42 protein-coding genes, 2 tRNA genes, 3 rRNA genes, 2 pseudogenes and 1 riboswitch (2 of these 50 only partly in view) are annotated in these 57,671 nt (G+C 61.6%); of the genes and pseudogenes, 30 read left to right on the top strand and 19 right to left on the bottom strand.

All coding sequences use genetic code 11. The annotated features are described in order from the left end of the window. From B0G76_RS26875 to B0G76_RS26855, 5 genes are all read left to right on the top strand, one after another. Positions 1 to 3,241, top strand: the 3' portion of a protein-coding gene (locus B0G76_RS26875; RefSeq protein ID WP_120295176.1) for a DEAD/DEAH box helicase. The gene continues 248 nt to the left of window position 1, outside the view; the window shows 3,241 of its 3,489 coding nt (coding positions 249-3,489); the start codon falls outside the window, past its left edge; it ends in the stop codon at positions 3,239 to 3,241. A gap of 614 nt (positions 3,242 to 3,855) precedes the next feature. Then, on the top strand, positions 3,856 to 4,593 hold the full coding sequence (locus tag B0G76_RS26870; protein WP_120295175.1) for a response regulator transcription factor: 738 nt from the start codon (positions 3,856 to 3,858) through the stop codon (positions 4,591 to 4,593). A gap of 62 nt (positions 4,594 to 4,655) precedes the next feature. After that, complete coding sequence (locus B0G76_RS26865) at positions 4,656 to 6,044, top strand: FecR domain-containing protein (RefSeq protein WP_120295174.1); 1,389 nt, start codon at positions 4,656 to 4,658, stop codon at positions 6,042 to 6,044. A 261-nt stretch (positions 6,045 to 6,305) separates the two neighbouring features. Further along, positions 6,306 to 8,645, top strand: coding sequence for a CHASE2 domain-containing protein (locus tag B0G76_RS26860; RefSeq protein ID WP_409076732.1), 2,340 nt, complete (start codon positions 6,306 to 6,308; stop codon positions 8,643 to 8,645). Next, on the top strand, positions 8,642 to 9,286 hold the full coding sequence (locus B0G76_RS26855) for a DUF4136 domain-containing protein (RefSeq protein ID WP_120295173.1): 645 nt from the start codon (positions 8,642 to 8,644) through the stop codon (positions 9,284 to 9,286). The genes B0G76_RS26860 and B0G76_RS26855 overlap by 4 nt, the downstream gene beginning before the upstream one ends. A 9-nt stretch (positions 9,287 to 9,295) precedes the next feature. On the opposite strand, the gene bluB is transcribed toward B0G76_RS26855, so the two are convergent. Genes bluB through cobA form a run of 5 tightly spaced genes read right to left on the bottom strand, consistent with a single transcriptional unit; the run spans position 9,296 to position 13,134 of the window. Next, positions 9,296 to 9,955, bottom strand: a complete 660-nt coding sequence (gene bluB, locus B0G76_RS26850; RefSeq protein ID WP_120295172.1) for a 5,6-dimethylbenzimidazole synthase — start codon at positions 9,953 to 9,955, stop codon at positions 9,296 to 9,298. Then, positions 9,939 to 11,255 (bottom strand): cobyrinate a,c-diamide synthase, encoded by a 1,317-nt coding sequence (locus B0G76_RS26845; RefSeq protein WP_120295171.1) that lies wholly within the window; start codon positions 11,253 to 11,255, stop codon positions 9,939 to 9,941. Before B0G76_RS26845 ends, bluB begins: the two co-directional genes overlap by 17 nt. Positions 11,256 to 11,258: 3 nt before the next feature. Continuing rightward, entirely contained in the window at positions 11,259 to 11,861 is a 603-nt protein-coding gene (gene cobO / locus B0G76_RS26840; RefSeq protein WP_120295170.1) for a cob(I)yrinic acid a,c-diamide adenosyltransferase, read from the bottom strand. After that, positions 11,858 to 12,376, bottom strand: coding sequence for a cobalamin biosynthesis protein (locus B0G76_RS26835; RefSeq protein WP_120295169.1), 519 nt, complete (start codon positions 12,374 to 12,376; stop codon positions 11,858 to 11,860). Before B0G76_RS26835 ends, cobO begins: the two co-directional genes overlap by 4 nt. Further along, complete coding sequence (gene cobA, locus B0G76_RS26830) at positions 12,373 to 13,134, bottom strand: uroporphyrinogen-III C-methyltransferase (protein WP_183082233.1); 762 nt, start codon at positions 13,132 to 13,134, stop codon at positions 12,373 to 12,375. Before cobA ends, B0G76_RS26835 begins: the two co-directional genes overlap by 4 nt. Before the next feature lie 343 nt (positions 13,135 to 13,477). After that, positions 13,478 to 13,758, top strand: a riboswitch (cobalamin riboswitch). A gap of 215 nt (positions 13,759 to 13,973) precedes the next feature. Between cobA and cobW the strand changes: the two genes are divergently transcribed. The 4 genes from cobW (at position 13,974) to B0G76_RS26810 (ending at position 20,601) form a co-directional block, all read left to right on the top strand. Then, complete coding sequence (gene cobW / locus B0G76_RS26825) at positions 13,974 to 15,074, top strand: cobalamin biosynthesis protein CobW (RefSeq protein WP_310793949.1); 1,101 nt, start codon at positions 13,974 to 13,976, stop codon at positions 15,072 to 15,074. Positions 15,075 to 15,080: 6 nt separating this feature from the next. Beyond that, positions 15,081 to 18,881 carry a cobaltochelatase subunit CobN gene (gene cobN / locus B0G76_RS26820; RefSeq protein ID WP_120295167.1) on the top strand — a complete coding sequence of 1,267 codons (3,801 nt, stop codon included), beginning with the start codon at positions 15,081 to 15,083 and terminating at the stop codon, positions 18,879 to 18,881. Then, complete coding sequence (locus tag B0G76_RS26815; protein ID WP_120295166.1) at positions 18,878 to 19,930, top strand: ATP-binding protein; 1,053 nt, start codon at positions 18,878 to 18,880, stop codon at positions 19,928 to 19,930. Before cobN ends, B0G76_RS26815 begins: the two co-directional genes overlap by 4 nt. 80 nt (positions 19,931 to 20,010) lie before the next feature. Further along, complete coding sequence (locus B0G76_RS26810) at positions 20,011 to 20,601, top strand: VWA domain-containing protein (protein ID WP_120295165.1); 591 nt, start codon at positions 20,011 to 20,013, stop codon at positions 20,599 to 20,601. Between the two features lie 19 nt (positions 20,602 to 20,620). On the opposite strand, the gene B0G76_RS26805 is transcribed toward B0G76_RS26810, so the two are convergent. Next, complete coding sequence (locus tag B0G76_RS26805; RefSeq protein WP_120295164.1) at positions 20,621 to 21,583, bottom strand: flagellar brake protein; 963 nt, start codon at positions 21,581 to 21,583, stop codon at positions 20,621 to 20,623. Between the two features lie 847 nt (positions 21,584 to 22,430). On the opposite strand from B0G76_RS26805, the gene B0G76_RS26800 reads away from it, so the two are divergent. From B0G76_RS26800 to rrf, 5 genes are all read left to right on the top strand, one after another. Then, positions 22,431 to 23,961 (top strand): 16S ribosomal RNA (locus B0G76_RS26800). A 64-nt stretch (positions 23,962 to 24,025) separates the two neighbouring features. Further along, positions 24,026 to 24,102: transfer RNA gene (locus B0G76_RS26795), tRNA-Ile, on the top strand. 57 nt (positions 24,103 to 24,159) lie between these two features. Beyond that, a tRNA-Ala gene (locus tag B0G76_RS26790) sits at positions 24,160 to 24,235 on the top strand. Between the two features lie 342 nt (positions 24,236 to 24,577). Then, positions 24,578 to 27,457, top strand: a 23S ribosomal RNA gene (locus B0G76_RS26785). A 150-nt stretch (positions 27,458 to 27,607) separates the two neighbouring features. Next, positions 27,608 to 27,720: ribosomal RNA gene (gene rrf / locus B0G76_RS26780) — 5S ribosomal RNA — on the top strand. Together the 16S, 23S and 5S rRNA genes with 2 tRNA genes alongside form the textbook arrangement of a ribosomal RNA operon. Positions 27,721 to 27,834: 114 nt before the next feature. Here the strand turns inward: rrf and B0G76_RS26775 are convergent. The 3 genes from B0G76_RS26775 to B0G76_RS26765 form a co-directional block, all read right to left on the bottom strand. After that, positions 27,835 to 28,911, bottom strand: a complete 1,077-nt coding sequence (locus B0G76_RS26775) for a carotenoid 1,2-hydratase (protein ID WP_259460872.1) — start codon at positions 28,909 to 28,911, stop codon at positions 27,835 to 27,837. A gap of 260 nt (positions 28,912 to 29,171) precedes the next feature. Continuing rightward, positions 29,172 to 31,745: an FtsX-like permease family protein gene (locus B0G76_RS26770; protein WP_409076731.1), complete on the bottom strand. Its 2,574-nt coding sequence runs from the start codon at positions 31,743 to 31,745 to the stop codon at positions 29,172 to 29,174. Next, complete coding sequence (locus B0G76_RS26765) at positions 31,732 to 32,481, bottom strand: ABC transporter ATP-binding protein (protein WP_120295163.1); 750 nt, start codon at positions 32,479 to 32,481, stop codon at positions 31,732 to 31,734. The genes B0G76_RS26770 and B0G76_RS26765 overlap by 14 nt, the downstream gene beginning before the upstream one ends. A 686-nt stretch (positions 32,482 to 33,167) precedes the next feature. Here B0G76_RS26765 and B0G76_RS26760 point away from each other — a divergent pair. The 5 genes from B0G76_RS26760 (at position 33,168) to cyoD (ending at position 38,933) form a co-directional block, all read left to right on the top strand. After that, the gene (locus tag B0G76_RS26760) at positions 33,168 to 34,721 is read left to right on the top strand and encodes an NADH-quinone oxidoreductase subunit M (protein ID WP_120295162.1); all 1,554 of its coding nucleotides are present in this window, start codon (positions 33,168 to 33,170) and stop codon (positions 34,719 to 34,721) included. Positions 34,722 to 35,094: 373 nt separating this feature from the next. Beyond that, entirely contained in the window at positions 35,095 to 35,994 is a 900-nt protein-coding gene (gene cyoA, locus B0G76_RS26755) for a ubiquinol oxidase subunit II (RefSeq protein ID WP_120295161.1), read from the top strand. Between the two features lie 3 nt (positions 35,995 to 35,997). After that, complete coding sequence (gene cyoB / locus B0G76_RS26750) at positions 35,998 to 37,986, top strand: cytochrome o ubiquinol oxidase subunit I (RefSeq protein ID WP_120295160.1); 1,989 nt, start codon at positions 35,998 to 36,000, stop codon at positions 37,984 to 37,986. Further along, positions 37,986 to 38,591: a cytochrome o ubiquinol oxidase subunit III gene (cyoC, locus tag B0G76_RS26745; RefSeq protein WP_120295159.1), complete on the top strand. Its 606-nt coding sequence runs from the start codon at positions 37,986 to 37,988 to the stop codon at positions 38,589 to 38,591. The genes cyoB and cyoC overlap by 1 nt, the downstream gene beginning before the upstream one ends. Further along, on the top strand, positions 38,592 to 38,933 hold the full coding sequence (gene cyoD, locus B0G76_RS26740; RefSeq protein WP_120295158.1) for a cytochrome o ubiquinol oxidase subunit IV: 342 nt from the start codon (positions 38,592 to 38,594) through the stop codon (positions 38,931 to 38,933). A gap of 16 nt (positions 38,934 to 38,949) precedes the next feature. Here cyoD and B0G76_RS26735 read toward each other — a convergent pair whose 3' ends face one another. Continuing rightward, a complete protein-coding gene (locus B0G76_RS26735) occupies positions 38,950 to 40,326 on the bottom strand; it encodes an IS4 family transposase (RefSeq protein WP_120295157.1) in 1,377 nt (458 codons plus the stop codon). Positions 40,327 to 40,787: 461 nt separating this feature from the next. On the opposite strand from B0G76_RS26735, the gene cysS reads away from it, so the two are divergent. Further along, positions 40,788 to 42,173, top strand: a complete 1,386-nt coding sequence (cysS, locus tag B0G76_RS26730) for a cysteine--tRNA ligase (protein ID WP_120295156.1) — start codon at positions 40,788 to 40,790, stop codon at positions 42,171 to 42,173. A 160-nt stretch (positions 42,174 to 42,333) separates the two neighbouring features. On the opposite strand, the gene B0G76_RS26725 is transcribed toward cysS, so the two are convergent. From B0G76_RS26725 to B0G76_RS26715, 3 genes and pseudogenes are all read right to left on the bottom strand, one after another. Beyond that, positions 42,334 to 42,582, bottom strand: coding sequence for a hypothetical protein (locus tag B0G76_RS26725; protein WP_120295155.1), 249 nt, complete (start codon positions 42,580 to 42,582; stop codon positions 42,334 to 42,336). Positions 42,583 to 42,842: 260 nt separating this feature from the next. Further along, positions 42,843 to 42,944 (bottom strand): annotated as a pseudogene (locus tag B0G76_RS44150) (HAD family hydrolase); the annotation flags it as partial. 6 nt (positions 42,945 to 42,950) lie between these two features. Then, complete coding sequence (locus B0G76_RS26715) at positions 42,951 to 43,151, bottom strand: hypothetical protein (protein WP_120292536.1); 201 nt, start codon at positions 43,149 to 43,151, stop codon at positions 42,951 to 42,953. Between the two features lie 542 nt (positions 43,152 to 43,693). On the opposite strand from B0G76_RS26715, the gene ltrA reads away from it, so the two are divergent. Continuing rightward, positions 43,694 to 45,013 carry a group II intron reverse transcriptase/maturase gene (ltrA, locus tag B0G76_RS26710; RefSeq protein ID WP_220700747.1) on the top strand — a complete coding sequence of 440 codons (1,320 nt, stop codon included), beginning with the start codon at positions 43,694 to 43,696 and terminating at the stop codon, positions 45,011 to 45,013. On the opposite strand, the gene B0G76_RS43350 is transcribed toward ltrA, so the two are convergent. The 5 genes from B0G76_RS43350 to B0G76_RS26685 form a co-directional block, all read right to left on the bottom strand. Beyond that, entirely contained in the window at positions 44,998 to 45,513 is a 516-nt protein-coding gene (locus B0G76_RS43350; RefSeq protein WP_220700746.1) for a transposase, read from the bottom strand. The two genes, ltrA and B0G76_RS43350, sit on opposite strands and share 16 nt — an antisense overlap. Continuing rightward, positions 45,510 to 45,971, bottom strand: a complete 462-nt coding sequence (locus B0G76_RS26700) for a helix-turn-helix domain-containing protein (RefSeq protein WP_259460486.1) — start codon at positions 45,969 to 45,971, stop codon at positions 45,510 to 45,512. The genes B0G76_RS43350 and B0G76_RS26700 overlap by 4 nt, the downstream gene beginning before the upstream one ends. Before the next feature lie 50 nt (positions 45,972 to 46,021). Then, positions 46,022 to 46,639 carry an HAD family phosphatase gene (locus tag B0G76_RS26695; RefSeq protein WP_120295154.1) on the bottom strand — a complete coding sequence of 206 codons (618 nt, stop codon included), beginning with the start codon at positions 46,637 to 46,639 and terminating at the stop codon, positions 46,022 to 46,024. Between the two features lie 97 nt (positions 46,640 to 46,736). Then, on the bottom strand, positions 46,737 to 48,188 hold the full coding sequence (locus B0G76_RS26690; RefSeq protein ID WP_120295153.1) for a cytochrome-c peroxidase: 1,452 nt from the start codon (positions 48,186 to 48,188) through the stop codon (positions 46,737 to 46,739). Between the two features lie 200 nt (positions 48,189 to 48,388). After that, positions 48,389 to 50,167, bottom strand: coding sequence for a phospholipase C (locus B0G76_RS26685; protein WP_120295152.1), 1,779 nt, complete (start codon positions 50,165 to 50,167; stop codon positions 48,389 to 48,391). Positions 50,168 to 50,536: 369 nt separating this feature from the next. On the opposite strand from B0G76_RS26685, the gene B0G76_RS26680 reads away from it, so the two are divergent. From B0G76_RS26680 to B0G76_RS26655, 6 genes are all read left to right on the top strand, one after another. Continuing rightward, the gene (locus tag B0G76_RS26680; RefSeq protein ID WP_120296834.1) at positions 50,537 to 50,857 is read left to right on the top strand and encodes a YXWGXW repeat-containing protein; all 321 of its coding nucleotides are present in this window, start codon (positions 50,537 to 50,539) and stop codon (positions 50,855 to 50,857) included. Positions 50,858 to 51,117: 260 nt separating this feature from the next. Continuing rightward, on the top strand, positions 51,118 to 51,693 hold the full coding sequence (locus B0G76_RS26675; protein ID WP_120295151.1) for an RNA polymerase sigma factor: 576 nt from the start codon (positions 51,118 to 51,120) through the stop codon (positions 51,691 to 51,693). After that, entirely contained in the window at positions 51,690 to 52,109 is a 420-nt protein-coding gene (locus B0G76_RS26670) for a hypothetical protein (RefSeq protein ID WP_120295150.1), read from the top strand. The genes B0G76_RS26675 and B0G76_RS26670 overlap by 4 nt, the downstream gene beginning before the upstream one ends. Continuing rightward, complete coding sequence (locus B0G76_RS26665; RefSeq protein ID WP_120295149.1) at positions 52,106 to 52,639, top strand: periplasmic heavy metal sensor; 534 nt, start codon at positions 52,106 to 52,108, stop codon at positions 52,637 to 52,639. Before B0G76_RS26670 ends, B0G76_RS26665 begins: the two co-directional genes overlap by 4 nt. A gap of 74 nt (positions 52,640 to 52,713) precedes the next feature. Then, complete coding sequence (locus B0G76_RS26660) at positions 52,714 to 54,279, top strand: DUF1800 family protein (RefSeq protein WP_120295148.1); 1,566 nt, start codon at positions 52,714 to 52,716, stop codon at positions 54,277 to 54,279. A 5-nt stretch (positions 54,280 to 54,284) separates the two neighbouring features. Further along, positions 54,285 to 55,433, top strand: a complete 1,149-nt coding sequence (locus B0G76_RS26655) for a DUF1501 domain-containing protein (protein WP_120296832.1) — start codon at positions 54,285 to 54,287, stop codon at positions 55,431 to 55,433. Between the two features lie 105 nt (positions 55,434 to 55,538). On the opposite strand, the pseudogene B0G76_RS26650 reads toward B0G76_RS26655, so the two are convergent. Next, positions 55,539 to 56,165: pseudogene (locus B0G76_RS26650) on the bottom strand (tyrosine-type recombinase/integrase); the annotation flags it as partial. Between B0G76_RS26650 and B0G76_RS26645 the strand changes: the two are divergent. The 3 genes in view from B0G76_RS26645 to B0G76_RS26635 are tightly spaced (each overlapping or abutting the next) and all read left to right on the top strand, a layout consistent with a single transcriptional unit that may run on beyond the window. Next, entirely contained in the window at positions 56,146 to 56,319 is a 174-nt protein-coding gene (locus B0G76_RS26645) for a tyrosine-type recombinase/integrase (RefSeq protein WP_183082152.1), read from the top strand. The pseudogene B0G76_RS26650 and the gene B0G76_RS26645 overlap by 20 nt on opposite strands. Continuing rightward, positions 56,316 to 57,242: a tyrosine-type recombinase/integrase gene (locus B0G76_RS26640; RefSeq protein ID WP_120295146.1), complete on the top strand. Its 927-nt coding sequence runs from the start codon at positions 56,316 to 56,318 to the stop codon at positions 57,240 to 57,242. The genes B0G76_RS26645 and B0G76_RS26640 overlap by 4 nt, the downstream gene beginning before the upstream one ends. Continuing rightward, positions 57,239 to 57,671, top strand: the start of a protein-coding gene (locus B0G76_RS26635) for a tyrosine-type recombinase/integrase (protein ID WP_120295145.1). 554 nt of this gene lie beyond the right edge of the window; the window shows 433 of its 987 coding nt (coding positions 1-433); its start codon is at positions 57,239 to 57,241; the stop codon falls past the right edge of the window. Before B0G76_RS26640 ends, B0G76_RS26635 begins: the two co-directional genes overlap by 4 nt.

The raw sequence follows: 57,671 nt of genomic DNA, 5'->3' as shown, positions 1-57,671 counted from the left end.
GCTGCTGCTCGCAGAGCTCGAGTATCACGACGAGATGGACCACATCACCCACGTCGACATCGACTCGGACGAGCTTCCGTCCACCGGCTACCCGGAGACGCCGTCTGGAATGACAGCACAGCCGGCATCCGGCGTGCGTCCCGAACTGGTCAGCTGGCTGGAGCGTTTTCGCGCGCGCGCCGAGGCCGCGGATGCGGTCGCCCAGAAGGCGGGCGCCGCGCGCACCCAAACGCTGGCTTACCTCCTGAACTGGTCGAACTTCCAGATGCGCCATGAGGTGGTGTTGTACCGGGCGCACTGCCATCCGGACGGCACGATTGTCGAAGTCGACGAGCCCTGGGGCAACGTGGAAGCCGCCTTACTCAAGCAACCCAGGTTCGTCTCCGACGAAGACCTGTCGATCCTGCGCGGTCTGTGGCTTGGCCGATCTCGCGAGGACTTCGGCCAGTTCATTCTGCGCGGCACGAGCGGCGCGGAGATGCTGCAAAAGCTGATCGCCACGGGGCGCCTGTTCTTCGAACTCAAAACGGCGCCGGGGCAGGAGGGGCCGATGCCGCTGTCGCGCGGCGCCGATCGGCCCGGCCGGATCGAATGGGAGCCGCTGGCGGACGAACGCCTGCGGCCCGTCCTGTGCACCGAGCCGCGCGCCACCATGGTGCTGCCCACTGAGCCGGTCTGGTACGTGGACGGCGTGGCGAATGAAGCGGGCATCGTCGAATCGTCGTTGCCGTTCCAGCAGTTGCCCGATTACCTCGCCATGCCGCCGATCTCGCTTGCCGAAGCGCCGCTCGTCGCCTCGGTGCTGCGCGAGATCGCTCCCGACTTGCCGCTTCCGCCGACGCACGACGCCTCCTCGATTCGCGTGATCGACGTCGATCCCGTGCCGGTGCTCACGCTCAATAGCCACGCGCTGCCGTCTGCGGCCAAGGCGGGGCAGCGCAAGTCCGAAGCGGTTGAACTGGCCGGCGTCAGCTTCGATTACGACGGCGTCAGCATCAACGTGGACAGCAGCGTCACGCTCGTGCCCGTGCCGGGCGGCGACGTCATCCATATCCGCCGACGCTACGAAGCCGAAAAGAAGCGCCTGCTCGAACTGCGCAAGACCGGGCTGCAGAAAGTCCCGACCAGCCGCGTGTACGCATCGCGGCTTTTGCCCGATACGATGCTCGGTCTGCCCGATCCCGAATCCTGGTCCGCCTTCGTCAACGACGCCGTGCCGGACCTCGTGAGCAAAGGCTGGCGCGTGACGATGGCGCCGGAGTTCCGCTACAACATCATCGAGATCGACGCGATCGACGGCACCGCGCATCAGGCGGGCGACGGCTGGTTCGATCTGGAGATGGGCATCCGCATCGGCGAGCGCAATGTGCGGCTCGAGCCGCTGCTCGCCGATCTGTTCCGGCGCGACCGGCGCTGGCTCGGCGGCGCGCTCGAAGCCATCGCCGACGACGAGCCGATCGAACTGAAGACGGAAGAAAACAAGCGTCTGCGTTTGCGCGCCGACCGCCTGAAGCCGGTGGTGCGCGTGCTGGTCGACCTGTTCGACGCGCTGGGCGGCACGCTAGCGGAGGGCGCGCCGCTGCGCGTGCCTTCTGTGGATGCGGGCCGGCTCGAAGCATTGAACGGCACGGGCCGCTGGCAATTCCAGGGCGACGATTCGATTCGCCAACTGGCGCGTCGTCTGCAGGCCGGCCCTGGCTTGCACGAGGTGCCGGTACCGCCCGGCCTGAAGGCGGAGTTGCGGGCGTATCAGCATCAGGGCCTGAACTGGATGCAGTTTCTGCGCGAACACGATCTGGCCGGCGTGCTTGCCGACGACATGGGTCTCGGCAAAACTGTGCAGACGCTCGCGCACATCCTCGCAGAGAAAGAAGCCGGGCGGCTCGACCGCCCCGCGCTGATCGTCGTTCCGACCACGCTCGTGCACAACTGGCGCGAGGAAGCGCGCCGCTTTGCGCCCGAACTGAAAGTGCTGGTATTGAACGGACCGCAGCGCAAGGAGCGTTTCGGGCAGATCGGTGAGCACGAATTGATTCTCACCACGTACGCGCTGCTGTGGCGCGATCAGAAGGTACTCGCCGAGCATGACTACCATCTGCTGATTCTCGACGAGGCGCAGTACGTCAAGAATGCTACGACCAAAGCCGCGCAGGCGATCCGCGGATTGCGCGCGCGGCATCGGTTGTGTTTGACGGGGACGCCGCTGGAAAATCACCTCGGCGAACTGTGGTCGCAGTTCGACTTTCTATTGCCGGGCTTTCTCGGCAGCCAGAAAGATTTCACCAAGCGCTGGCGCAATCCCATCGAGAAAAACGGTGACGGCGTGCGCCGTGCGTTGCTGGCGCGCCGCATCCGGCCGTTCATGCTGCGTCGCCGGAAGGACGAGGTTGCGAAGGAGTTGCCGGCCAAGACTACGATCCTTTGTTCGGTGGATCTGGAAGGCGCGCAGCGCGACCTTTACGAAACGGTGCGTACAGCGATGCAGGAGCGGGTGCGCGCGGCGGTCAGCGCGCAGGGTCTCGCGCGCAGCCACATTATCGTGCTCGATGCCCTGCTGAAGCTGCGCCAGGTCTGCTGCGATCCGCGTCTCGTGCGGAAAATCCACGTTGACGAAAAGCCGCTCGAACCTGGCGAGAAGCGTGGCAAAGCGGGAAAAACCGAAAAAGTCGAAAGAGTCGACAAGCTCGAAAGAGGAGCACGCGTTGCGCGTTCGGCCAAGCTCGATTTGCTGCTGTCGATGCTGCCCGAATTGATCGAGGAAGGGCGGCGCGTGCTGCTGTTCTCGCAGTTCACCGGCATGTTGTCGCTGATTGCGGAAGCACTCGAGGAAGCCGCGATCCCGTATGTGATCCTGACCGGCGACACGACGGACCGCATCACGCCGGTCGAGCGTTTCCAGCAGGGCGAGGTGTCGCTGTTCCTGATCAGCCTGAAGGCCGGCGGTGTAGGCCTGAACCTGACCGCCGCCGACACGGTGATTCACTACGACCCGTGGTGGAATCCCGCCGCCGAGAATCAGGCGACCGACCGCGCGCATCGGCTCGGGCAGGACAAGCCCGTGTTCGTCTACAAGCTGGTTGCCGCGGGCAGCATCGAAGAAAAGATCGTGGAGATGCAGGAGCAGAAGGCGGGACTCGCCGACAGCATTCTCTCCGAAGACGCCGCCGGCGCCACCAAGTTCTCGGACGACGATCTCGACGCGCTATTCGCGCCGATGCCGGAGATCGAAGGCGGGCGGTGAGATTGTTGGGCCGGCGCTAACGCCCAAACGCGCCGGATTCCCCACCCAATGACCCAAAGCTCAGATTTCAATCAAACGATCTGACAATCTTTAAACGATTTATTTTGAGACTGTTCCTATACTCACTCGCAAATTGTCAATCGCCGTTACCCGAATGCGGGCCACGGCCGCCCATGACAAAGGCAGACGGGGCCAATTACCGTGCGGGCGAGACCAACTGACCCGAGTAACGACCCACCGAGGTCGATTTCAATAACAGGCAGAGCCTGAGAGACTTTTGGGGAAATCCCAAAGAACGGTTCGCCATGACCGAACCGAACGGAGTCAGCCGGATAGCCGCGTAATCGCGTCCGGCAAAAGAGCGGCCAATTTCGATTATGATGATCTGCCCCCCCCTCGTATTGAGCGCGCTAAAGCCAAAAATACGCGCTAATTTCGAGACGGTATGGCGGCAGAATTGAACGGGGCGCGAGGCAAGGGACCGTTAATCGAAAAAACGTGCAGCCGCAGATGAAAACAGGAAGCTGGATCGACGGTGCTAGCGCCGTCATCCTGGTCATCTGCCGGCTCGCCGGCCATCAGTTACGAAGGACGATGTCGCATTGCGGGGTTTTATGAGAATTGCAGTCCTGGATGACGATTCGGCGCAAGCCGACCTTGTTTGCCAAACGCTGTCGGCGGCTGGCCACGTCTGCCATGCTTTCGGCGCGGGCCGCGAACTGGTACGGCAGCTGCGGCGCCAGACCTTCGACCTGCTCGTGCTCGACTGGAACGTACCCGACATGTCGGGCGAAGAAGTGCTGCGCTGGGTGCGCGAAAGCCTCTCCGAACGTTTGCCGGTCCTGTTCATGACGAGCCGCGGCCGCGAAGTCGATATCACCTCGATCCTTAACACCGGCGCGGACGATTACGTCGTCAAGCCGGTCTCCGGGGCGGTCCTGCTGGCGCGTGTCGGCTCGTTGCTGCGCCGGGCGTATCACCTGAAGCCGCCCGCGGCGAAAGAAGTTTTCGGCGAATTCGAGTTCGATCTGAGCGCGAAGCACGTCGTGGTGCGCGGCGTGACCGTCGCCGTGACGGCAAAGGAATTCGAACTCGCGCTACTGCTGTTCCAGCACCTGAGCCGGCCGTTGTCGCGCGCGCACATTCTCGACGTGATCTGGAAGCAGGCGACGGACATTCCCTCGCGCACGATGGACACGCACGTGTCGATGCTGCGCAGCAAGCTCGGCTTACGCCCGGAGCACGGCTATCGCCTGACGCCGATCTACGGCTATGGGTACCGGCTCGAGCGTATCGAATCCGGCACGTCGCCGATGGTCGACGAAGAACGCCCCGAAGCGGGGGACGCGTGACGGTTTCTTTCGATGGAGTCGTGCCCGGTTGCGCAGGCTTACCGGGGCGCCGCGCCGGCGCGATGCTGGCGGCGGCTGGCCTGATCGCGATGACGTGCTTCGCACCAATACCGGCGGATGCGCAATCGTCCCGCGCGCCGAAGCCACGCACCAGAACGACTACGCCAGCCTATGTGTCCTACGTGACGCACGACGGCGACACGTTGTACGAAATCGCCGGCCGCTATCTGCGCGACGCCGGCGATTGGGCTTTGTTGAGCCGCCTGAATCACGTGCCTGCGCCACGCCGCATGCCGGCCGGAATCGCGCTGCGTCTGCCGGCCGACAGGCTCAAACAGGATTCCGAATCGGCGCGCGTGATTGCGACGAGCGGTCCGGCCGAGCGCGCTTTCGGCGAGAACCCTTACACGCCGCTCGCGGCGGGCGCGACGCTCGGCGAGGGCGATCGCATCCGCACGGGCCACAACGGTTTTGTCACGCTGGAATTGCCGGACGGCTCGCACGTCACGATGTCGCAAGACGGCCAGCTCGACATCGAGAAGCTGCGGCGCACCGTGCTGACTGGCGCGGGTGATCGCGTGCTCGAATTGCGGCATGGCGAAGTCGATAACCAGGTCACGCATGCCACGAAAAAAGACGACCGCTTCCAGATCCGCTCGCCATCGGTGGTAGCGGGCGTGCGCGGTACGCGCTTCAAGGTCGCCTACGATGGCGACGCGCGAACCACGGCGGTGGAAGTGCTGGACGGCGCGGTCGGCGTCGATCCGGCCGCGGCCGGTGGCCAGGCGTTTGCGCCGCCACCCGGCGTGCCGCTGCAGGCGTCCGCGCAACTCGTCAAGGCACGCTTTGGCAGTATCACACGGGCAGGCAGCGCGATCGGCGCGCCCGTGGAGTTGCTGGCTGCGCCGTCGCTCACCGAGCCGGCCATAGTGCAGGACGGCAAAACGGTCGCCTTCGACCTCGTGCCCGCCGAGCGCGCCGTGGCCTACCGCGTCCAGATTGCACGCGATGCCGATCAGCTCGACCTGATCCGCGATCTGCGCGTGAGTGCGCCGCACGCGGACTTCGGCGAGCTGACCGACGGCACGTATTTCGTCCGCATCGCCGCGATCGACGCGAACGGCCTCGAAGGATTGCCGCAGGTGTATGGCTTCGAGCGGCGTCAACTGGGTCTGGCGGCATCGGCGGGCCCGCGTGCCGGCAGCCGCGACTATGAGTTCCGCTGGTTCGTCAGCCGCTCCACGGTCGAGACGCGCTTTCGCTTCGTGCTCGCCACGACCGCCGATCTGCGCCATCCGCTCGTCGACCGGACCGATCTGACGGGTGGCCAGTTCGTCGTCAGCGACCTGCCGGGCGGCGTCTACTACTGGACGGTCGTCGCCGAGCAATTCGAGAACGGCCGCTTCTATGAAAAGAGCAGCACGGTCCGCTCGTTTACGCTTGCGCGCTGACGCTGGTAGATTCACGGGACCGGGCCAATACGCCAATAACCCGTCGTCTCCATAGCTCTCAACCACGTCACGCCTTGCCGAACCCACCCACGCGCCTGAGCCTCGACCCGCGCGCCCGTCTTGGACGGCGCGCCGGACGCCGCTTTCTGCTCGAATGGGTGGGGATTGGCTGCCTGGGCATTGCAGTCATTCTGCTCAGCTCGCTCGGCCGCTTGACCGCCAGCGTCGACAACCTGGTCTACGACCGCTTTCTGAGCCTGCGTGCGCAAACCGTTGCTGCGCGACATCGTGGTGCTCGAAATCGACAACGCCAGCATTGCGCAGCTTGGCCGCTGGCCGTGGCCGCGCAGCGTCCATGCGAGGTTGCTCGAACAGATCGCGAAGGCGAAGCCCGCCGCCGTGATCTACGACGTGCTCTTTACCGAAGCCAATCCGGAAGACGCCCAGCTCGCCCGCGCAATCGCCTTGAGTCCCACCTATTTGCCGATGCTGCTGACTCCGCCGGACAGTGACGGCCGGCGCGTCGCGATCGAACCGGTGGCGCCGCTCGCGCAAGCGGCGGCCGGGCTGGGGCATATCAACCTCGAGGTGGACAGCGACGGCATTGTGCGCAGCGTCGCCCGCTTCGAAGGTGACGCGGCCTCGCGCTGGCCGCAATTGATGGTGCCGGTCGCTCATGCGGTCGAGCGCGGTGCGCTGCAATTGAAAGACCGGCCGCGCAGGCCGTTGTCCGGCGCGGCGGCGGCCCAGTCCCATGCCAAAACCAATGACGAAGGCGAAAGCCGCTTCCTGATCCCCTTCGGTCTGAATGCGCAGAACTACACGAAACTGAGTTTCGCCAGCGTGCTCGCGGGCAACGTCCCAGCGGACCAATTGCGCGGACGCATCGTGCTGATCGGCGTGACCGCCTCCGGCTTGTACGACCGCTTTGCGACACCGGTGTCCGGCGAGCTGGGACCGCTGCCCGGCGTCTATATCCACGCGAACGTGCTCGATACGCTGCTGACCGGTCGCGAGCTCGAGCCTGCCGAGCCATGGGTGCTGTTCGCGGTGTCGCTGCTACCGCTCGCCGCGCTGCTCGCCGGCTTTCTGGTGCTGTCGCCGCGCCGCTCGATGCTGCTGACCGTCGCATTGGGCGCACTCGCCACGGCCGCCAGTGCGGTCCTGCTGTACGGCGCGCGGCTATGGATGTCGCCGGTGCCGGCGATCTTCGGTCTGATCGTGGTGTACCCGATCTGGAACTGGCGGCGCCTCGAAATGACGATGGCTTATCTGCGCGAGGAGCTGCAACGCTTAGCTGACGAGCCGCACCTTCTGCCGGAAACGCCCCAGCGCCGTCGCGAGTTCGGCGGCGACGTGCTGGAGCAGCATATGGGGCTGATGGCGCAGGCCGCGCAGCGCGTGCAGGACATGAAACGCTTCGTGTGGGACAGCCTCGACAGCATGCCCGAGCCGATCCTGGTGAGTGACGTGCAGGGTATCGTGCTGATCGCAAACCATGCCGCCAAGGCGCATTTCGCGCACCTCGGGGCCCCGCTGCCGGAAGGCCGGCCGATGCGGGAGGTGCTGGACGGGCTCACGCTTGTGAAGACTATCGACAGCGGCGCGGCGTCGGACGCCGAAAATAATCTGCTCGCGCATGCCCAGTGGCCGGCGCTGCTCGATCCCGCGCGCAGCGAGTTCGCCGCGCTGATGGCGCAAGGCGTCGAGGTGCGCGACGCCCATGAGCGCGACCATCTGCTGCGCTACGCGAATTGCACGAATGAGCAAGGTGAGACGACGGGCTGGATCGCGGGTCTCGTCGACGTCTCGGCCTTGCATGCGGCCGAGCGTCAACGGGAAGACGCGTTGCGGCTGCTGTCGCACGATATGCGTTCGCCGCAGGCATCGATTCTGGCGCTGGTGGAGATCGAGCGGGCGCGCAGCGAGCCGGTGCTGGCGCGTGGCCTGCTGGAGCGCATCGAACGCTATGCCCAGCGCGCGCTGACCTTGGCCGACGATTTCGTGCAACTCGCGCGCGCCGAATCGCAAACCTATGTGCTCGAACCGGTGAGCATGACCGAGTTGATGATCGACGCGAGCGACGAGGTCTGGCCGCAGGCCCACGCCAAACGCATCACGCTGCAAACCGATACGGACGACAAGGCGGCTGGCGGGGAGGACGAGGGTCACTGGATCTGTGCCGACCGCTCGCTGATGACGCGCGCGCTCGTCAACATTCTGAACAATGCGGTCAAGTACAGTCCGCCGGACACGCGGATCACGTGCAGCCTGAAGAGCCTCGGCACCTCGAGTGGGCATGCGCAGGCGGCCGCAGCCGGCGCGGTAAAACGCGTGTCGTGTACGATTCGCGACGAAGGTTACGGTATTCCCGAGGAGCAGCAGGCGGGTCTGTTCGAGCGCTTCCGGCGCTTTCACGAGACGGAGCGGCCGGAAGTGGGCGGTGCTGGATTGGGCATGGCGTTCGTCAAAACCGTCGTGACGCGCCATGGCGGCGATGTCGATGTGGTCAGCGCGCCCGGCAAGGGCACGGCTTTCACGATTTCCCTGCCGGCACTCGACGACTCGCAATCCGATTCCACCGCAAGCGCGCGCTCATGACCTATGAACCCTCACCTTATCGAAGCGAGAAGCTGGTGAAAGCGATATTGATCTGTGCCGTGCTGGTCGCGGCTAGTCTGACCGGATGCGCGGGTTTGAACGCCGACGTGCATACGGCGAACCCTTCGGCCGTGCTGCAGGGCGAGCGCACCTACACGATTGCGCGCATGCCGTCGCAGGACGCCAGCGTGGATCATCCGCAATTCGAAACCCTGCTGCGCGACGAGCTGGCGAAGAACGGCTTCACCGATACGGCGGGCCAGTCCGCGCACTATTTATTGTCGATTGCGTATGACACGCGGCCGGCCACGGTCAGCGTGGGCGCGAAGGATTGCGCACTGGGTACATGCGAGCGCTCACCCGAACCGCCGTTTTCGCTGTTCGGCGGACGTGCTTATCAGCACGCGTTGTCGCTGCGGTTTTTCGAGCGGTCGAGCGGACAGGAAGTCTACAAAGTGAGCGCGGCCAGTAGCGATCGCGACGCCGATCCCTTGCACGCCATGCCGTTGCTCGTGAAAAGCGCGCTGGCTAAATTTCCGTTCGATGCGCCACCCGACTGGCGCGTGAAACTGCGCACCGATCCGACGGGTGGTGTGCCGGAGGTGGTTTCGCTTAAGCCTGTTCAGCCTGTTCAGCCGTAAAACACCACCTCATTCCGGCGCTTTATAGTCTTCCGGCCAGCGGTTTTCGAACACGCAATCGGTGAGCGGCATACGGCTTGCCCAGTGCTCGGTTTCCAGCATCGGTTCGCTATAGAACTGATCGACGTGGCCGAGACACAGGATCGCCACGGGCCGCGCGCCCTCGGGCATATGCAGCAACCGGCGGACAGTGTCGACGTCGAACAGCGACACCCAGCCCATCCCGAGACCTTCCGCGCGCGCGGCCAGCCACATGTTCTGGATCGCGCACGCCACGGAAGCCAGGTCCATCTCGGGCAAGGTGCGGCGTCCGAAGATGTGCCGCTCGCGGCCGTCCATCAGCGCCATCACCAGCAGTTCGTCGCACTCCAGCATGCCTTCCACTTTCAGCTTCATGAACTCTTCGCGACGCTTGCCGAGTGCGTCGGCGGTGGCGAGGCGCTCGCTTTCGACCGTTGCGTGCAAGGCCGTGCGCAAAGCCGGGTCGGTGATGCGCGCAATGCGCCAGGGCTGCATGAAGCCGACGCTTGGCGCGTGATGCGCCGCGTCGAGCAGGCGTTGCAACACGGCAGGGTCGACCGGATCGCGCACGAAGTGGCGCATGTCGCGCCGTTCGTAAATCGCGCGGTAGACGGCTTCGCGCTCGGAATCGTTAAAAGGCTTCGCCATGGAACAGGGCGGCCGTGAAGGCCGGGTTGGAGGGCCAATAAGCATGCATATACGTCGCCACGATCGACCCGGCGCGAAATACGGCCTCGCCGGGGGCATCGCCGTGTGGCCGGGTGGCTGAACGCAGCGGCGTGAGCGGCGTTGTCAGCTTCGAGTAATGAAACGTGTGGCCGGTCATAGGACCGTGCAGACTGTCGATCTGTTGCATGCCGAGCGCGGTGAAGCGCGTTTGCATTGTGGCATGACCGGGCAGCAGGCCGAGCATCGGCGTGCTGACGCCGTGCGTGTCGGTGAGCCGGTCGAGCAGATAGAGCATACCGCCGCATTCGGCGACGACCGGTTTGCCGGCGGCCGCGTGCGCGCGAATCGTGGCGGCGCTGCGCGTGTTGCCCGCCAGCAAGGGCGCGTGCAGTTCGGGATAGCCGCCTGGCAGGTATAAGGCGTCGGCGTGCTCCGGCAGGGCTTCGTCGGCGAGCGGCGAGAAATAGTCGACCTGCGCGCCGAGCGCTTCTAATAGCGTGACGTTGGCCGGATAGATGAAGGAGAACGCGGCATCGCGCGCAATGGCAATGCGCTTGCCTTGCAGAAGCTGCGGCAGTGCCTCCGGTGCGCGCACGCTGAATTCGACTGGCGGCGGTAATTCAGCCAGCGCGGTGTGCGCGAGCGCATCGGCGGCGCGATCCAGACGCGTGTCCAGATCGGCGATCTCCGCGGCCTGGTGCAAGCCAAGATGACGATCGGGCAACTCGATTTCGTCGTCGCCGCTGATGGCTCCACACCAGCGCAGCGCCGGCGGCAATGCCTCTTCGAGCATCTGCGCGTGCCTTGGCGAGCCAACGCGATTGGCGAGCACACCGTAAAACGGCAACTGCGGCCTGAATTGCGCGAGGCCGAAGGCGACCGCGCCGAAGGTCTGTGCCATCGCTTTCGCTGATATCACCGCGAGCACCGGCACGCCGAACGTGGTTGCCAGATCCGCGCTGCTCGGCGTGCCGTCGAACAGACCCATCACGCCCTCGATCAGGATCAGATCCGCTTCAGCCGCCGCTTGCGCGAGCAGGTTCCGGCAGGCCGACTCGCCCACCATCCACAGATCGAGCGATAGGACCGGCGCGCCGCTGGCACGCGTCAGGATCATCGGGTCGAGAAAGTCGGGGCCCGTCTTGAACACGCGCACGCGCCGGCCCAGCCGCCGGTGGTAGCGCGCGAGACCCGCGGTGATCGTGGTCTTGCCTTGACCCGACGCGGGCGCGCTAATGAACAGGGCGGGGCAGGCTACGACGGAAGTCCCCTCCGACATTGCTCAGAACTCCACGCCGCGCTGCGCTTTCACGCCTTGCTCGCGATACGGGTGCTTGACGATGCGCATTTCGGTGACGAGGTCGGCGGCTTCGATCAGCGCGTCGGGCGCATGACGGCCGGTCACCACCACGTGCAGCATCTCCGCGCGCGCGTTCAGCACGGACAGCACTTCGTCGAGCGGCAGGTATTCGTACTTCAGCACCGTGTTGAGTTCGTCGAGGATCACCATCTGATAGTCGCCGCTCTCGATCATCCGGCGTGCTTCGGCCCAGCCTTTGCGCGCGGTGGCGATGTCGGCGTCGCGATTCTGGGTGTTCCAGGTGTAGCCGTCGCCCATCGTGACGAAGTCGCAATTGGCGATTGCACCGAGGAAGTCGCGCTCCGAGGTGTGCAGCGCGCCTTTGATGAATTGCACGACGCCGAGGCGCATGCCGTGTCCAAGCACGCGCACGGCCATGCCGAAGGCGGCGGTGGTCTTGCCTTTACCGGTGCCGGTGTTGACGATCAGCAGGCCTTTTTCGACGGTGGCGCTAGCCTGTTTTTTCTCGTGGCCTTCGCGCCGGCGTTCGGTCATGCGTTGATGCGATTCGGGATCGGTCTTCATGAAGGGTCCTGTTCTTGAGGGGCGTGGTTTGTCTGTGCGCGGACGGGCTGGGCGGTGGTCGAGGCTATCGCTACCGTGATGCCGTCGTGGATCGTTTTGCGTACGAGCAGCCGCGCGTCGGCGGCGTTGGGCGCAATCGATCCTTGAGCTGAGGCGACTAATGCAACCGGTGCATGCGCCCCAAGACGCGCGCTGGTCGGATCAGATCTTTCGGCCGCCGCGGCGAGCAACGCGCAAGGCTCGCAGACACCGTCGATGCCGAGATGCTCGCGTGCGGCTGCCGACGGATCGTCCACGGAAATCGCCGCAATCTGCGCGCGGCTGAACAGCTTAAGCGGTAGCGCGTGACGTGCGCAGAATTCGAGCAGGCCGGCTTCGTGCGCTTTGGTTTCGATCGAGGCAATCGCGCCGATTTCATCAAATGCGTGTGAGCCGAGCGCGGCACGCACAGCGGTTTCTATCTGCTCGGCCGAGCTATGCAAGCGACAACCGATGCCGACGGCGAGTGTTTTCATTGCGTGTCCAGCGCGCCGACCGCACCAGTTTTCACAGCATCCCGCGCCAAAGCCAGCGACGCCACGCCACCGATCACCACGATCGCCGGCGAGCCGAGTCCGGCGCGCGAGACCGCATTCGCGAACTCGCCGAGTTGCGCAAGCGCATGCCGTTGCTCGGGACGCGTGGCCGATTCGATCGCCGCACACGGTGTGTCGGCGCTCATGCCGGCGGCGAGCAACGCACCGGCGATATCGTTCAGCCGACGCATGCCCATGTAAATCACTAGCGTCATGCGTGTGGCAACGAGCGCGGCCCAGTCCGGTTCGCCGCTGCCGGCGCCGTGTCCGGTGACGAACACCACGCCTTGCGCGTAATCGCGATGCGTCACGGGAATACCGATTGCCGCGGGCGCCGCAATCCCGGCGGTGATGCCGTTGATCACCTCCACGCTAATGCCCGCTGCACGCAGCGCCTGCTGTTCTTCGCCACCACGGCCGAACACGAACGGATCGCCGCCTTTCAAACGCGCGACGCTGCGCCCGGCCTTGGCGTGCTCGAGCATCTGCGCGACGATGCCGTCCTGCGGCGTCGACGGATGCCCGCCACGTTTGCCGACGTACACGACCTGCGCATCGGCGCGCGCGAACTGCAGCACGTCGGGGTTCACCAGATCGTCGACCAGCACCACATCGGCTTGCGCGAGAGCGCGCGTTGCCTTGAGCGTCATCAGTTCGACATCGCCGGGGCCAGCGCCGATCAGCCAGGCGCGGCTCATCGCGGCGTGCACGGCGCGCGCCATGTCGTGACAAGCGGGAGCGGGTGAGGCGCGAGGAGGCTGGGGGCGGCGGATATTGAGGTCATGCGGCGCTACGGATTATTTGTCAGACAGTGGCATCAAAAACGCATGCGCGATGCGAAAGCACCGCGGGTCGCTTACCGTTGCAGGGACAGCACAGGTCGAGCGCGGCGAGCGCAGCCTGTTTCCCGTTTAACTGCACATGCGAGCGCATAGGTGGGCGCCAAATGCGCGCATACGATAGCACAGGGCAGGCCGCGCCGGCACTGCGGAAAGGCCCTGCCGCGCCCCGCGTTTCCTTGACGGCACAGGGCGCTCGGCCTAAACTCGCACGCACTTTGGTGCTCGTGTGCGCGCTCGTGCGCATGCAGTTAAACGGGAAACAGGGGGCCCACCTGCAACGGACCGGGCCAACCTGTGCTGCCCCCGCAACGGTAAGCGAAAAGCGGTGTCGGGTTGATTGCCTGGCGCCGCGGAGCCGGCTTCGATGTCCACGCGCAAGGCCGCGTCGGCATATAACCACTGGGCGAGAAACCACTCGTCCGGGAAGGGGAAGCGGCGCTTTCGCCAGCCCGGATACCGGCCAGACTACGAAGAACGACCTCCGCGGGGATGCGGTGGCGCGTTCATGACCTCATTCCCGTTTTCTGTTTTTCTGTTGCTTTGGCAACGCCGTTATTCGTCCCCGTGTGTGGTTTTTGTCGTGACCTGGTCGTTGCTTGGCGCATGCGCCTCGTTGCCCCGGCCTATAGAGACAAACGAGACAAACGCGCGGACGCGTCGGTGTGCATGTGCAACTCCTACGGATGGACCTCACGATGCAAACTCAAATGCGCAAGATCCCCGTCACCATCGTCACGGGCTTTCTCGGCAGCGGCAAGACCACCCTGCTGCGGCACATTCTTCAGCATGCGGGCGGCAAGCGCATCGCGGTGATCGTCAACGAGTTCGGCGAACTCGGCATCGACGGGGAAATCCTCAAGGGCTGCGGCATCGGCTGCGATGAAAACGGCGTCGAAACTGAAGGCCAACTGTATGAACTCGCGAACGGCTGTCTGTGCTGCACCGTGCAGGAAGAGTTTTTCCCGGTGATGGAAAAGTTGGTTGAGCGCCGCGAGCAGATCGATCACGTGCTGATCGAAACCTCCGGTCTCGCGTTGCCGAAGCCGCTGGTACAGGCGTTCAACTGGCCGCAGATCAAAAACAGCTTTACCGTCGACGCAGTCGTCACCGTGGTTGACGGCCCGGCTGCGGCGAGCGGCCAGTTCGCCGACAATCCGGTCGCCGTGGATGCGCAGCGCAAGGCCGATCCGAATCTCGATCACGAATCGCCGCTGCACGAATTGTTCGAAGATCAATTATCGGCAGCCGATCTGGTGATTCTGAACAAGACGGATTTGCTCGACGAATCGCATCAAGCGGCTGTCGAAGCCGTCATCCGCGAAGAAATTCCGCCTCAAGTGAAGATCGTGCGCGCGCAGATGGGCCAGCTCGATCTGCATACGTTGCTGGGTCTCGAAGCGGCTTCTGAAGAAACGATCCACTTGCGCCACGATCACCACGGTTCGGCTGAGGATGCCGATCACCATCACGACGAATTCGATTCGGTCGTGGTGCACGCGAATGTTGCGTCGCGCGAGGCTGTGATCGCAGCGTTGCAAGGGCTTGTCGAAACGAACACGATTTACCGCGTCAAAGGTTTCGCGGCGTTGCCGGGCGCGGCGATGCGTCTGGTGATCCAGGGCGTGGGCCGACGTTTCGATAGTTACTTCGACCGGCGCTGGCAGGCGGGCGAAGCTGGCGAAGGGCAGCAAAGCCGCTTCGTCCTGATCGGCGAGGACATCGACCAGGCCGCGCTGCAACACGCATTCGACGCCGCCTTGGGCGCCGTGGCGAACGCCCAGCCGCAACAGGCGTAAACGGTCATGCATCTGCTGCGCACCACGCCGGGCGGTTTTGTCGACGATACGCAAGGCGTGATCCGTATTGATCAGCGGCCCGCCGATATCGTGGTGCTCAGTTCCGCCGATACCACGCTGTCGCTGCTCGCGAGCGTGTTTCCTCGTCTGGGCGAGGGGTTTCCGAGCGTGCGGCTCGCGAACGTCACGTATTTGCGGCAGCCGGCCTCGGTCGATTTCTACGTCGAAGACGTGTTGCAGCATGCGCGTGTCGTGGTGGTCGATCATCTCGGCGGTGAGGCGTACTGGCCGTACGGAATCGAACAGGTGGTCGCCCTCGCCGAACGCAAGCAGCAGACGCTCGCGATGTTCTCCGGCGATCTGCAGGAAGATCCGAACCTGCTCGCGCGCAGTACCGCGGACGCCGATCTGTGTCATCAGCTATGGCGCTATCTGCGTGAAGGCGGCCCGAAGAATGCCGAGGCGTTTCTGCGCTGCATCGCGTACCGCTCGCTTGGCTGGGGGCGCGAGCCTGCGCCGCCGCGCGCACTGCCTGCCGCCACGCTCTACCATCCCGAACGCGATACGCCGACGGTGGCCGACTGGCAGGCGCGCTGGCGTCGGGGCGCGCCGGTCGCTGCAATTCTGTTCTACAAGGCGCATCTGCAAGCGGCTAATACAGTCGTGTTCGACGCCCTTATCGATGCGCTCGAAGCACAAGGGCTAAATCCGCTGCCGATCGCGATTACCTCGCTGAAAGACGCGATGAGCCGCGACGTTGTGCAACAGTTATGCGCGCAGCACGACGTCGCGCTGGTGCTGAATACAACCGCATTCGCTGCGTTCGCCATCGACGATCCCGAACCGCTCGCGCTCGCCGGCGACGCACCGGTGATGCAGGTGATCCTGAGCGGCGGCAATCGCGAAGATTGGGTCAAGGACAATCAAGGCCTCAACTCGCGCGACATCGCCATGCATATCGCGCTGCCTGAAGTGGACGGACGCATCATCACGCGGGCGATCAGCTTCAAGGGCCTCGCCTATCGCTGCCCGCACACCGAAGTCGATGTGGTCCGCTATCAACCGGACCTCGAACGCGTCGGTTTTCTGGCCGAACTGAGCCGCCGCTGGTGCCGCCTGCGCACGCTCGACAACACGCAGAAGAAACTCGCGCTGATCCTCGCCAACTATCCGATGAGCGAAGGGCGGATCGGCAATGGCGTGGGGCTCGATACGCCGGCATCGGTGGTCGGCATTCTGTCCATGCTGCGCGATGGGGGTTACCGGTTAGGCGATTTGGCCGCCGATGGCGACGCGCTGTTGAAGAAACTGACCGAAGGCGTGACCAATGATCCGGTTGTACGTGACTTGCGGCCGGCGTTGCAAAGCCTCGCACTCGACGACTATCTCGTGTATTTCAACGCGTTGCCCGCGGAAGCCCGCCATGCGCTGAACGGACGCTGGGGTTCGCCCGAGCAGGATCCGACGTTGCGGCGCGGCCGCTTCATGATCGCGGGGTGGCGCTGCGGCCAGGTGTTCGTCGGTATTCAGCCTTCGCGCTCGCGCGAGCAGGGCGATTACGCGAGCTATCACGACGCTGAACTCGTGCCGCCTCATGCGTATCTGGCGTTCTATTTCTGGCTGCGTCATCAATTCGGCATCGACGCGGTCGTACATGTTGGCAAGCACGGCAATCTCGAATGGCTGCCGGGCAAGAGCGTCGCGTTGAGCGATGCCTGCTGGCCCGATCTGATTCTGGGGCCGATGCCGCATCTGTATCCGTTCATCGTCAACGATCCGGGCGAGGGCAGTCAGGCGAAGCGCCGCGCGCAGGCTGTAATCATCGATCACCTGATGCCGCCGCTCACGCGCGCCGAAACGTACGGGCCGTTGCAGGACCTCGAACGCCAGGTCGACGAATACTATGAAGCGCTGATGGTCGATCCGCGCCGCTCGAAGCTGTTGAGGCGCACCATTCTTGCGGCGATCGTCGAACATAAGCTGCATCACGAGCTCAGTTTCACGGAACCGAACGGCCAGGACGATGAAGACGCGCTGCTGACGCGCGTCGATGCCTGGCTGTGCGAGTTGAAGGAGGCGCAGATTCGCGATGGGTTGCACACGTTTGGGCAATCGCCCGCCGGAGTGCAGCGGCGCGATACGTTGCTGGCTTTGGGACGCTTTCCGGTCGGCGATGGCCAGGGCGGCAAGGCCGGTTTGATCGATGCGTTGGCGCGCGATTTGCAAATGGATCATCTGTTCGACCCGCTGTCGGTGGATTGGTCGGCGGCGTGGGAGGGTCCTCGTCCTGACGTGTTGCAGCAGGTGAGCGACGCGCCGTGGCGACACTGTGGCGATACACGCGAGCGTTTGGAGCTGCTGGCGGCCGAGATGTTGCGTGGCGTGTGTGGTGATGAAACATCCGACACGGCGCCCGCGAGCGGGGCGTTGCCCCAGGCCGAACGTGTGATCGAACGCCTGCGTAACGACGTCTTGCCGCGGCTCGACGCTTGCGGTCCGCAGGAAATGCTGAACCTGAAGCGCGGCCTCGAAGGGCGGTTCGTGCCGCCGGGTCCGAGCGGTTCGCCTTCGCGTGGACGGCCCGACGTGCTGCCCACCGGCCGCAACTTCTATTCGGTCGATACGCGCGCCATTCCGACGCAAGCGGCGTGGTCGCTCGGTTTGAAATCCGCGCAGCAATTGATCGAACGGCATTTGCAGGAAAAAGGCGACTATCCGCGCGCAATCGGGCTCTCGGTATGGGGCACCGCAACCATGCGCACCGGCGGCGACGACGTCGCCCAGGCACTCGCTTTACTCGGCGTGCGGCCGAAGTGGGCGCCTGGCAGTCATCGCGTCACCGACTTCGAGATCATGCCGATCGAGGTATTCGACCGGCCCCGCATCGACGTCACGTTGCGCGTGTCCGGCTTTTTCCGCGATGCCTTCGCGAACGTGATGCATCTGTTCGATGCTGCCGTGCAGGCGGTGGCCGAACTCGACGAGCCCGAAGACCTGAACCCGATCCGCGCACGCGTGCTGCGCGAACGCGACGCGCTGATTGCGCGCGGCATGGACGCCACCGAGGCACGCAAGCGCGCCGGATGGCGCGTGTTCAGTGCGCGACCCGGCGCGTATGGCGCGGGCTTACAGGACATGATCGACTCGCAGCAGTGGCAAACCGACGCCGATCTCGCGAACGCCTATCAGGCGTGGGGCGGATACGCGTACGCGCAGAAAAGCGCCGGCGAAGAAGCGCGCCATGCATTCGGCACGCGTCTCGCCGCGATGGACGTCGTGCTGCAGAACCAGGACAACCGCGAGCACGACCTGCTCGATTCGAACGACTATTACCAGTTCCAGGGCGGCATGGCCGCGGCAGTGCGGCACCTGGCGGGCGATCAGCCTCAGATCTATCACGCCGATCACAGCAACCCGGCCGCGCCGCGCGTGCGTACGCTGCATGAAGAGATCGCGCGTGTGATCCGCTCGCGGGTGGTCAATCCGAAATGGCTCGACGGCGTGAAGCGTCACGGCTACAAAGGCGCCGCCGAAATCGCCGCGACGGTCGACTATCTCTACGGCTACGATGCAACCGCGCGCATGATCGCCGATCATCAATATGCGCTTGTCACCGATGCTTATCTGAACGACGCCGATACGCGCGAGTTCTTGCAGCGGCACAATCCGCACGCCATGCATTCGATCTGCGAGCGTCTGCTCGAAGCGATGCAGCGCGGATTGTGGCAGGCGCCCGGCGACTATCGCGCGCAAGTTGAACAGCATCTGCTTGCGAGCGAGCAGCAGATCGAAGGAATGCAAACATGAACGCTGCGACCCAACGGCCCGTTTTTCCCTTTGCTGCGCTGATCGGCCAGACGCCGTTGCAGCAGGCGTTATTGCTGGCCGCGATCGATCCGGGTCTGGGCGGCGTGCTGGTGAGCGGGCCGCGCGGCACGGCGAAATCGACCGCGGCGCGCGCGCTCGCCGAGTTGCTGCCGGAAGGGCAACTGGTGAATTTGCCGCTCGGCGCGAGTGAAGACCGTTTGATCGGCACGCTCGATATCGAAACCGTGTTGCGCGACGGCTCCGTGCGCTTTTCGCCTGGCTTGCTTGCGAAAGCGCATCGCGGTGTGCTGTATGTCGATGAAGTGAATCTGCTGCCCGACGCGCTCGTCGATGCGTTGCTCGATGCCGCCGCCAGTGGCGTGAATACCGTCGAACGCGATGGTGTCTCGCATAGTCACGATGCGAGCTTTGCGCTGATCGGCACGATGAATCCAGAAGAAGGAGAGCTGCGGCCGCAACTGATCGATCGATTTGGAATAATGGTCGAGTTGCAGAACTGTTTTGAGCCGCAGGTGCGTCAGCAGATCGTCAAGGCACGTCTGGCGTTCGATCTCGATCCGCAGGGTTTTCGTGCTGGCTATATGCACCAACAGGGAACATATGTTCAGCGGATTCGTGCGGCGCGTGAAGCACTGCCGCAACTCGGCTTCGACGACGCCGTGCATGCGCATGTCAGCGCGCTGTGCATCGACGCGGCGGTCGATGGCTTGCGTGCCGATCTTGTGATGTTGCGCGCAGCGCGGGCATTGGCGGCACTGGAGCAGGCGGCTGCGGTTACTACAGAGCATGTCAGGCGGGTTGCTGAGGCGGTGCTGGCGCATCGGCGTCACGATCGCGAAACGCGTGCGGGGGGTGACGCTCGCGAGAGCGAAGCGCCGCGGCAGACTGCCGACGATGTGGACGCCGCATCTTTGCAACCTTTGCCAGACGCCGCTGCTACCGATAGCGATTGGGGTTACTTGCCACCGCAGCCCACGGGCGTCACGCAGGTCAAAGGCGTCATTCCGCTCAACGCAAAAAAACGCTGAGCCATCGGAAGGGCGCCGCCGCTGACTCGCGCAGCGGTTTTCGATGGCGGCAAGGTGCCGGCGCAGGTTCGCGTAGCTGTTTGCAAGGTGCGCCGGGCAAACGCATTGCATGGCTGCCGACGCTCACGGCGAAGCGCCGGGATACGCTGCGCGCCGAGCATCTGCGTTTCGTGCACGAGGCGCCGCAAGGCGGTGTGCTGCATTGTTTCGTGCTCGATTGTTCCGGTTCCATGCTTGGCGGGCAGCGCCTTGCACTCGCCAAGGGTCTGCTGATTACGTTGTTCGACCGCACAAGCGCCGCGCGCGCCGAGGCGGCGCTGGTGTGTTTTGGCGGTGCCGGCGCCGATCTGCGTTTCGGCCCCGCTGTGCCGCGCTGGTGGAACGAGCGGTGGCTGCGGCCGGTGGGCGGAGGCGGTGGCACGCCGCTCGCGTCCGGTGTGCGTCGGGCTGCGCAGGTACTGGAGCGCAGCGCCCGGCGCAAGCCCGCGCAGCAGCGCTGGCTGTGGATCCTGACCGACGGCCGCAGTGGCGATCAGCCGGCGCGGCCGAGTCACGCGGATGAGGTGGTATTCGTCGATTTCGAGTGGGGAGCGATACGGCTCGGCCGCTGCCACGCGCTGGCCGATGCATGGGGCGCGGCGCTGTTTACGCCGGATGAACTGATCGCCTGAGCGGTGCGCTTTCGCGCGCTTATTTCAAACCGTTGGACCAGTACTGCACATCGTCTTGCCGGTCGAAGACGAAGACTTTCATCGCCATCTGCTGCGCGACGTCGAGTTGATCGAGTTCGAGGCCATGGGTCGACGGCTCACCCGGCGCGCTGCCTTTTTGCACATTGCGGATGATGACGGTCGTTTCGATCTCGGTTTGCAGCTCCGCCGATTTGAGGCAGAAGGCGACACGCAGCCGTTCGCCCACTGCGCCCAGTGTCCACGAGGTGGTCAGCGACATGCCGAGTGCGCTGATGCTTCTGGCGAGGCCCAGACCTTCATATGAATTGCCCGCTTCGCCGATGCCGAAGCGCACCGCGAGATGCGCATGGACGCGGATCGACTTGCGTTCGCGCAGGCGGCGGATCACACCGGGTTTCGACAGGACCACGTAGTCGAACGGGGCGCGGCACACGGCCTCGACCGTGCAGACGAAACGAAACACGGCGTGGCTCGCGATGGCGACGATCTCGATGTTTTCACCGAGACTTAGCGGGAGGATGCGGCCATCTTGCAGTGGCGGTGTGACGAAGAGCGCGTGGTTGGGCGCGAAGCCGATGATGCGGCATGGATGCATCGGGGCGCCGCTGCCGAGCTGGGAGCGCACGCCGATTAGCGCACCTATGGTCAGGTGCATGTCCTTTAATGTGAGGCTGCCGGTGGTGTCGGCGGGGTGGTGGTCGGGTTGGAATTCTGGTTGCGTGCCTGTGTTTAGCAGGTCGCCGCGGTGCGGGTGGAAATTGTCGAACAGGAATTTGCGCTCGTCCGTGGTCGCCAGGATGGTGCCGCTGGCGAAGAGGAGGGTGCCGTCGGAGTCTGCGATTGGCCAGGGGAGAGGGGCGCCTACTGGGATGGCTTCTGGTGTCAGGGATGGGGCTGCGGCTTGGGCCGCTGCTTGCGGTTCTGGCTGGGCTTCGGCGCGGGCTTCTGCTGGGTTTTCCATGGTCGGCTGCTAAATACGTGGCGGGATTACTTGTTTACGGCTGCGATTGGGGGGAGCTTTAGGGGTTTTGTTTGTCTGTTTGTCTATGAGGTTTGCCTGTGGCGTTGGCCTCTCCTTGTTTTCTTATTGGTTTATTAGCGTTGCCCCTGTGCGGGGCGGCACCTACTTCTCTTTGCCTGCCGCAAAGACAAGCAGGCAAGAGAAAGCGGCTCACACCGCTAATTCTTAAGCGGGTCCCCCGCGCAGCCACGGTAGTGGTGCATCTGGAATCCGTGCCCTCGCACATTCAGTTCCGGTGACAAGGCAGTCATACTTCCGGCGCGCGCTGCGCGCGCCGACGCGTACTTCACTAAACCTCCCTCCGTGGTCGTGCTTCTCGCTTGCAAAAAATCGTAATCACTGGTATTTGCGGTAAATATGTCGGATGCCTAACTATTTTTCCGTGTCTGAGGAGAGGCTGTTCGGGTGCTGCTCAATTTTCTGAAAATAATTGCTCAAGGGGGATTGACGACATGCCGACCGATCTCCATAATCTCGTTTCTCTGCTGCTGATGCAGCGACGCAGAACGAAGCGGTGCCGGGTGTTGTGATGGTTGCAGCGCGGTGCCGGTCTGGTAGTGGATGCGGACTCGATCTTTAAAAATTAACAGCCGATAAGTGTGGGCGCTTGATGCGCGACGCGAGCCGGATCTTTCGGGATCTGGCGTAAGCGAAAGTATCAAGTCTCACACTAGTATTAAAGGAAGGTTTTCCTGCTGGTATGGATTCATGCTGGCAGGATGATCATTCGTCAGTACGTTGAGTGAGCGACCGGTTGGTAAAACAACCGAAAAACAGTAACAGGTTTGAACTGAAGAGTTTGATCCTGGCTCAGATTGAACGCTGGCGGCATGCCTTACACATGCAAGTCGAACGGCAGCACGGGGGCAACCCTGGTGGCGAGTGGCGAACGGGTGAGTAATACATCGGAACGTGTCCTGTAGTGGGGGATAGCCCGGCGAAAGCCGGATTAATACCGCATACGCTCTACGGAGGAAAGGGGGGGATCTTAGGACCTCTCGCTACAGGGGCGGCCGATGGCAGATTAGCTAGTTGGTGGGGTAAAGGCCTACCAAGGCGACGATCTGTAGCTGGTCTGAGAGGACGACCAGCCACACTGGGACTGAGACACGGCCCAGACTCCTACGGGAGGCAGCAGTGGGGAATTTTGGACAATGGGGGCAACCCTGATCCAGCAATGCCGCGTGTGTGAAGAAGGCCTTCGGGTTGTAAAGCACTTTTGTCCGGAAAGAAAACCTCCGCCCTAATACGGTGGGGGGATGACGGTACCGGAAGAATAAGCACCGGCTAACTACGTGCCAGCAGCCGCGGTAATACGTAGGGTGCAAGCGTTAATCGGAATTACTGGGCGTAAAGCGTGCGCAGGCGGTCCGCTAAGACAGATGTGAAATCCCCGGGCTTAACCTGGGAACTGCATTTGTGACTGGCGGGCTAGAGTATGGCAGAGGGGGGTAGAATTCCACGTGTAGCAGTGAAATGCGTAGAGATGTGGAGGAATACCGATGGCGAAGGCAGCCCCCTGGGCCAATACTGACGCTCATGCACGAAAGCGTGGGGAGCAAACAGGATTAGATACCCTGGTAGTCCACGCCCTAAACGATGTCAACTAGTTGTTGGGTCTTCATTGACTTAGTAACGTAGCTAACGCGTGAAGTTGACCGCCTGGGGAGTACGGTCGCAAGATTAAAACTCAAAGGAATTGACGGGGACCCGCACAAGCGGTGGATGATGTGGATTAATTCGATGCAACGCGAAAAACCTTACCTACCCTTGACATGTATGGAATCCTGCTGAGAGGTGGGAGTGCCCGAAAGGGAGCCATAACACAGGTGCTGCATGGCTGTCGTCAGCTCGTGTCGTGAGATGTTGGGTTAAGTCCCGCAACGAGCGCAACCCTTGTCCCTAGTTGCTACGCAAGAGCACTCTAGGGAGACTGCCGGTGACAAACCGGAGGAAGGTGGGGATGACGTCAAGTCCTCATGGCCCTTATGGGTAGGGCTTCACACGTCATACAATGGTCGGAACAGAGGGTCGCCAAGCCGCGAGGTGGAGCCAATCCCAGAAAACCGATCGTAGTCCGGATCGCACTCTGCAACTCGAGTGCGTGAAGCTGGAATCGCTAGTAATCGCGGATCAGCATGCCGCGGTGAATACGTTCCCGGGTCTTGTACACACCGCCCGTCACACCATGGGAGTGGGTTTTACCAGAAGTGGCTAGTCTAACCGCAAGGAGGACGGTCACCACGGTAGGATTCATGACTGGGGTGAAGTCGTAACAAGGTAGCCGTATCGGAAGGTGCGGCTGGATCACCTCCTTTCTCGAGCTAACGTGTCAATGCGTTGAGCGCTCACGCTTATCGGCTGTGAACAGGACAGACTCAGGGGTCTGTAGCTCAGTTGGTTAGAGCACCGTCTTGATAAGGCGGGGGTCGATGGTTCGAATCCATCCAGACCCACCACTGTTTCTGCGGTGGCTGAACTAACCAACCGGAGACACCTGAAGTACTTGTGTGACTGGGGGATTAGCTCAGCTGGGAGAGCACCTGCTTTGCAAGCAGGGGGTCGTCGGTTCGATCCCGTCATCCTCCACCAATCTTCAATGCCGGTTTTACTGCGGCGAACCCTGAAAGAGGTTTGCGGTGTAGTGAAACGGGCATTGGCGATTGAGCCAGTCAGAGTGATATGCGGTTATAGCAACCGCAATATCGGCTGTCGTTCTTTAACAATCAGGAAGAAGTAGTAAAGAGATTCACGAAAGATCGCCTGGAGATGGGTGATTGAGTAGGTGAATCAGGGTTGTGATTGTATCAATGTATGAAAAGAGGGATCGAAAGATCGCTTTTGGAATACGGCGCAACACGAATACTCAACCTGTAGCGATTGTGAGGAACACGTCATTCCCAGTGGATGAGGTGGGAGACACACCCGTTATAGGGTCAAGCGAACAAGTGCATGTGGTGGATGCCTTGGCGATCACAGGCGATGAAGGACGCGGTAGCCTGCGAAAAGCGGTGGGGAGCTGGCAAACGAGCTTTGATCCACCGATATCCGAATGGGGAAACCCGGCCCGAATGGGTCATCCATGACTGAATACATAGGTCATGTGAAGCGAACGCGGTGAACTGAAACATCTAAGTAACCGCAGGAAAAGAAATCAACCGAGATTCCCAGAGTAGTGGCGAGCGAAATGGGACCAGCCTGTACTCTTTATCTTCATTGTTAGTCGAAGGCTCTGGAAAGTGCCGCCATAGCAGGTGATAGCCCTGTAGACGAAAACAGCGAGGAAGAACCAGGGGTACGACAAGTAGGGCGGGACACGTGAAATCCTGTCTGAAGATGGGGGGACCATCCTCCAAGGCTAAATACTCGTGATCGACCGATAGTGAACCAGTACCGTGAGGGAAAGGCGAAAAGAACCCCGGGAGGGGAGTGAAATAGATCCTGAAACCGCATGCATACAAACAGTAGGAGCCTCGCAAGGGGTGACTGCGTACCTTTTGTATAATGGGTCAGCGACTTACATTCAGTGGCAAGCTTAACCGATTAGGGCAGGCGTAGCGAAAGCGAGTCCGAACAGGGCGATTCAGTCGCTGGGTGTAGACCCGAAACCAGGTGATCTATCCATGGCCAGGATGAAGGTGCGGTAACACGTACTGGAGGTCCGAACCCACTAACGTTGAAAAGTTAGGGGATGAGCTGTGGATAGGGGTGAAAGGCTAAACAAACCTGGAAATAGCTGGTTCTCTCCGAAAACTATTTAGGTAGTGCCTCGTGTATCACCTTCGGGGGTAGAGCACTGTCATGGTTGTGGGGTCCATTGCGGATTACTACGCCATAGCAAACTCCGAATACCGAAGAGTGCAATCACGGGAGACAGACATCGGGTGCTAACGTCCGGTGTCAAGAGGGAAACAACCCAGACCGCCAGCTAAGGTCCCCAAATATTGCTAAGTGGGAAACGAAGTGGGAAGGCTAAAACAGTCAGGAGGTTGGCTTAGAAGCAGCCATCCTTTAAAGAAAGCGTAATAGCTCACTGATCGAGTCGTCCTGCGCGGAAGATGTAACGGGGCTAAGCAATATACCGAAGCTGCGGATGCACATTGATGTGCATGGTAGGAGAGCGTTCCGTAAGCCTGCGAAGGTGCACTGAAAAGTGCGCTGGAGGTATCGGAAGTGCGAATGCTGACATGAGTAGCGATAAAGGGGGTGAAAGGCCCCCTCGCCGTAAGCCCAAGGTTTCCTACGCAACGTTCATCGGCGTAGGGTGAGTCGGCCCCTAAGGCGAGGCAGAAATGCGTAGCTGATGGGAAGCAGGTTAATATTCCTGCACCATTGTTAAATGCGATGGGGGGACGGATCGCGGAAGGTTGTCCGGGTGTTGGAAGTCCCGGTCCTTGCATTGGAGAAGGCGCTTAGGCAAATCCGGGCGCGTAATTCAAGGGTGCGAGGCCATTCACTTAGGTGAAGAAGCAATCGGAAGTGGTTCCAAGAAAAGCCTCTAAGCTTCAGTTTAACAAGACCGTACCGCAAACCGACACAGGTGGGCGAGATGAGTATTCTAAGGCGCTTGAGAGAACTCGGGAGAAGGAACTCGGCAAATTGGTACCGTAACTTCGGGATAAGGTACGCCCCTGTAGCCTGACTCGCCTGCGCGAGAAGGGTGAAGGGGTTGCAATAAACTGGTGGCTGCGACTGTTTAATAAAAACACAGCACTCTGCAAACACGAAAGTGGACGTATAGGGTGTGACGCCTGCCCGGTGCCGGAAGATTAAATGATGGGGTGCAAGCTCTTGATTGAAGTCCCGGTAAACGGCGGCCGTAACTATAACGGTCCTAAGGTAGCGAAATTCCTTGTCGGGTAAGTTCCGACCTGCACGAATGGCGTAACGATGGCCACACTGTCTCCTCCCGAGACTCAGCGAAGTTGAAGTGTTTGTGATGATGCAATCTCCCCGCGGCTAGACGGAAAGACCCCATGAACCTTTACTGTAGCTTTGCATTGGACTTTGAACCGATCTGTGTAGGATAGGTGGGAGGCTATGAAGCGTGAACGCCAGTTTGCGTGGAGCCGTCCTTGAAATACCACCCTGGTTTGTTTGAGGTTCTAACCTTGGCCCGTGATCCGGGTCGGGGACAGTGCATGGTAGGCAGTTTGACTGGGGCGGTCTCCTCCCAAAGTGTAACGGAGGAGTACGAAGGTACGCTAGGTACGGTCGGAAATCGTGCTGATAGTGCAATGGCATAAGCGTGCTTAACTGCGAGACCGACAAGTCGAGCAGGTGCGAAAGCAGGTCATAGTGATCCGGTGGTTCTGTATGGAAGGGCCATCGCTCAACGGATAAAAGGTACTCTGGGGATAACAGGCTGATACCGCCCAAGAGTTCATATCGACGGCGGTGTTTGGCACCTCGATGTCGGCTCATCTCATCCTGGGGCTGTAGCCGGTCCCAAGGGTATGGCTGTTCGCCATTTAAAGAGGTACGTGAGCTGGGTTTAAAACGTCGTGAGACAGTTTGGTCCCTATCTGCCGTGGGCGCTGGATATTTGAAGGGGGCTGCTCCTAGTACGAGAGGACCGGAGTGGACGAACCTCTGGTGTACCGGTTGTCACGCCAGTGGCATCGCCGGGTAGCTATGTTCGGAAGAGATAACCGCTGAAAGCATCTAAGCGGGAAACTCGCCTTAAGATGAGATATCCCCGGGGCTTCGAGCCCCTTGAAGGGTCGTTCAAGACCAGGACGTTGATAGGTCAGGTGTGGAAGCGCAGTAATGCGTTAAGCTAACTGATACTAATTGCCCGTAAGGCTTGATCCTATAACCGGTGTGTTTTACACACGCACGGTTGAGATCAGTGTTGTGCCGGAAACAACACAGCCCAGACTTCATCTGATGAAACCATCATCAGAAACTACTTCTTCCCGATTGGTTGTGCCGCCCACCAGGGCGACACGGCAACAAGTCATGCCTGATGACCATAGCGAGTCGGTCCCACCCCTTCCCATCCCGAACAGGACCGTGAAACGACTCCACGCCGATGATAGTGCGGATTCCCGTGTGAAAGTAGGTAATCGTCAGGCTCCCCCGCAGAAAACAGAAACCCCACCCGGAAAGGTGGGGTTTCTGCGTTTACGGCCCGCAAAAACGCGACCTGGTGCCCCGCGCTCCCGCGCCTGTTTCCGTTCTTCCGGCGCTCACTCCTTCCCGATCCGCAGCGCCTTCGCGTAACCCGTCAGCTCCAGATAAGCACGCCCGAGGTCCGCACCATCGCGGCTCACTCGCACTGCACCTTCCCAATACACTGCGCCGGTCGATTGACTGGAATCGAGTTCCTGATCGTCCATCAACGGATCGAGGCGCCACGTAAACGCGCCGGTTTTGACCGTCATCGAGACAGGATACGACGTGTTCGTGCGCGGCGAGCGCCACGTGCGAACCGGAATGAAATCGACCTGATTACGGCTGAACGTCGTCACCTGGCCATCGCGATTTCTGAGTGCTGCATGGGCCCATACTGCGTGTCCATCGCGACCACGGACCTTGAAAGCCATCAACGCTGAACCATCAGTCAAATTCGCGCCGAGCCAATCCCATCCGACCGCGTCGGTATCAAGCAAAGTGCTCGACCATTCGTGATCGAGCCACGCCGCGCCGGTAACGGCCGTATTGCCTGTCGATTTGCTGCCTGCTAAGACCGGTCGAACGACGTTGCCGGTTACACGCAATTGCGGCTCGCTGTAGTAATAGCTCGCCTGTTCAGGCCGCGGACCTTTGCGGGAATAGCCGCGCTCGCCCTGGACCAGGGGCGCTTGTGTCGGCGTCAGAGCAAGGTGCAGCGCGAATCCGTTCGCGTCCACGGTAACGTCGTAATGGCCGTCGTCGGCACGGGTGATTTTCCATGCGTCGAGTTTGACGTCGGTATTGTCCGGCTTCGCATACGCCAGCCCGAAGCCCTGGCGGGCAATGCGCTGATCGTGCGTCAGATGACCGCGTGCAGGATCGCTCAGCGCGGCATGGGCAATGATCAATTGCGACGGAGCGAACGCGCTCGGGTCGGCAGGGTCGTGACCCGTTGCTGAGCGAAAGAAAGTAATCTGGAAACCAAGCGGCTGATTGTCCGGTGTCGTGAGCCAGCCTGTTGCGTACCACCACTCGGTGCGAAAAGCCGGGTGTGCGCCGGTGTCCTGCGGCAGCACGATCGGATGGTCCGGTTCGACCGCTGCGAACTCGGGTGTCGCGGCGACCACAGATGCTGTAGCCATCAACCCCATGCAAAGCAACGCTGCATGAATCGTAGCGCTCAGCCGCCATGCACTTGCCCGGCGATGTAGCGCCACCGATGACTTGCTTGGCATGCTGTGTGCCAGACAACTGCGACCGATTCGATAAGAGCGCGCCGGCACTTGACGGGTCGCTTGATAGGCCGCTTGATAGGCCGCTTGATACGTCACCTGATACGTCACCTGATACGTCGATCCGTGCACCGCGTCGTACGCCGACTCTCTTGCCATCTCGCGTGGCAATCCATCCATCACCAATCCTCCTTCACCGCGCGCACCGCATCCACCGACACCGCGCCTCTTCCCGCAATCACCGCCGTCGAGCACGACGAAGCCAGCATCACCAACGCCACCGTGCCGAGTACGCTCCATGGAACGTGCAGCGACATGCTCCAATGAAACGACTGTGGATTGACGACGAACACCAGGATCAGGCTGATCGCGAATCCGAGAACGAATCCCATCGCGATACCGCAAGCGGTGAGCATTCCGCCTTCAAGTGCGAGAATCGCGAGAACCTGCGAGCGGGTCACGCCCACGTGTCGCAGCATGCCAAACTCACGAGCCCGTGCGAGAGTCTGCGCAGAAAACGTCGCCGCAACGCCGAACAGCCCGATGACGATCGCGACCCCCTCGAGAAGATAGGTGACGGCAAAACTCCGATCGAAAATAACCAGCGTGCGTGCGCGAATTTCGCCCGGTTGTGACAGATCCAGCGATGCACCGAACGGCAGCGCCCGCAGGCCGGCCATCACGCGGTCGACGCTCGCTCCCGGTTGAACGGTGACAGCCACGTCGGTCGCGCCTGTGTCGGCGGTTAGGAGCCGGTAATCCGGAAGTCGTATCTGGATCGCACCGTTCTGACGCACGTAATCGCGCCAGATGCCGGCCACCACGAACACATGGCCGCGCTCGCCGAGCGGCAACTGCAGGCGCTGGCCAAGCTTATATCCATACAGATCGACCATTGCTTCGGACACCCAAACAGGTGTTTCCCCGTCATGAAGTTGGGAGGGAAGCAGGACTGGACCGGTCATCTGCAGATTCGCACCGGGATCGGCCGTGTCGATTTCACGCGCGAGCAGGGCGATATCAGGCCGTGCGGGGTCGAGCGTGAGATGCGAGATGCGGGCAAACGCGGCGGTCTTGATGCCGGGCACACTGCGCAGGAGAGTCTGTTCATCGGGGCGCAAGCCACCGGTGTCGCCGTTCGGCGCCACGCGAACGTACAGATCGGCCGAGAGCAGGTGGCCCAACCAGTCTTCGACGGACACACGGAAGCTGGCCACCATGATCGCCATTGCCACGATCAGCGCGAAGCTCGACAGCACGCCGCCCATTGCGATCGATGCATGTCCCGGCGCATTTGCGAGGCGCGCCAGCGCGAGCGTGCTGGCCGCGCCGGCGCGCCGCCGCGCGCCAAAGGCACGGCTCGCCGCGCCGAATATGAACGCGGTCACGCGCGGCATCAGCGCAATCCCGCCGACCAGTAACAGCGCAACGGCCAGGTAGCCGGCGATAGGCGCATCGAACAGCGGCGGCACCTGGGTGAGCACGGCGGCAATCAGCAGACATGCCGGAGCGGGCCACGGTGTAGCGAGTCGTGCCAATGCGCCTTCCTCGGCGCCGGCTTTGAGCGCCGCCGCAGGTCGCGCGCGCGCCGCCTCCAAAGCGGGAGCAAGACTGCCCAATATCGAAACGACGATGCCGAGTGTCAGAAATAGCGCGGTGGCCAGCGGTTCGAAGCCAACGTGCGGTTGCACGCCGGGAAAATATCCGCCGCCCAGGTCGCTGCCAAAAAATCGCAACGCGCCGCTCGCCAGCGCATAGCCGAGTGCGAGTCCGGACAGCGAACCGAGCAGGCCGAGCAGCGCACCTTCCATCAGGATCTGGCGCAGCAACTGGCCACGCGTCAGTCCAAGCACGCGCAGCATCGCAAACTGTGCACGGCGCCGCACGACACCCAACGCCTGCGTCGAAAACACGAGAAAGGCGCCGGTGAAAAGCGCCACCAGCGCAAGCACGTTCATATTGATCCGATAGGCGCGCGACAGACGATCGGTGCGACTTTCCGCGTCGCGTGTTTCGGAGATCCCCCACCGGCTGCCGAGCCGCGCCTGCAACTCACGTTTGAAGCGTTCCCGATCGACGCCGCGTTCGAGTTGCACGTCGATGCGCGACAGCTTGCCCACCTTACCGAACTTCCATTGCGCGGCGGCAATATCCATCACCGCGAGCCGCTGCCCCGGCCGGGTTCTCACAAGACCGCCGGCCACGCGCAAGTGCACGATCGAGGTGCCGTTTCGCAACGCCACGTCGTCGCCGATCTTCACCTTCAGCCATTGCTGCGCCGCTGTCGAGAGAAACACCGTATCAGCCGCGAGCGTATCGAGCGGCCGTTCCGGCGAAGGCACACCGATCAGATCGGGCGCAATGCGGCTTGCCTTGAAGACGTCGATACCGAGCATGGGCAGCGCGGCGCTCTGGTCCGGCACGGTGACATCGAGAGCGAGCACGGGACTCGCCAGCGCGACACCTGGCTCAGTCGACAGACGCGGATAGATGGACTCGTCGAATAAAGGTTGTGCCCCACGCACCTGCAGATCGGCCTGGCCGGAGAGGCTGCGCGCTGCCGCCGAGAATTCATTGAAGGCCGCGCTGTTGATCAATTGAACGGCGTAGCCGAGCGCGACACCGAGCGCGATCGTTGCGATTGCAACCAGTGCGCGTCCGCGATGACTGCGCCACTCCGCGCCCAACAGCCAACGCGCGAGCAGGCGATGACCTCGCATGCGCTGCAGCGGGCGCGGGTCAGCGTGCATCATCGGCTGAGCGCGCGATGGATCGCGAGTCGGGAGAGGAGCCGGAAAAGGCGCTGCGTCCGGACGACGCGTGCAACCCGCCGTCGCTCAGAATCAGGATGCGGTCCGCCACGGCCGCGGCTGCCTCCGAGTGCGTGACCATGATGGTAGCCGCACCAGTCGCCTTGCTTTGCGCGCGGAACAGGCCGAGTACGTCGTGTGCGGTATCGGGATCGAGATTACCGGTGGGTTCGTCGGCGAGAATCAGTTTCGGACGATGCACGAGCGCCCGCGCAATGGCGACGCGCTGCAGCTCGCCGCCCGACAACTGGCGCGGAAAATCGTCGCCACGGCCGCTCAAGCCGACGGCCGCGAGCATATCGAGCGCGCCGGCCGTCGGTAAGCCGTTTAGCAGCAGCGGCAGCGCGACATTCTGCGCAAGTGTCAGATGGGGCAATACGTGAAACGCCTGGAACACGAAGCCCAGTTTTTGCCGGCGCAAACGCGTTGCCGCGTTGTCATCCAGACGCGAGACCGCGCTGCCGTCGATGATCACGTCGCCGCTATCCGCGCTGTCGAGCCCGGCAATGAGATTCAGCAGGGTCGATTTGCCGACGCCTGAGTCGCCCATAATCGCGACGAATTCGCCGGGCGCGAGCATGAAATCGAGGTGTGCCAGCACGATGCGGCCAGCGCCGTAGGCCTTGCCAAGCTCGCGGCATTCGAGCGCGGGAACGACACCTTCATCACGAAGCACCATGCGGTATCCGATAAGTCTGGCCGGTGAGGGCGGCGTTCAACCGTGCGAAGAAACACCAGTGCTGCGCACGAGCACCGGCCCCCGAACCGCCGAAGTATATTCGGGTTCTGTAAGGCTCGCAGGCGCATGCCGACATCGCCCGATATCCGTCTGAAAGCAGGCTGACGAGGGAAGTGCACAGGTCCTTTCGGGCGCGCAACGAGGCTCCTTTAGAGTGCCGGATCAAAAAAATTTTCTGTTCGTGGACGCGCTAAATTTTCGCCGATGGCTCGAAATTGGCCTCGATGGCGCATCATGCTCGCGCATGAACCATTCCAGTGCAATCGCTGTGCGGAAGCGCTCGCGCAAGAGTGGTTAATTGCCATTCAACGGCTTTCTTCTGCATGCAAAAAGCATGGCATATATCCTGCGTGAACGAGTTTGTGCATCTGCACATTTTTCGGCGTTTCGCAAGGCCGGGCGCGGCAACAATGCATTACCAAGGGCGTTGCAGCGTTGTTGCGATGCAAAAGTATTCGTATCTTGGTAATCTCCCACCCTTGGTCATTCGACTGCGGGTAAACGTGAAGCGAGCAGCACCGTTTCAACGTCAATTTCAGCGAAATATAGCTTACATATCCATTTCAATGCTTTCGTTTTGAGGGCGTTGACGCGGCGTTTTGTATTTCAAGTTTTCAACAGAACACATGCCATTGCCTCCGCTTCTTAGCCTACTCATCTGGATCCCTATTGTCGCCGGCCTGGTGGTTTTGCGTGCCGGATCTGACGCGGCACGTAGTCGCACGCGATGGCTCGCGCTGATCGGCGCGGTAGCGGGTTTCCTGCCGGTGATTCCGCTGGTGTCGATTTTCCGTAACGACGTGACGTCGATGCAGTTCGTCGAGAACGTCCGCTGGTCGCCCACGTTCGATATCGCGTGGCATGTAGGCGTGGACGGGATTTCGCTGTGGCTCGTCGCGTTGACGGCGCTGACCACGATCATCATCGTGGTCGCTTCGTGGGAGTCGATCACCGAGCGCACGGCGCAGTATTTCGGTGCGTTCCTGATGCTGTCGGGTTTCATGCAGGGTGTGTTCACGTCGATGGACGGCATGCTGTTCTTCATCTCGTTCGAAGCGACGCTGATTCCGCTGTACCTGCTGATCGGTACGTGGGGTAATTCGAACCGCTCGTACGCGGCGGTGAAGTTCTTCTTCGTCTCGTTCCTCGGTTCGCTGATGATGCTGATGTCGATGCTGTATCTGTACAGCCAGACGCACAGCTTCGATCTCGCGTTGTGGCGCGAAGCGCATCTGGGTACCTGGGCGCAGGTCCTGGTTTTCCTCGGCTTCCTTGCTGCGTTCGGTGTGAAGGTGCCGATGTGGCCGCTGCATACGTGGTTGCCCGACGTCCACCTCGACGGCCCGACCGGCGCCGCCGTGATGATCGGTATGCTCAAGCTGGGCGGTTACGGCCTGCTGCGTTTTGCGCTGCCGATCGCCCCGCAGGCCAGCCATTTTTTCGCGCCGATGATGATTACGTTGTCGCTGGTTGCGGTGATCTATTCGAGCCTGCTGGCACTCGTGCAGACTGACATGCGCCGCTTGCTCGCATATTCGACGATTGCGCACATGGGTCTCGTGACGCTTGGCCTGTTCGTCTTCAACCGCATCGGCCAGGCGGGCGCCATTGTGCAGATGCTGTCGTACGGCGTGGTTTCCGGCGCGATGCTGCTGTGCACGGGCATGCTCTACGACCGCACGAAGACTGCTTCGATCGCCGAATACGGCGGCGTCGCCAATACGATGCCGCGCTTCGCGGCGTTCGTGATGTTGTTCTCGATGGCCAATATCGGCCTGCCGGGCACCTCGGGTTTTGTCGGCGAGTTCATGGTGTTGATGGGTGCAATCCGTTTCAATTTCTGGATCGGCGCGATCGCGGCCTCCACGCTGGTTCTGAGCGCCGCCTACACGCTGTGGATGTACAAGCGGGTGATCTTCGGCGCGATTGCCAACGCACGTGTCGCCAAGCTGCAAGACCTCGGCAAACGCGAGTTCGCGCTGCTCGGCGCGATGGCTTTGCTGGTGCTGGCCATTGGCATCAATCCGAAGCCTTTCACCGATGCGATCGACCCGTCGGTCGGTACGCTGCTGGCTCAGTCGGAGCGGAGTAACCATCCTTCGGACTCCGCACCGGCTGAAGGTGGCGAGCACCTGCAGGCGGCAGCGCCTGCTACCGTCGCGGCACGCACGCCGGGCTGATCGAAACGAAGCGCCAGGCAGGTGCAGCATCCGTCACGCGGATGCTGCGTTTGCCGAAGCGTCTCTTTCGCATCGACACACGTTCTCTTTAAAGCACTAAAGGCAGCGCGACCACTCAGGTCGCGCTGCGTTCTAACGCTTATTTAAAGAGGTTTTCGTGATCGAGCGACGCCGCCGCTACTTAGCAATGGAGCATGGCGGGTTATCGCGTGCGCACAGGTATGCGGCAACGTGTCACACGGTGTTGCGACGCAATAGATCGTTGCTAAATCGAGTGTTTATATCCCCTTGACGACCCCCTATTATGCGATCGCTTACTAAGGGAGAGCGGTCGAATGACGTTCGTTGAAGTCGTAGAAGAAAGGCAAGGGATATGAAAGGAAAGACGCTGCGAGGGTCGATAAGTTTCCTTTCCACCGGCCTCGTGTTGTTGCTCTCGGGTTGCAGCAACCTTGATATATTGAATCCGAAGGGGAGTGTGGGTCTGGCCGAACGTGAGCTGATTGCCACGTCGACCTGGGCCATGCTGATCGTGGTCGTGCCGGTTATCGCGCTCACGCTGCTGTTCGCATGGCGCTATCGTGCGTCGAACAGGAACGCCGAATACCGTCCTGGCTGGGTGCATTCGACCGGGATCGAAATCGCCATCTGGACCATTCCGACACTGATCATTCTGTTCCTCGCGGTGCTGACGTGGAAGAGCACACACGAGCTCGATCCGTACAAGCCGCTCGAATCACAGGTGAAGCCGATCAACGTCGAAGTCGTCGCACTCGACTGGAAGTGGCTCTTCATCTATCCCGACCTCGGCATCGCGTCGGTGAACCAGTTGGCGTTTCCGGTCGGCACGCCGGTGAACTTCGTCATCACGTCCGACACGGTGATGAACTCCTTCTTCATTCCTCAACTCGGCGGCCAGATCTACGCAATGGCGGGTATGCAAACGCGTCTGCATCTGATCGCCGACGAAGCCGGCAACTACGCGGGCACCGCGGCGAATTTCAGCGGCAGGGGGTTCTCGGACATGAAGTTCCGTGCACTCGCCACGTCGCCTGAAGAATTCAATGCGTGGGTCGCCAAGGTGCGCGCCTCGTCCGACCGTCTCGACATGGACCGTTACCACGCGGTATCGGCGCCTACGGAGAAGGAGCCGGTGCGCTACTTCTCGTCGGTCGATCCGAAGCTCTTTCACAACATCATTGCCCGATACAACAACGGCAACGTCCTCGACAACATGAAAGACGCTAACTGCGCGCCAAAGGGTAAGGGGTAACGCATGTTCGGAAAACTTACGCTCGATGCGATTCCGTATCACGAGCCAATCATCGTGGGCGCGGGCGTCTTCATGGCGCTCGTCGGGCTGGCTGTGCTCGGCACGGTCACGTATCTCGGCAAATGGCGCTACTTGTGGACGGAGTGGCTGACCTCAGTCGACCATAAGAAGCTCGGCATCATGTACATCATCGTTGCGATGATCATGCTGCTGCGCGGCTTCTCGGACGCGATCATGATGCGTCTGCAACAGGCACTCGGCTACATGAGTCCTGGCTATCTGCCGCCGCATCACTACGACCAGGTGTTCACGGCGCACGGCGTCATCATGATTTTCTTCATGGCGATGGCGTTCATGATCGGCCTGATGAACCTGATCGTGCCGCTGCAGATCGGCGCGCGCGACGTGGCGTTCCCCTTCATCAATTCGTTGAGCTTCTGGATGACCGCGGTCAGCGCGATTCTGATCAACGTGTCGCTGGTGATCGGCGAGTTCGCGCAAACGGGCTGGCTGGCTTATCCGCCGTTGTCCGAATTGCAGTTCAGTCCGGGTGTCGGGGTCGACTATTACCTATGGAGTTTGCAGCTCTCCGGTATCGGTACGTTACTTACCGGCGTGAACTTCTTCGCGACCATCGTGAAGATGCGCGCCCCGGGCATGACGTTCATGAAGATGCCCGTGTTCACATGGACCGCGCTATGCACCAACGTGCTGATCATGGCGTCGTTCCCGATCCTGACCGTGACGCTCGCGTTGCTCGGTCTGGACCGCTACCTCGGCATGCATTTCTTCACGAACGACGGCGGCGGCAACGCCATGCTGTACCTGAACCTGATCTGGGCATGGGGTCACCCGGAGGTGTACATCCTGATCCTGCCGGCGTTCGGTATCTTCTCGGAAGTCGTGGCCACCTTCGCCAAGAAGCCGCTGTTCGGCTACAAGACGATGGTGTGGGCGACCTGCGCGATCATGGTGCTGTCGTTCCTCGTGTGGCTGCACCACTTCTTCACGATGGGGTCGGGCGCTGACGTCAACGCGTTCTTCGGTATCGCGACGATGGTGATTGCGATTCCGACCGGCGTGAAAGTGTTTAACTGGCTGTTCACGATCTACAAGGGCCGTCTGGAATTCACCACGCCCGTGCTGTGGACGATCGGCTTCATGATCACGTTCACGATCGGCGGGATGACCGGCGTGATGATGGCGATCCCGGGTGCCGACTTCGTGCTGCACAACAGCCTGTTCCTGATCGCTCACTTTCACAACGTGATTATCGGTGGCGTGCTGTTCGGTTATCTGGCCGGTTTCAATTACTGGTTCCCGAAAGCATTCGGTTTCAAGCTGAATGAAAAGCTCGGCAAGGCTGCGTTCTGGTTCTGGCTGGTCGGCTTCTATGTCGCGTTCATGCCGCTGTACGTGCTCGGCTTCATGGGCATGACGCGCCGTCTGAATCACTACGACAATCCGGCATGGCATCCGTGGCTGATCCTCGCCGCGTTCGGCGCAGGATTGATCGCTATCGGCATTGCGTGCCAGTTGGCGCAGCTGTACGTCAGTATCCGCTACCGCAATCTGCCGGAAAATCGCGACGTCACGGGCGACCCGTGGAACGGTCATACGCTGGAATGGGCGATGAGCTCGCCGCCACCGGTGTACAACTTCGCGATCATCCCGACGGTACGTAAGCTGGACGCGTTCACCGAAATGAAGTCGCGGAAAGGGCAGCAAGCGGAGCCGGTGTATCGCGACATTCATATGCCCTCGAACACGTCTGCGGGGCTGTTGGTCGGCCTGTTCTCGCTGGCGCTCGGCTTTGCCGGTGTGTGGCACATCTGGTGGCTGGCGATTGTCGGCCTGGTCGGTGCGGTCGGTACGGTGATCGTCTATAGCTTCCAGAATAACGACGGCTATTACATTCCGGCCGACACGGTTGCGCTGATTGAAGAGAAGCGCACCGGCGCGGGCGCCCACATTGCAGTCGAGGTGGACTGATGCTACAGAAAACTATTGCGGTTCAACCGCATCTCGCGCCGGACCATGTGCCGTCGCAATCGGTATTCGGTTTCTGGCTGTACCTGATGACCGACTGCATCATCTTTGCCGCGCTGTTCGCCGTGTTCGCGGTGATGGGCCACCAGTTCGCGGGTGGTCCGAGCGGCAAGGATCTGTTCGAGATCCCGGGTGTCGCGCTCGAAACGTCGATGCTGCTGCTGAGCAGCATCACGTACGGCTTCGCGATGCTGGGCGCGCATAAGAACAGGAAGGGCGTGCTGCTGTTCTGGCTCGGCGTGACGTTCCTGTTGGGCCTTGCGTTTCTCGTGCTCGAAATGCGCGAGTTCTCGCACCTGATCGCCGAGGGCGCGGGCCCGAGCCGTAGCGCGTTCCTGTCGTCGTTCTTTACGCTGGTCGGCACGCACGGTCTGCACGTGACGTGTGGCCTGATCTGGATGGCGGTGCTCGCCGTGCAGGTGATGCGTCATCGCGATCTGACCGAACGCGACATGATCCGCCTGACGTGCCTGAGCCTGTTCTGGCACTTCCTGGACGTCGTGTGGATCGGCGTCTTCACCTTTGTCTATCTTGCGAGCGTGATTTAAATGGACCATAGCCATCACTCACACCTGGCACACTCGGGTGAAAGTCACGGCAGCTTCGGCAGCTATACGACGGGTTTCATTCTCTCCGTCGTATTGACCGCCGCGGCGTTCGGCCTCGTGCTGACCGGCAAGTTGACGGGTGAGAACGCCTTGCTCGCGATCGCGGGTCTTGCGTTCGTGCAGATCGTCGTGCATCTGATTTTCTTCCTGCACATGAACGCGTCGTCGGCACAGCGCTGGAACGTCATGGCGTTCGGCTTTACGGTGCTTACTGCCGTGATTCTGATCGTCGGGTCGTTGTGGATCATGCATAACGTCAGCATGCATATGATGTCCCGCTAGAACGAATGACACTTACTTAAGCCCGTGGAGCGTGCCCATATTTTTGGACGCGCTCACGTGCGATGTGACGAGGCTCTTTCAGCCATGGGTAGGACTTCGGTCTTCGTTTTCGCATCCGTGGTTCGATGCGACCGGGGCGATTCCCGACGCAAGACTGCGCAATCAGGTTGAACAGGAGACTCGGGTTGTGAGTTGCGGTCAGACCTCGGGCCAGCCATTCAGTCCATAGCTGCGCGGTGTGTTTGAAACTCAGTGTTCGCGGATCGGTGGCATGGTGGCTCGCGGCCTGAGCCATCAGCAACCGAATCACGTTATAGGCCAGCAGATGGACCCAGATCTCCTTCTCGTTCATGTGGGCAGTCTGGCAATGCAGTACGTCCATACCCATCGTCGTCTTGATGTTACGTAGATCCAGTTCCACGTTCCAGCGCCTGGCGTACAACTGCGAGAGGTCCTGTTTGCTGGTCTTGCGTGCATCAAGCATCGTGGTGACCAGCACCCGGTGATGCAGCCTGGACTCGCGCACCATCAGTTCATCGGGGAAGGCCTGGTACTGCTCACGCGTCATCCAGTCGGGACGCTGCCGGGGTTTGGGCCACGTCACAATGTGATCGCGCATGCCCAGCGACTTGCCTCGCCGAAAGTCGGTGCGGCGCGCCCCATGCTGTTCCATCACGATATCCACTCCGGCGGCGATCATTGAGGCCATCAGAAAGTAGTGGCAGTACAAGGCATCGGCGACGATCACATCGCCTTTGCGAAACGTGTCTTGCAGCATGCGAAACGCCGTCAGCTCCCCGCTACCTTTGCCCGCGTACGTTCCGATACCCGCCTCCAGCACTGCGCCGCTTGCCAGACAGATCACCGCAACCAGATAGGCTAACGGAAATCCCACTCCTTCGGCCTGAGAACTGGACTGCGCGAAGCGGGCCTGGTTCGACGGCGTATCGGGCATCGGGATCCCTGTACCGTCAACCAGCTTGACCGGGCGCCCGCGCCACTTCCAGGCCGCTCTGGCCTGCTGGTGCAGTTGACGTCCTGTCTCGCGCGTCAACTCCCGCACCATCGTCAGCGGCAGTCTCTGGCGAGCGCGGCAGTAGCCTCCCGTACGCACACTCATGGGTCGCAGCCCGTCGGCAGCTCGCTGCGCGGCCCACCCGTTGACGGCCTTCTGACAGGAGGCGTCCTCTTCCAGCGCCTGGCGCATGAACATCGACCGTGTCACCGTCGGCGGATACAGCCGTTCCCGATGTTCTGGCAAATGCGCTTCCGTTATGTCCAACAGCCCGGGGCTCGTCAGTATGTTGAAGTAGTCAACCGCCTGGGCCTTGCGTGCCCGGCTTTGAACGCCGCCTCGTGTTTGCCTCTGATGACTTCGTGCATTACGATCCATGGGGGCCGGTCCTTGGAATGAGACGGGTGTTTGCCTGGTAACAACCATCCTATCAACCCCTGGATCAGCCCCCTCCCTTTCTCTTCAAGCACTTACCCGCGTCTTCTCCTCCATGCAGGCTTAAGTAAGTGCCATTCCCGCTAGAACGGCAACGTTGAAGGTTGAAGGAAAGCCCCGCAAGGTGAAGATATTGCGGGGCTTTTTCATGCATTCCGAAGGCGGCATTATCGGCACACAGCGCCACCATTTGAGATTGACCCGCTGCGAAACACGCGTTAGCATCGTTTCCATGACCGCTTCTATCCATTCCCGTTCGCATTCTTTGCGCGCATGCTGTTGCAGCGTGCCAAGGGGAGCTTGCGTCTAGCGAGTCGAGCTGTACTGTCCGTTTCCCTGAAGCCACCCGTCGCCAGACCGGTGGCTTTTTTGATTCTTACACGCTTAGCACCACAGGAATTCACATGCCACTCGTCCTGTACGACACCTGGTCGCGCACCTTACGCGCTTTCACGCCGATTCAGGCGGACCACGTGGGCCTGTATTGCTGCGGCCCCACCGTGTACGACCACGCGCATATCGGCAACCTTCGAACCTACGTGTTCGAAGACGTGCTGCGGCGCGTGCTGGCGTTGAACGGCTATACCGTGCGGCACGTCGTCAATATCACCGACGTCGGCCATCTCGTCTCCGATGCGGACGAAGGCGAAGACAAAATGGAAAAGGGCAGCCGGCGCACGGGCGAATCGGCATGGGCGATCGCCGAGCGATATACGGCGGCTTTCATGGACGACTGGCATGCGCTGAATCTGCTGGAGCCAACCGTATGGTGCCGCGCGACCGATCACCTTGCCGAACAGATCGATTTCATTGCCGAACTCGAACGCAAAGGCTACACCTATCGCACGGCCGACGGCGTCTACTTCGACACAAGCAAACAGGACGACTACGGCTTTCTCGCGCGTCTCGATGTAGCGGGTTTGCAGGCCGGAAAACGTGTTGCATTAGGAGAGAAGCAGCGCGCAACGGATTTCGCGCTGTGGAAATTCAGCCCACCTGACACCGTGCGGCAAATGGAGTGGGATAGCCCATGGGGCCGGGGCTTTCCCGGTTGGCATATCGAATGCTCGGCGATGTCGGCGAAATACCTGGGCCCGTGGTTCGACATTCATTGCGGCGGAGAAGATCACATCGCCGTGCATCACAGCAATGAAATCGTGCAGACGCAGGCACGCCATGGAACCCGCCTCGCGAACTTCTGGATGCACGGCCATTTCCTCACGCTGGACGCCGGCAAGATGTCGAAGTCGGGCGGTGACTTCGTGCGTTTGCAGACGTTAATCGAGCGCGGCGTCGATCCGCTTGCGTATCGTTACCTATGCCTGAGCGCGCATTACCGGAGCACTTTACGTTTCAATGCGGAAGCGCTCGATGCCGCGCAATCCGCATTGGACCGTTTGCGTCGAACGTATGCGCAATGGCCGGAAGGGGGTATGCCCGATATGAGTTTTGTCACCCGCTTCAAGGACGAGGTCGATCAGGATCTGAACTTGCCGCGCGCGCTCGCTGTGCTGTGGGAGGTGGTGAGAAGCGATCTGCCGGCAGCGACGCGACGGGCAACGGTCGATTGCTTCGATGCCGTGCTCGGATTGCGGCTTGTCGACTGGAAAGAACAGGAGTCTTCCATTCCCGCCGATATCGCGCATCTCGCCGATGAGCGTGAAAAGGCCCGCGCGGCTAAAGACTGGAACGAGGCTGACCGTTTGCGAGACCGGTTAAGAGCCGAGGGCTGGCATGTCGAAGACAGCGCGAGTGGGCAGGTACTGCGCCCGCTGGGTACGGCAAAGTAGCGATATCCCGTGTGTCCATCCGATCGACTTTTGGCCGACGTGCTCGCGTGACTGAAGGCGCATCAAGAGAAATGAACATCGATCTCTGCGTGAAAAAGCAATGAAAATAGACGAGCCAGCCATGCTGACCCGTCTATTTTCATGCGGCTTCTCGCCTGGATCAAAGCGGCACCACCACCGGTTCGCAGTGCGAAGGCGGCTTGCCGTACGGCAAATGGACCGGCCCGCAACCCCAGTGAATCGGCGGACATTGATCCCAACCGCGCCGGATGACGATAGGCGGCATCATCTCGCCGGGGCAAGAAGGTGGTTCCCGCGTGAGGCAGGCGACGCCGCCGCGAACGGATTGGGACGCTGACTGGTCGAGTTCATCGACGCGGGGCAAATCTTTGAGAACGAGCGCTTTCATGGTGGATCTCCGTATGGTTGGATTGGCAACGAGCCCGGACCTCGCCGCGCTCATGTGTTCCAATTGCACACACCGTGCCATCCACCGCAAAGCGGCATACCGTCAACGTCCACCGATTTTGCGAGCGCAAGGTGATTGGGAGAGACCGACTCGCGACGCTACGATGTCGGTGCGCTGCCAACAGTGCGCATGAGACTAACCGCCGCGCGGCGGGGTATCGCCTACCGATCGACCCTGCATTCGAGCAACGGAACGTGTCCTCAACGCTGCGCGCCGTGCCATCCGGCGAGCAGGGTGGGCAATTCGCTCATGTCCCGAAAGACATGCACCGCGCCCGCGCCATGCAACGCCGTGGCACTGCTAAGTGTTCACGAAAATCTGATTTGAAAATCTGAGCCGAATCCGTCGAGCAGTTTTTTGACCTCGGCATCGATGGTTTCCTTGGTCCAGGTGACGAAGCCGCGCCAGTGATACTTGGCGTGCTTCCAGAGGATTTCGATGAGATTCAGTTCGGTAGCGCCAGGCGAAGCCTGGGATTGGAGGAAGTGTGTATTGCGGAAACCAGTCATTGGAATCCAGAGGGTTCGACTCCCTCCCGGTAAAGGCTAGCCACCAGCCGGAAGCGAGCCTTGCATGCGAGTGCGGTGACGCACTACTTGAAGCGTAGGCAGCAGGTACCGAAGCCATGTGATTGAGCCTCGAGATAATCAACTGTTGGTGTCTTCACTTTCCGAACACTGGGGACAGCACTGTGCGAGCCGTAATGGTGAGGCTCGCCAGACCGACCGGGGTCCGAGAGCAGGGCAAAGGTGCGAGGATGGATTCCCCAGGAACCTGGGAGGTCCTGTGTTCGACCGATCTTGTAGGGCCCTGAGGCACGGGGCGATATAAACCGGGCCACACCTTGCGGGGCTCTCCGCCGCAAGGAGCAAAACGAGGAGAGGAAGGATTGGAGCGAGCAAGCGAATCCATAAGCGACCTCGTATTCGGCACAGGAAGTCTTAGCGCCTTCATAGTACTGATGACGCCGGGGAACGCCGCTCGGGCGGACCCGGTCGAGGAAAGGGAGGCGTCGTTGTACAGAATCGTTCATGAGAAACACGGAGGAACATTGAAGCCTGAAAGCGTGTCAACGAAACAGGAACGAATAGCCGAGCTGGCGAGAAACAACCCGGCGATGACATTGACCACCTTGGCCCATCACATCGACTATGAATGGGTCAGGTATGCATACGACTGCACGCGCAAGGATGGCGCGGTGGGAGTCGACGGTCAGACCGGAGAAGATTACGCTGCCAATCTGGAGCAGAATCTGACCAGCCTGATCGACCGGCTCAAATCGGGCAGCTACCGTGCGCCGCCGGTTCGCCGTCATTACATCGACAAGGCAGATGGCAGCGGTCAACGCGGTCTTGGAATTCCTTCTTTTGAGGACAAGGTGGCACAGCGTGCCATCGTTCTGCTGATGGAGCCGGTCTATGAGATCGACTTTAGCGACAGTTCCTTCGGCTACCGCCGTGGACGCAGCGCGCACGACGCGCTGCAAGCGATCAGAAGCGGGATCACCAAGAATGGTGGGCGATGGGTGTTAGATGTGGATGTTCGGAAATTCTTCGACAGCATCTCGCACGCAAAACTGAGGGAGTTTTTAGCCCGACGGGTCACTGACGGGATAGTCAGAAGGCTGATCGATAAGTGGTTGAAGGCGGGTGTAATGGAAGGTGGACAGTTGTCCTTTTCCGAAACGGGCGCGCCTCAAGGCGGTGTTGCTTCCCCATTGTTATCCAATGTATTCCTGCACTATGTGCTCGACGAATGGTTCAGCAATGAGGTGCAGCCACGCTTGAGAGGGCCGAGCACGCTGGTGCGTTTCGCGGATGACTTTGTCATGCTATTTGCATATAAGGATGACGCGCAGCGAGTGCTGGAGGTGCTGGGTAAGCGGCTTGGGAAATACGGGCTGGAGCTTCACCCGGACAAGACCGCCATGGTCGATTTCCGCTACAGGCCGAAGTCTGCGAAGGAAGAGGACGATAAGGCGCTAGCGACGAGTTTTAACTTCCTCGGGTTCACGCATGTCTGGGTGAAATCGAGGAAGGGAGGGCCGATGCCAGGGCAACTGACGGCCAAGGATCGCTTGGCTCGCGCCCTGAAGGAGATCAACCAGCAGTGTCGCGCCATGCGGCACTGGCCGATCAGGGATCAGCATCAGAAGCTCGGCAGGATGCTCAAGGGGCATTACGCCTACTTTGGCATCAGCGGTAACGCCAAGCGCATCGGGAGGCTAAGATATTTCGCCGCCCACTGTTGGCGCAAGTGGCTATCGAGCAGATCGTCCAAAAGCACCATTCCATGGGCCGCATTCAAAGAGATACTCACGAGGTTTCCCTTGCCACCCGCTCGAATTGTGCACTGCTATACCCATAAATAAGTGAGCGAATCTGTGCAATGAAGAACCGGATGCCTTAATTGGGCTCGTCCGGATCTGTGAGGGATGGGGGCGGTAACGTCCCCGTCTACTCGGAGGCTGTAGGGCGGCAGATAGAACAGCACCATGCGATGTTCGAGAAACCATCGGTCGATTGTTTCCTGATCGATGTTGTGATGGATCGAGGCGTTGTCGAGCACCACTACGGTCGTCAGACCGGGCGTGCTTTTCCGCGCGATCTGCTCAAGGAATTGCACGACATCGGGGCGTTTGATCGTGGTCTTGCTGGTGTGATACGTCAGCAGGTTGGCGCCGAAATCCAGTGCACCAAGGACGGAGCGTTTGCAGTGCGGTTGCGGGAACACACGATGCGGTTCGCCGATGGGCGACCAGCCGCGCTGCACCGGGGGCGAAGCACTGAACCCCGATTGATCGAAGTAGAACAGCTGGCACGCACCGTCGAGTGCGGCCTGCTGTAGCTTCGCGAGGGTGGAGGCCTTCACGGCGAACTCCTCGGGGTTACGCTTTTTTTGAGCGAATAGCGACCACGCTTGTAGGAAAACCCCGCTCGTTTGAGCGCAGTCGACAAGGTATCCAGGCGGCAGGGAAACGGCACACCATGAGCTTCTTCAACGCGCTGCGCAATCTGTCTGAGCGTCATCAATTCGGCGCTGGCCGCCTCGATGGCGGTGGCGATCATGGCTTCAGACAACGAACGGGGACGTCCGCCTTTATGACCGACCAGCAGCCCACATATGCCGGATTCCCGCCACGCGCGCGCCCAGTTGTAGACCGACTGCCCGCTCACGCTGAGCTGCGCAGCCACTTCAGTCAGTTTGATCTTGCGGCCGAGCATCATCACGCCCGCGGCCCGGATGCGCATGTCGCGATGCTGGTGGTTCAACGACATCTGTTGCAAGGTCTTTTCCTCGGCTTCGCTCAGCTCTACAACACACTTCATCTGGACTCCGGCGCAATGGGTTCGCCGAAGTTAACAAAATTCAAACGCGTTTACCAGCAACACTTATGCCCCAGTTCTTTCGGACAATAACCGAACACCGTGGCGCCGGCGGCCACACCTGCAGTCACGCCCGTGACGGTATCGTCCACCACCGCGCAACGTTGCGGCTTCATGCCCAATCCCGCGGCCGCGGCGAGATAGACGTCGGGATACGGCTTGTTGCGCGGTGTTTCGTGGCCGCTGAAAATGCGCCCTTCGAAGCAGTCGAGAATGCCGGCCTTCACGAGTTGTAATTCGACCTTGATTCGATCGGCGCCTGACGCAACGGCAATACGTCCGTCGAGTGCGGCGTAAAGCGCGCGTACTGACGGCGCCGCGCCGTCGATCGCCACCAGCTCGCGATCGAGCGCCTCATTACGGCGCGCGCGAAACTGCATGAGCCATTCCGTTGTAATCGCAAAGCCGGTGCGCGCTTCGATGAGCGCTGCTTCATCCTTGACGGCCTTGCCGACAAAAATGCGCATCGTCTCTTCAACGCTTAAGTGCCAGCCCAACTCGCCGAGCATCGCGGTCAGCACGCGGTTGGTAATGGGTTCGGAGTCGACGAGCACGCCGTCGCAGTCGAAGAGTACGGCGTCGAAAGGGAAGACGAAGGGGAAATCGGCCATCGGGCAGGGTACAAAAAGAGGTCGCGGAACCGGGAAGGATACCTCACCGGCTCGCACGACCCCTCTCAAAGACTACGTAACCGCCCCTCACGAGAGATCAGGACCCCGCGGCCTTATACCCGTCACTCAGCGTTTTCATGAACGCAATGATGTCCTGAATATCCTGATCCGTCATGGCCGGCTGATCGCCGAATTTGCGATCGAATGGCGCATCGGCGACGTCGACATTGGCATGATACTGAGCCGGCAGATCGTTGTACTTCTGTACCTTGCCCGACGCGTCCCGCGGATAGATCTTTTCCGGCGCCGTATTACGCAGGTTATAGAAGTCCATGACCTGTTTGAGGTCGTGATACACGCCGTTGTGGAAGAACACCTTGCGCTCGGCAACATTGCGCAGGGTCGGCGTCAGGAACATCCCGCAGTACTGCGTCTCCTTCTTCATGTCGTCGCGGAACGGTCCACACACGCCCATATCGAAGAACTTCGGATCCTTATTGGCCGGAATGGCAGGATTACGCGGCACCCCAAGCGCCTCGTACTGCGTATCGGTAAACACCGGCGGCAAGCCATCCTTACTCGGCTGGCTCAAATGGCAACCCGCACAGTTGGCCTTGTCCTTATCGTTGAACAACTGCAAGCCATGCAACTCAGCATGCGTCAGCCGCGCTTTACCTTCGAGCCAGTAGTCGTACTTGCTGGTAAAGGCATGAAACGACTGGTCCTCGGTCTGATAGCGTCCCACGGCGAACATGGCTTCCGAAATCAGCAGACTCGGGTTGTTGACAATGCCCGGCCCAAAGATCTGTTTAAACTGATTCACATACTTCGTTTGCAGCAGCTTGCGCGCGACGTCTTTTTCCGTCGCATTGGCCATCTCCACCGGATTCATCAACGGACCGATCGCCTGGATCTGCAGCGTATCGGCGCGGCCGTCCCAGAACAGTCCGCCTTGCGGCACCATTGCCGGAGCGGCGGGCGCGGCGAGCGCCGTCTTCTGCGCGCGCTGCACGCCGGCCGCCTGCGACGCCAGTTGCGTCATATCCACCGGCACGTCGGTATCGCCCTGATCCGGGCCGATGCTGAAGGGCGCCTGGCGGTACAGATACGTCAGCGACGGCGGCGGACGGTAGCCGGGCTGATTCATGTGCGCGCCGCCGAGTTGAATCGGGAACGCGTTATCCGGTGCGTACGAATGCTGCGGCGAATGGCACGACGCACACGACTGCGTCCCCGACGCCGATAGCGACGGATCGAAGAAAATCTGTTTGCCGAGCAGCGCTATCGCGCTCAGCGGCGCGTCTTGCGGACGTGTCAAATGAACCGGATTGGGATTCGCGCCGGTGAGTTCTTCGACGATCGAGCCGACGGCGGGCGGCATCCGTTCCGGGTAGACGAGCGCATACGCGCAAAGCACGACGAGCGCGAGCACGATGCCGGCGACGCTCCACGCAAGCAGTTTGAGCCACGAGCGACGGGGCATGACGGGACCGGGCTCACCGCCGGCAGGCTTATGCGAGGGCAGAGTGGCGTCAGAAGGATGATTCATGGCGGTGGCGACAAGTAATTCGATCAGGTGCGATCAAAAAGCAAATCGAGCCAGCACGTTTGCACTGGCTCGACGCCCAACTACAGCTTGATGTGTTTCCTGCTCTTCACCGCGCCGGGCCTCGTGTCGTCATGCACGAGAAGCGGTCGTGCATGACGCGATGGCCGGCGTACCAGAAGGGCAGTGCGCACGCGTGCCGCTCAGCTGGCCGGCGGCGCCGACAGCTTCGTGCCCGGGTTCTCATCCAGATACACCGTCGGATTGTTGCCCGAGCCCGTGAAGTCGAACATGCACATGATGCTGCCCGCCGTTGCATCGAACGAACCGTTGCCGAGTCGTTGACCGCTGAGCCAGTTGTCCTCGATGAACTTCACCACGGATGCCTGGGTGATCGGCGTATCGTCGACGAAGTTGACCTTCGCCCACGGCGACACCACGATAAACGGCGTACGCGTACCCGGACCGCAACGGCCGTTCACCGCGCCGCCACTCACGCCCTGCGGCTGAACCGCGCCCGTTGCCGTGCACTGGCCCGTGCCGCTCAGGTTGTCGGTGCCCGCAACCGTCGCGCCGCCCGCGGATTGCGCCGTGGTCGAATCGAATGACGAGTTCTTCGGCGCCGTGTAGCGGTGGTCGTACCAACCGTCCGAATCGTCGTAAGCGATGATCACAGCGGTGTTCTTCCAGTCAGGCTGTTGCTGCAGGAAGTTGATCACCTTCGTGACGAAAGCCTGTTCGTCGATTGGGTCCGAATTGCCCGGGTGACCGTCGTTGACCGCCGGGGCCTTCAGGAAGCTCACCGACGGATAGTTGCCCGCCTTCACCGCGGCGAAGAAGTCGTCGGTGTCGTACTGGTGGTGAACCGGCGTTGCCGTGTTGTCGAGCGGATCGGTCATGCCGATCACCGCAGTCGACGACGGCCGCGTATGCGCGGGGTTGGCCGTGGTCGGGTAGTACTGGAACCACGCGTGATGCTGCACGTAGTCGGTCTTGGTCGCGTTCAGGACTTGCGAGAACGTCGAACGTGCGCAACCGGTCGTGCCGTTGGCATTGGTGGTCGTCAGATTGAAGCCGCCCATGAAGCCGCCCCACGTCAGGCCCTTCGCGTTGAGCAGGTCGCCGATGTTTTTGTTGCTCGACGACATCGCGGCCGTCACCGTGCTCTTTGCCGCGACCGTGCAGGTGTCGCCGGTCGGGTCCAGGTCGCCGACCAGCGTGAAGCCGCCGGCCGAATCCGGAATCGCGTTGGCCGAGGTTCCACCCGTTACCACGACGCCGTTGTTCTGGCCCGACACCACTTCAATTGCGCCAGGCGTCGACGGACCGTACGTGTCCGTGTACGCGTTCTGGTTCATCGCGAAGTTCTGCGCGTAGTTCCACATTGCCGTGACCGTATTGCCGTCGAAGTAACCGAGCACCTGGCCCTTCGTGGCGAACGCGCCGGTGCTGCCGGCAATCGTCGAACCCGCTGCCGTGAACAACGGGAACGAGTCCATCGCGCCGTTGTTATAGGCGAGTTCTTCCGCGGCATAGGCGTGGTTCTGGCTCGACGTATTGGCTTGCGAACGATCGAGACGGAACGGCAGCAGATCGGCAGCCGGCAGGCCGAGACCCGCGATCGTCACGGCGCCGACCGTGCGGCCCGCCGTGTTCGGCGAGGTCGACAGCGCATTCGGGTTCGCGACGATCAGGTTGTTGTTGCTGAGGTTGTTGACCGTCGGCGTGCCTGCGGCTGCCGTGAATTGCGGCTCGCCGACCGGGTTGTTGGCTTGCGGGTAGGTCGCGAAGTAGTGGTCGAACGAAACGTTCTCGCCGAAGATCACCACGACGTGTTTGATCGGCGTGGCCGTTGCGACGGCATCCTGCGCCGACACCGTTGCTGCCGGCGTCGACGTCGTCGAGTTCACGCTGTTGTGGCCGCATGCTGCGAGCGCAAGCATCGCGGCAAACGGGATGGGTAAGAGGGTTCTACGAAACATGTGACAGGTTCCAGATTCGACTTCGCCGTTCAACGTTTCCAGTAATGCGCGTGTGGAGGTTCGCTGGGGATATTGTTAGGAATACAGCTTAGGTGTCTTACCGCTTGGAACTCCGCGCATTGAAACATCTGCTGATTAAGATTTGAGGGCGCGAACATTACGCTACCTATCTGCTTGCATTCATTTCAATAACAGTTGCTGTCGTTCTGCTTTCGCCGGGACGTAATTTGAACGCTGTTCTGCCCGTCAAGACTCGCAGGCGTCTGTGCATTTCTTTCAATGCAAATCAAAGCGACGGATTTTCAGGGCTGCTGCGTTCAAGAAGAAACGAAGCCACTTCTGGTTTTGGCTTTTATGGGAGAACCCGGCATGACATCAACCAAATCGATCCGCCTACTGACCTCCGTGCTCGTTGCAACAATCACGTGCGCCGCCGCGCTGACGGTCGCGCCCGCCTTCGCGCAAGCGGTGATCGTGGCGCCTATGGCGCCGCCGCCACCGCGCGTCGAAGTGATGCCGGCGCCGCGTGCGGGCTACGTCTGGGATCAGGGCCGCTGGCGTTGGGACCACGGCCGTTATGTGTGGGTGCCCGGCCACTGGCAGCCGGTTCGCGTCGGGTATCGCTGGGTGCCGGGGCATTGGGTGCAGCGCGGCCCGAACTGGCGCTGGGTCGGAGGGCATTGGGCCTGAACGTTGCGCGCCGTGGCGCGCCTGGGCGCGCTTCGGCGCGTGTTGCAACCCAACTGGACAGGTTCCAATGAAAACGCTCGTGATCATTCTGCTGGCGGCCACGCTCGCCGGCTGTGTCGTCTACCCGGCGCGGCCGGCCTACTATCGGCCGGCGGTCGTCGTATATTGACGGGCATGCATGCCGCAATCCGTCCGGTGCGCGCCGTCCGAATCGGTGCGCACACAACTAATCGATCCTTGCTGCGCGTGCCGCGCGCGCTGTGGAGCCGCATGCCTTGAGCGAACGCGATCCCGATGCGGAACTGCTGGCAGGAGTTGCCCGGCAGGACCCGGCCGCCGTCCGCTCGCTTGTCGCGCGCAAGCTGCCGCGTCTGCTCGCGCTCGCCACGCGCATGCTGGGCGATCGCATGGAAGCCGAAGACGTGGCGCAGGAGGTCTTCGTGCGAATCTGGAAACAAGCTTCGCGCTGGCGGGAGGGCGAGGCGAAGGTCGATACGTGGGTGCATCGCGTCGCGCTCAATCTTTGCTATGACCGCTTGCGCGGCCGTCGCGAAGTCCCGCACGACGATATGCCCGACGAGATCGACCCAGCCGCATTGCCCGACGCCACCCTCGAAGCACGCGCCCAGGACGAGCGTGTTCGCGAAGCGCTCGCCGCGTTACCGGCACGGCAGCGCGAGGCACTGGTGCTCAACTACTACCAGGAGATGTCGAACATCGACGCTGCCGCCCTGATGGGCATCACGGTCGATGCGTTGGAAAGTCTGCTGGCACGTGCGCGCCGCAATCTGCGCGCCCAACTGGCCGGCAGCGGCCTTAGCAAGGACAAGTCATGACGCCCGAAAGATTCCATCAGATGGTCGAAGCCTACGGCGCCGATCCGCGCCGCTGGCCGCAACAGGAACGCGCAGCGGGAGAGGCCTGGGCCGCGGCCCATCGTGCCGGGGCCGCCGCGGTGCTGGCGGACGCGGCCGGCATCGACGCGTGGCTGGCGGCCGATAAAGTCGATCCGCCGGGCGCGGCGTTGCAACAGCGCGTTATCGGCAGCGCACCGGTACGGCAGCCCGTCGTGCCGCGCCGGCGCTGGTGGTGGTCGGGCGCGGCGGTGGCTGGCGTCGGGCTGCTGGGTGGCGCAGCGGGCGCTTTCGCGGTGTCGTTCTTCGTGTTGACGGGGACGGTTCCGCAAGTGCATGAGTTCTCTTATTTGACTTCGAGCTTCGGTGGTTCATCCGCCGATTGGAGTGGCGAATGAACGGCCGGTCATGGAAAATCGTGCTGGTGGCGTCGCTGGTGCTCAACGTGTTTCTGCTGGGTGCGATTGTGGGTGGTGCTTATCAATGGTTCGCGGCGCATGGCGCGATGACCCCGGTGCTGGCGCAGCAACGCACGGCGCTGCGCTTCGCCGCCGAAACGCTGCCAGCCGAACGTCAGAAAGCCTTTGTCGACGGCTTGAAGAATGCGCGCCGCGAGGGCCGGCAATATGCCCGCGATGGCCGCGAAGGGCGGCACGAAGTGTTGCGCCTGCTCGCCGCGCCGCAGTTCGATCGCGCGGCACTGGACGCGGCGCTGGCCCGCACGCGTGCAGCCGACAGCAGTTTGCGCGCGCAAGTGGAGGGCAGCGTGGCGGATTTTGCGGCAACGCTCTCGCCCGAGGAGCGCGTGGAATTCGCCGACAGCCTGAAGCTGCGCGGCCAGTGGCGTGAACCGCAGCCGGCCGCCAACGCGAAAAAGCCGCCGAAACCGGCCGCAAGTGACGCTTCGAGTGAAGCGTCGGGCGAATAAAAATTTCTGGACGGGCGCGACGGATTTCATTGTGGCGGCCGTTTAAAGAAATATCCAACGCCGAAGAGGACGGTATGGCTACCTCACCGAACATCAATGCCGCGGCGATTGCGCTGAACCGCTTCGGTCTTGGCGCGCGTGTCGACGACACACCGCCTGCCGATCCCAAGGGGTGGCTGCTCGCGCAGTTCGAGCAGTATCAGCCGCGGCCTGCCGCATGGGCGGGTCAGCCTGATTCGGTGGCGCTGTCCACCGAACTGGTGCAGCAGCGTATGCAGATCAACCAGTTGAACCGGCAAAGTCAGCAGAATCAGCAGGGCGTTAGCGAAGGCACGGCCAATCAGGCGAATGCGCAAACCAGCACGCAAAACACCGGGCAAAACACTGCGCAAGGTGCATCGGACACCACCGCTCAAACTACTAAGCAAGCCGAACGAAAAGCACTGCGCGGCGAAATTGTCGAAATGTATCGTTCCTCGGTGAACGCGCGTGTTGCAAGCGCGCTGACCACGCAGACGCCTTTCGTCGAGCGGCTGGTTCATTTCTGGGCGAACCACTTCGCGGTATCCACGGAGAAGCCTGGTGTCGCGGCACTGGCCGGCTCCTTCGAAGCGGAAGCGATTCGCCCGCACGTGCTCGGCCGTTTCGAAGACATGCTGGTCGCGGTCGAACGTCATCCGGCCATGCAGTTGTTTCTCGATCAAACGCGCTCGGTCGGACCGGACAGCGTGGCGGCCATGCGCGCCGCAGAACGCAATCCGGGCGTGAAGCGCGGTCTCAATGAGAACCTGGCGCGCGAAATCATGGAGCTGCATACGCTCGGCGTGCGCAGTGGCTATAGCCAGGAAGACGTCACCGAATTCGCCCGCGCGCTGACCGGCTGGAGTCTCGCTGGGAATCCTGGCAATCCCGGCAATCCCGGCAATCCCGGCAATCCGGGCCGGCCGGGCCGGCCGGGCATGCAGCCGAACGCAGCCCCAGGCACCTTCGTGTTTCGCGTCGCGCTGCACGAGCCGGGCTCGAGAACCATCATGGGCCGCCGCTATGACCAACCGGGAGAAGCGCAGGCGCTGGCGATCCTGCACGATCTCGCGAGCGCGCCCGCGACGGCACAGCACATCGGCGGCAAGCTCGCCCGTCACTTCATCGCGGACAATCCGCCGCCTGAAGCGAGCGAGCGGCTGGCGAACGCGTTTGAACGTAGCGGCGGCGATCTGCCAACCGTGTACCGGACGCTGATCGACATGCCGCAGGCGTGGTCGCCGGCCGCCGTGAAGTTCAAGACGCCGTGGGAATGGACCATTTCCTCGATGCGCGGGCTGGGTTGGCAGGACCTGGGCAATTTGCAGGCCGCACCCATCCTGACGCAACTCGGCCAGCCGGTATGGCGTCCGGGTTCGCCCGCTGGTTACGACGACATTGCCGCGAGCTGGGCGGCACCCGACGCGCTCGTGCGCCGGGTCGAAGTGGCGCAGCGCTTCGCGTCGCGCGTCGGCGACCGGCTCGATGCGCGCTCGCTCGGCCAGACCTTGCTGGCCGGCTCGCTCAGCGCGCCGACTGCCACGGCTGTGGCGCGAGCCGACAGCGCATCGACGGCGATCGCGCTGCTGCTGGTCTCGCCGGATTTTCAACGGAGATGAATGCCATGCTTTCACGCCGCAAGTTTCTAAGCGTTGCCGCTGCAGGCGCGGGCGCGATTCTCGTGTCGCCGCAGATCGCTTTTGCAAGCGTCGCAACCGATCGCCGTTTCGTGTTCGTGATCCAGCGCGGCGCGGCCGACGGCCTGAACATCGTCGTGCCGTATGCCGAGCCCGCCTACGCGACACTGCGCGGCGCGCTGGCGATCGACGCCTCCAACGCGACCCGGCTCGACGGCACCTTCGCGCTGCATCCCTCACTGGTGCAGACCGCCGCGATGTATGCGAATCATCAGGCGCTGTTCGTGCACGCGGTGGCGTCGCCGTACCGCGACCGCTCGCATTTTGATGGGCAGAACGTGCTGGAGACCGGCGGCACGTCGCCGTATCAGATGAAGGACGGCTGGCTGAACCGGCTCGTTGCCTCGATGCCCGCCACACGCGAGAACGCGATCGCCTTCGCGCCGACCGTGCCGATGGCGCTGCGCGGCAAGGCGGCGGTGACGTCGTACGCGCCCTCGGGGTTGCCGCAAGCGCCTGACGATCTGCTCATGCGGGTCTCGCAACTGTACGACCAGGACGCGCAATTGCGCCCGCTCTGGGAATCGGCCATGACCGCGCGCGGCCTCGCAGGCGACGCCGGTGCGCGCCAGGACCCGGCGAGCCTCGGCAAGCTCGCGGCCGGTTTTCTGTCGCGCGACGACGGCCCACGTATTGCGATGATCGAAACCGGTGGCTGGGACACGCATACGGCGCAGAACGCGCGCCTCGCCAATCAGTTGAAATCGCTCGACACCATGCTCGCGGCGTTGCGCGACGGCATGGGGCCGTTGTGGACCAGGACGACGGTTGTCGTGGCAACCGAGTTCGGTAGAACCGCTGCCGCCAATGGGACGGGGGGCACCGATCACGGCACGGGTTCGGTGGCGATGGTGCTGGGCGGATCGGTGGCGGGCGGGCGCGTGCTTGCCGATTGGCCCGGCCTGAAACCGGGCGACCTTTACGAAGCGCGCGATCTCAAGCCGACGCAGTCGCTGGATGCCTTGATCGCCGGCGCCGCGAGCGAAAGCCTCGGACTCGATCCCCAGCGTACCGCCGCCGCGCTATTCGGCCAGACCGCGGGAATGCGGCCAATGACAGGCCTCGTGCGCGCATAACCCCAAAAATCGCCAGGGAGAGCAAAGGAACTTCAGATAGGGGTCGCTTGAGAAAACGGAAAATAAAGCACGTTTAGCCGACGACGCCGGGTCGGAGGGCGTGGGCTACGGCGCGGCGAACGCCTCATCCATCTGCCGGGAGCGTTTGGCCTCGTCGCTCAGCAGGGAGATCGAGGTCGTTGCGATAGAGGCGTGGCGCAGGTTGTCTCGCACGGTCGTCAGCTCCGCGCCGCGAGCGAGCGCATGGGTGGCGTGGGTATGGCGCGTCCAGTGGGGGCTGGCGCGACGCAACTTTTCAGCTAGTACGGGATGATCGGTGCCGATGACATCGGCGGCCAGGCGGAAAAAGCCGCGCATCACGAACCACAGACGGGAACGGGTGATGCCCGTTGCTCCTTCCCCGTCAAAACTCGCCAGTAGCGGGGCTTTCGGATTCCAGCGCTGCGGTGTCACTGGCAGACGCCTCTGGACGAGGTACTGTTCGAGTGCAACGCGCGCGAGTGGCGGAAAAGCCACCTTGCCGGGCTTGCCGTCCTTGCCCACGAGATTGAGCCAGTGGGCACCGCGTTCATCTATCCGGATCTCGCCAAGCCTCGCGCTGACCAGTTCGCTCGCACGCAGACCGGTCGCATAGGAAAAGTCGAGCAGGAAGCGCAGCCGCTGGGCGGCGGGTGCTTCCCAGCCGTAGGACCATTCCAGTCCCTTGGCGATCGTGCGAACCAGCCCCCATTCGCTTGCAACCCAGATGGTTCGCTCGGGTGTTGCACTTCCCGAGGTCGCCCAGGTATTGCGTCATCGGCGCCTGATGACCACGTCAATCTACGCGAAGGTCGACCGGGATGGGCTGCGCCTGCTCGCCCGTCCGTGGCCGGGAGGTGCGGCATGAGCGAATTACATTGTGCTCTGGCTGAGTATTTGAATTTGCGCCGCTCGCTGGGCTACAAGCTGCGACGGTCGGAGAAGCTGCTGAAGCAATTCATTGATTTTTTCCTGGCCACAGGAGCACCGGCGATCACCATTCAACACGCTTTAACGTGGGCGTGCCAACCAAACGACGGCAGCAACAACTGGTGGGCCTATCGTCTATCGGCCGTTCGTGGATTCACTAAGTATCTGCAAGCCACCAATCCTTCCATCGAGGTTCCACCATCCGACTTATTGCCTTGGCGGCCGCACCGAGCCTGCCCGTATCTGTATCGTGAGGAAGAGATCATCGCCTTAATCAAGGCCGCCGGCGCGCTCAGCTCACCGCTACGAGTAGCAACCTACCAGAGCTTGATCGGATTGCTTGCCGTGACCGGGATGCGAGTGGGTGGAGCGATCAACCTCGATCTGCATGACTTCGATGCGCGCAATGGCACACTGATCATCAGAAATGCGAAGTTCAATAAGATGCGAGAAATTCCCTTGCACCCAACAACGGTCGCGTCGTTGAAGCGTTATCTCGCCCGCCGCAACCGAATGGCCAGCGCCGAGGGAACCTCTGCACTGTTCATATCTCCGACGGGCAGCCGGCTCCTGTACTGCAACGTTCAGTGGACCTTCCAGCGAGTGGTCCGCCAAGCAGGTCTCGTGTCGCGCACCACTCATTGTCGCCCCCGTATTCATGACATGCGTCATGCGTTCGCCGTTAATACGATGCTCGAGGCCTACCGAGATGGTTCGAACACGCAGCAACGCCTCACGCTGCTTTCAACTTATCTTGGGCACGTAAGCCCGGCATCGACCTATTGGTATCTGTCAGCAGCTCCGGAGCTACTCGCTAAGGCAGCCGAGCGTCTGGAGCATCTGCATGGAGAGCAAACATGACTGAACTTGCCATTACTCTGCAAGCATTCTTCACTGATCGACTCATCCGGGAGCGTCACGCGAGTCCATGCGCGGTTGCGGCGTATCGCGATACGTGGCGATTGTTGCTTGGTTTCTGCGCAAAGCGAACAGGCAAATCACCTTCGGCACTTGATTTTACTGATTTCGACATTTCGCTTGTCTGCGCCTTCCTGGACCACCTCGAACGGGAGCGTAGAAACAGCGTGCGTACTCGGAACGCTCGGCTCGCCGCCATCCACTCACTGTTTCGCTACGCGGCGTTACGCCACCCCGAACACGCAGCCACCATCGCTCGGGTGCTGGCGATACTTCCCAAGCGCTTTGAGCGCGCGATCGTTACCTTCCTTACCGAAGTTGAAGTGCGAGCGTTGCTTGCGGCACCCGATCGCACCTTATGGTCAGGACGAC

It is taken from the genome of Paraburkholderia sp. BL23I1N1, assembly GCF_003610295.1.
Lineage (GTDB): Bacteria > Pseudomonadota > Gammaproteobacteria > Burkholderiales > Burkholderiaceae > Paraburkholderia.
Note: the sequence above shows the minus strand (reverse complement) of the source record. Positions and strands in the feature narration are given on the sequence as shown.

Bases quoted from the DNA above. Each gene is read 5' to 3' on its own strand.
- B0G76_RS26870 (WP_120295175.1), top strand. From the start codon at position 3,856: ATGAGAATTGCAGTCCTGGATGACGATTCGGCGCAAGCCGACCTTGTT.
- B0G76_RS26865 (WP_120295174.1), top strand. From the start codon at position 4,656: ATGCTGGCGGCGGCTGGCCTGATCGCGATGACGTGCTTCGCACCAATA.
- B0G76_RS26855 (WP_120295173.1), top strand. From the start codon at position 8,642: ATGACCTATGAACCCTCACCTTATCGAAGCGAGAAGCTGGTGAAAGCG.
- bluB (WP_120295172.1), bottom strand. From the start codon at position 9,955: ATGGCGAAGCCTTTTAACGATTCCGAGCGCGAAGCCGTCTACCGCGCG.
- B0G76_RS26845 (WP_120295171.1), bottom strand. From the start codon at position 11,255: ATGTCGGAGGGGACTTCCGTCGTAGCCTGCCCCGCCCTGTTCATTAGC.
- cobO (WP_120295170.1), bottom strand. From the start codon at position 11,861: ATGAAGACCGATCCCGAATCGCATCAACGCATGACCGAACGCCGGCGC.
- B0G76_RS26835 (WP_120295169.1), bottom strand. From the start codon at position 12,376: ATGAAAACACTCGCCGTCGGCATCGGTTGTCGCTTGCATAGCTCGGCC.
- cobA (WP_183082233.1), bottom strand. From the start codon at position 13,134: ATGAGCCGCGCCTGGCTGATCGGCGCTGGCCCCGGCGATGTCGAACTG.
- cobW (WP_310793949.1), top strand. From the start codon at position 13,974: ATGCAAACTCAAATGCGCAAGATCCCCGTCACCATCGTCACGGGCTTT.
- cobN (WP_120295167.1), top strand. From the start codon at position 15,081: ATGCATCTGCTGCGCACCACGCCGGGCGGTTTTGTCGACGATACGCAA.
- B0G76_RS26815 (WP_120295166.1), top strand. From the start codon at position 18,878: ATGAACGCTGCGACCCAACGGCCCGTTTTTCCCTTTGCTGCGCTGATC.
- B0G76_RS26805 (WP_120295164.1), bottom strand. From the start codon at position 21,583: ATGGAAAACCCAGCAGAAGCCCGCGCCGAAGCCCAGCCAGAACCGCAA.
- B0G76_RS26775 (WP_259460872.1), bottom strand. From the start codon at position 28,911: ATGGGGTTGATGGCTACAGCATCTGTGGTCGCCGCGACACCCGAGTTC.
- B0G76_RS26770 (WP_409076731.1), bottom strand. From the start codon at position 31,745: ATGATGCACGCTGACCCGCGCCCGCTGCAGCGCATGCGAGGTCATCGC.
- B0G76_RS26765 (WP_120295163.1), bottom strand. From the start codon at position 32,481: ATGGTGCTTCGTGATGAAGGTGTCGTTCCCGCGCTCGAATGCCGCGAG.
- B0G76_RS26760 (WP_120295162.1), top strand. From the start codon at position 33,168: ATGCCATTGCCTCCGCTTCTTAGCCTACTCATCTGGATCCCTATTGTC.
- cyoA (WP_120295161.1), top strand. From the start codon at position 35,095: ATGAAAGGAAAGACGCTGCGAGGGTCGATAAGTTTCCTTTCCACCGGC.
- cyoB (WP_120295160.1), top strand. From the start codon at position 35,998: ATGTTCGGAAAACTTACGCTCGATGCGATTCCGTATCACGAGCCAATC.
- cyoC (WP_120295159.1), top strand. From the start codon at position 37,986: ATGCTACAGAAAACTATTGCGGTTCAACCGCATCTCGCGCCGGACCAT.
- cyoD (WP_120295158.1), top strand. From the start codon at position 38,592: ATGGACCATAGCCATCACTCACACCTGGCACACTCGGGTGAAAGTCAC.
- B0G76_RS26735 (WP_120295157.1), bottom strand. From the start codon at position 40,326: ATGGATCGTAATGCACGAAGTCATCAGAGGCAAACACGAGGCGGCGTT.
- cysS (WP_120295156.1), top strand. From the start codon at position 40,788: ATGCCACTCGTCCTGTACGACACCTGGTCGCGCACCTTACGCGCTTTC.
- B0G76_RS26725 (WP_120295155.1), bottom strand. From the start codon at position 42,582: ATGAAAGCGCTCGTTCTCAAAGATTTGCCCCGCGTCGATGAACTCGAC.
- B0G76_RS26715 (WP_120292536.1), bottom strand. From the start codon at position 43,151: ATGACTGGTTTCCGCAATACACACTTCCTCCAATCCCAGGCTTCGCCT.
- B0G76_RS26700 (WP_259460486.1), bottom strand. From the start codon at position 45,971: ATGAAGTGTGTTGTAGAGCTGAGCGAAGCCGAGGAAAAGACCTTGCAA.
- B0G76_RS26695 (WP_120295154.1), bottom strand. From the start codon at position 46,639: ATGGCCGATTTCCCCTTCGTCTTCCCTTTCGACGCCGTACTCTTCGAC.
- B0G76_RS26690 (WP_120295153.1), bottom strand. From the start codon at position 48,188: ATGAATCATCCTTCTGACGCCACTCTGCCCTCGCATAAGCCTGCCGGC.
- B0G76_RS26685 (WP_120295152.1), bottom strand. From the start codon at position 50,167: ATGTTTCGTAGAACCCTCTTACCCATCCCGTTTGCCGCGATGCTTGCG.
- B0G76_RS26680 (WP_120296834.1), top strand. From the start codon at position 50,537: ATGACATCAACCAAATCGATCCGCCTACTGACCTCCGTGCTCGTTGCA.
- B0G76_RS26670 (WP_120295150.1), top strand. From the start codon at position 51,690: ATGACGCCCGAAAGATTCCATCAGATGGTCGAAGCCTACGGCGCCGAT.
- B0G76_RS26665 (WP_120295149.1), top strand. From the start codon at position 52,106: ATGAACGGCCGGTCATGGAAAATCGTGCTGGTGGCGTCGCTGGTGCTC.
- B0G76_RS26660 (WP_120295148.1), top strand. From the start codon at position 52,714: ATGGCTACCTCACCGAACATCAATGCCGCGGCGATTGCGCTGAACCGC.
- B0G76_RS26655 (WP_120296832.1), top strand. From the start codon at position 54,285: ATGCTTTCACGCCGCAAGTTTCTAAGCGTTGCCGCTGCAGGCGCGGGC.
- B0G76_RS26640 (WP_120295146.1), top strand. From the start codon at position 56,316: ATGAGCGAATTACATTGTGCTCTGGCTGAGTATTTGAATTTGCGCCGC.